Origin of the sequence: Pseudomonas sp. FP597, assembly GCF_030687435.1 — a bacterium.
In the GTDB taxonomy this organism is placed as follows: domain Bacteria; phylum Pseudomonadota; class Gammaproteobacteria; order Pseudomonadales; family Pseudomonadaceae; genus Aquipseudomonas; species Aquipseudomonas lactucae.
This window is the reverse complement of sequence record NZ_CP117432.1, coordinates 122,501-180,171: the sequence shown is the minus strand read 5'-3', so window position 1 is coordinate 180,171 and position 57,671 is coordinate 122,501. Positions and strand designations below refer to the sequence as shown.

Below are 57,671 nucleotides of genomic sequence, written 5' to 3'. Positions count from 1 at the left end.
CAACGGCGCTTTGGCCTGCACGGCGACAATGCTGTTGGCGAAGTGCTCGCCATCCGGGTCGGAGGCGACCAGAAAGCGCGGGCTGCTCATCAGGTTGCCGAGGTCGTCGAGGCCGTCTTCAAGGGTCAGGGCCATTTCGTAACCCTGCGCTCCGACCACCGCCAGCGAGGTGCCGTCGGCCGCGCCGTACGGCCACACCCATACCCGAGGCGCCTTGCCGGTGACAGCCCGGATTTTGTCGGAGATCGCGACCACGTCAGTGCGCATGCGCGCCTGGAACTGCGCTTCGCTTTCGTAGCGTTGGGTCGCCGGATCAAACCGCCGGGTCGTCGCCGCCGGCTCCAGGTTGCCCTGGGGGTTGGCCAGGATGCCTTTGTGATTGGCATCGGTGTGCGCGGCGATTTCCACCAGGCCCGACTGCGACACTTCGCGTATCTGCTGCCAGGTCAGGAAGTCACCGCGTGGACGTGGTGTACCGGCAAAATCTACGGGTTGGTTGAGCGGCGTATCGATCCAACTGCCCACCGGCGCCAGCAGGGCCGGCCAGCGGTAGGCGCGCAGGATCGGCATCACACGGGTGTAGAAGCTCGAATAGCCGTCGTCAAAGCTGAGCATGACGGCTTTGGGCGGCAGCGCGGGGCCGCCACGGCGCGCGGCCAGGATCTGGTCAACGCTGACGGCCTGGTAGCCGTTCTCGCGCAGCCAGGCCAGCTGTTCGATCAAACGTTCGGTGCGCACCGCCACCACGGCCTGGTCGGGGTCGCGGTCCGACACGTCGTGGTAGGCAATGCCCAGGAAATGGTTCTTCGGCCACACCTGTTCGTTGGCCGGTGTCGGCCGCTCGGCGGGTGGAGTGAAAGGGGCGGGTTGCTGGGCGCAGGCACTGGCCAGCAATACACCCAGAACCAACAAGCAACGGCTGAGGAAGGTCATGGTCAGGCTCTTTTAGAAACGGTAAGTGAGGTCGACGAGCAGGCGCAGATCGCGTTCGCGATCGCCATCGTAAGGTCGGCTGATCAGGCTCAGGTTCGCGCCGACGTCCAGCACGTCGTTCCAGCGAAAGCGTTGGCCGTAACCCACCAGAGCCATGCCGCCCGTGGAGTAATCCTTTTGACTGTAGGTACCCGCGCCGAGCTGGAACTGTTGGCTCCACTGGGTCTCGTAGCGGTGGTAGAGCACATGATTGACGGTGACGGTGGGCAACACGGTCAGGTCAGACTTGGGGTTGAAGTACACCGTGTCTTCCTTGCTGTTGCGGCTGGCACCGACTTCAAGGCCCAGGTCGACTTGTACCTTTGGCGAGCTGTAAATGCCTTGACGGCCGGTGAGCAACGCTTCGAACCGGTCGTTGCCGTCGCTGAAGTGGGATGGGCTGAGGGTCAGCTTCCACTCGCGGCTTTCGTTGGCGCGCCAACGGATGAAACCGCTGCCGCCGTTGGCGGTGACGTCGGCATTCAATGCGCGCAACGGCGTGGTGCTGAGCAGGTAGCCGAGGCTGCCGCCGTATTGCCAGTTGTCGTTGATGTCGCGGGCAATCGACACGCTGGCGCCTTGTTTGGAACCATGGCCATAGGAATGGTTGGACACTTCGGCTTCCAGGGTCATGTCGCGTGTGCGCCGTTCCACACCCACGCGCTGCCAGCGGTGCTGGCCGGTGCCTTCGGAGAAGTCGGCGGTGGCATAACCGGCACCGGCGAACAGGCGCCAGTCTTCATCGATGGGCGGCGTGTAGATCACGCTTTCGATGCCCCAGTCACGGCTGCCGGCAACCGCACCGGCATCGTTGTCACTGCCGCCGCCGTAGCTTTTACCGGTATAGGCCTCGACGCGCAGTTCGGCCATGTCGTGCACATCGCGCAGACGCTTGAGACGCTGCACCTGGCGGCTGTCCGGGTTGCGGGCGACCACATCGTCGGTCAGTACATCCATTTGCCGCCACTCTTGCAGGTCCATGGCGGTGTACGCCTGGCTGATCTCCAGAGCGATGTCGCGCGGCACCTGGGATTCGGTTTCTTTCAGCACGCCCTCGGCGCGCCGTGGCAGGTCGCGGGCGCGGTACATGTCGGCCTGGGCCAGGCGCAGGCTGACGTTACCCGGGGCCTTGGCCACCAGCGCTTCCAGGCTGGCTTCGCTGCCCGGCAGGTCGCCGCCGGAAACGCCGGCCTGGGCCGACAGTTGTTGCGCGTCCATCCACGCATCGTTGGGGTTGCCGATAGGCAGGCCCTTGAGTTCGACGCGAGGGTTCTGGCTGTTGGCGAGGCCCTTGGCGACCTCATTGGCCTCCTCGCCTTTATCGCTTTCCTGCAAGGCGTAGAACAGCGCGGTGGTGTCTTCGACCCGATCATCCGGTTCGGCGTCGGCGGCGCTCAGGGCCTGGCGATACAACGGCTCGGCTTTTTCCGGCTGGCGTTGGTCGAGGTACGAGGCGGCCACCCAGCGCACGGCGTAAGTCGGCAATTGCACGCCTTCACCCTTTAGAACTTCGTACTCGCGGATCACGTCGGCGGTACGCGCGCGGGCCTTGAGCGCGCCCAGGCGGTCGATGCGCCAGCGCACCACGTCATCCTGGGCAGTGGCGTCGGGGGTCCAGCGGGCGAGCAGCGTGTCGTAGTCCTGGAGCGCTCGATCAGCGATAACGTAGCGTTCCTGTTCGCTGCGCGTGGCGAATTCGGCCATGCGCACACGTTCAGCGGCGAGGTCACCTTCCAGGCGGCGCTGGGTGACCGGGTCGAGCAGGCCGGGCTGCTTGGCCGACAGGCGCAATGCCGCTTCCGGCAGACGGGCCTTTTGCAGGGCGATGATGTATTCGCGAGCGACCTCGGGCTTGTCGCCGGCGCGGATAAACGCCTGGTCGAATTCAAACAGCGCATCGTAGTTCAAACCGGCGCGGGTCAGTGCGTAGCCCAGGGCCATGCGCCGGTTGGGGTCGTCCGGCTTGGCGGCCACCAGCGCGCGAGTACGTTGCACCGCCTCGGTGGCCTTGCCGCCGTCGGCCTGGGTCAGGGCCAGGCCCAGCTGCAGGTCGGTGTTGTTCGGTTCGCGCAGCAGTGCCTGGCGATACACCGCTTCGGCCTCGGCCCACTGCTTCTGGTTGCGATAGGTACGCGCCACGGTGGCGAGCGCCTGGGTGCTGAGGTTGCGATTTTTACCCTGGGCCTCGTACACCTTCAGCACTTCAGCGTCCTGGCCGGCCCAACCGGCGATCACCAGGTGATCGCTGATCTGGCCTGGCGTCTGGCGTTCGGCCGACAGCTGGCGCAATTGGGTAAGCGCGGGCGTGAAGTTGCCGTTGCGCGCCTGAATGATCAGGGCGTCGTAGGCCGGGTCGGCCATGGCGAAGGTGGGTATCAGCAGTTGGCTGCATAAAGCGGCCCCGACGAGCAGTCGCAACCGGCCTGATGCACTGAGTGGTAGGTTTCGCAACATATCGTGAGCTTCCTTACACACGGAAAGCTGTAACGATAGGTGATCCTGAGCGAAGCGCTCAGGGTGCCGGCGTCTAATGACCCGGCCTAGCTTTCCTGTGCGAACTATCTCTCAGGAAAGTAAGAAGAAATTCAAATCAGAACAATTGTTCAGAATTGGCTGACCGCTTTTTTGCGCTACGCAAAAACAAATGTGGGAGGGGCGGCTTGCCCCCTCCCACATTTTGACTGCATTTCAAGCAGCCTCACTCAGAGGCCGGATGTTGAGGCGTTACTGCCCGCCGCTCATCGCACCGACTTTGCCCATGACAAAGCCAATGAACTGCTCAACGGTCATCTTCTGGCCGTTGAAGGTCACTTCATTGTTGGCGTAGTGCAGCTTGGACACCACATCGCTGCCCACCAGGGTCGCCAGCTGAGTGCCAACCGCCATGCCGCTGACCATTTCGGCAGCCATCTGGGACTGCTGCTCGATGGCTTTAGGGTCGGTCACGCCACCCAACTGCGCCTGCAGGGCGGATACGTCGGCGATCATCGGCTTGGACAGGCTCAGGTTGGCGTCGAGCAGCGACACCATTTGCTTGCCCAGTTCAACCGGCGGCAGCTCCATGGAGGCCGGCTTGGCCAAGTCCACCAGCAGGTTGAATTTGCTTTCGCCGTGGGTGGTTTTCAGCGACAGGTTTTCCAGGGCCAGGTGCGGCTTGGCGGCCAGTACCTGGTTGACGTTGGCTTCGGCCAGGGCTTGCTCGGCGTCGGTCAGTTGCAGCTCCGGTGCCGGTTCGCCCGCGGCGGCGGCGGCTTGCACCGGCTGCATCTTGTCCTGGTACAGCTTGGTCAGCACCAGCATCGCCGGAATGTCGATGTTCTTCATGCTCAAGGCCATGGCGGCCGAACCCACAGGTTTGCCCTGGTAACCGATCTCGTCGATTTTGTAGTCGACGCGGCCGGCCAGGTTGTTGTCCTTGGTTTCGCTGGAGTCTTTCTGTTCGAAGCCTTTGAAGCTCAGCACGGCTTTCTGCGGGCCGAAGGTGAACTTGCTGTCGCTCAGCTCAATGGTGTTCTGCCCGGTGTAAAAACCGAAGGTGGATTTTTCCAGGTTGCTGGCGATGGTCAGGCCCGCCAATTCGGCCTCGAAGGCTTCGCCATTGGCATCCACGGCGGCGACCTTGAGGCTGTTCATGAAGCCATCGGCCTTGACCTTCTGGCCTTCGGCGGTGCCGTCGAAGTTCATGTTGGCGCCGGAAAAGCTCACCGACGACTTGTCATCCTTGAACTCCAGCGGCAGCAACTCGATGTTGCCGCTGACCGAACGGGTATAGCCGATGTTGGCCACGCCCTTGAGCGGCGACACGTCCTTGGCGGCGGCGAACCACTTCTCGGTGGTGGGGTTCTTTTCCAGCGCATAGTGACTGGTAGCCATGACCGGCAGCCATTTGAGCGTGACCAGGCGCGAGACCGGCAGCGGGCCGTGCTCGATATGGTCGACGAAAAGCAATTCGGGGTTGGGGTTTTCCGCGCCGAACACCGAGCCCTGGCCCTTCAGGCGGTAGTGAGCGGTGCTGCTGAACACGCCACGGTCCAGGGAAACCAGTTCCAGGCTCAGCGTGCCATCGACCCCGGCCATGGAAGTCTGCAGTTCCTTGTTGGCGTTCTGGATCGCGGTTTGCAGCACCGGCTCCAGTTGTTTACCGGTGTACCAGGCGCCGCCTGCACTGACGACGCCAACGGCGACCACAAAACCCAAAAGAACGACTGCTGGCTTATTCATGAAGTGACCTGATCAAATCCTGTGAGGAGTGGGCTGTCTTCCTTGAACCCCGGATGAGGTTGGCTCAAGCCCGCCGAAAAGCGGGGGAAGATTAGCACTGGCGGCCACAAACGGCCCAGCCTTTCAGAGGGATCAGTTCACGACTAGTTCACGAATACTCCAGTTCGATTTCATCCAACTGGTGATCGAAACTCTTCAAACGCGCCGTCCAGGTGTACACCAGCACCTCGAATTCGCGGTGTATCACCGCGTTGCCAGGGGTGTCGGCCTTGGGGTCGCAAAAATCCAGCTGGTAGCGCTCGCGGGCCATCTGCGTGGCGACGTCGGACAATTCCCGCGCATTATTCAGCCAATGCCGACCGTCGGCGACCTGCTTGTCGAGCACGACGCACTGCTTTTTCAGGACTTCGAGGCTTTTTTCCAGCGGCGTGCCCGTGAGTTCGCCCATGACTTCCTGGAAGGTGCGCCCCGGCTGCCAGTAGCTGCCCCAGAAATAGCGATCGAACACGGTTTCGACTCGGCGCAGCGCAACCTTGGTGTCCCAGATCGCCACGCGGGTCTTGCCTTGTTCGAGGAGTTTTTTCTTGACCCGTTGATTCTGGTAGGAGGCCCAGGCGACGACGCCGATGGACAAGGTGCCGATCACCAGACAGGCACTGTCGAGAAACACCATGGCCTTGTCGAGTTGATGGGCAAGCATGACGCCATAGAAATACGCGGCCGATAACAGCACCAGTGCGAAGAGCACGCACCAGAAAGCGGGAGCATAAGGGTTTTTCATTATTGGAATCCCCATGAGCAAACGCGAGCAGTGTCAGGCAGGCCATCACCGGGCCCACCTGTCAAAGCATAGCCATTGGCTCAGGGTTTGCTGGCTGCAGAACCGTGCGTTCGTCCGCTTTCCCAACCGCCGCCCAGAGCGAGGAACAAATCGATCTGGCTCATGGCAACCTGGGTGTTCGCCGCCGCCAATTGCGCACGCATCGCCGTGTAGGTGCGGGTGGCCTGCAGGTCGGCGAGGAACGACTCGCGGCCGGCCTGGAAGAACCGGTGGGTCTGGTCCGCGGCTTGCCGCGCCGATTGCTCGGCGTCGGCCAGCGCATCACGGCGCTGCAACATGGCGGTGTATTGCGCAAGGCCGGTCTGGGTTTCGCGGATGGCATTGAGCACCACGCCGTCAAAATGCGCCAGGGCGCCCTGAGTCGCGGCTTCGGCTTCGTGAATACGCGCACGCGCGCCGTTGGTCGGCACAGTCCAGCTGATCATCGGGCCGAAGCCCCAGCGGTTGGTGGCCGGCTGGCCGAGGTTGTCGAGCAGGCCGACGGCGCCCACGGTGGCACCGATGGCGATGTCGGGGTACAGCGCGCCGGTGGCCACGCCGATACGTGCGGTGGCGGCGGCCAGTTGGCGTTCGGCCTGGCGCACGTCGGGGCGGCGCTTGAGCAGCGCGGCACCGTCGCCCACCGGCAGCAATTGGGCGATGTGCGGCAGCTCGGCGCAACTGCCGGTGCCCGCCGGCAGTTGGTCCAGCGGCTTGGCCAGCAGCATCGACAGGCGGAACAGCCCGGCCTGGCGCGCCGCTTCGTAGCGCGGCATGTCGGCGCGCAGGGATTTGTACTGGGTTTGCGAACGGGTGACCTGGGTTTCATCGCCTCGGCCGGCGTCGCGCAGGCGTTGGGTCAGGCGGGTGCTCTGGGCTTGCAGGTCCAGGGATTGGTTGGCAATCGCCAGCTCTTCGTTGGCGGCGCATACCTGGGTGTAGGAGCGCACCACATCGGCGACCAGGGTAATACGCGCGATATCGGCGGCGGCCTGGGCCGCGTCGGCGCTGGCCTGGGCGCTTTCGATGCCGCGTTGCAGGGTGCCGAACAGGTCGAATTGGTACGAGGTGGTGATGCCCAGGCTACCGATGTTATCCACCGGGACTTTGTCCGCCAGCAAAAACGCTTCGCCGGACTCCTGCAGGCGCTGCGCTTCGGCCTTGGCCCCGGCGCTCCAGCCACCGGCGGACTCGGCTTGTTGCGTCTGGAAACGCGCCCGCTGCAAATTGGCGGCGGCCACGCGCAGGTCGGTGTTGGAGGCCATGGCCTGGCGCACCAGTTCATCCAGGCGCGGGTCTTGGTAGAGCTTCCACCAATCGGCGGGGACCGGTGCCGACACCTCATTTTTACCGTCCAACGGCAGTGGCCCTTGCAGGTCGGCACGATTGACCGCGGCCGTGTCCGGCACCTGGTAATCCGGCCCTACCGCTTGGCAGGCCGACAGCAGCAAACCCAGCGCAGCGGTGGCCAACAGCTGCTTCATGGCTGGGCTCCGTCACGGGGTTTGTCGCCAATGATCGACACGGTGGCCGTACGCCCGGCGATCATGCGAAAGTCCGCCGGCACCTCGTCGAAGGCGATGCGCACCGGAATTCGCTGGGCCAGGCGCACCCAGCTGAACGCCGGGTTGACGTTGGGCAACAGGTTGGAGCCGCTGCTGCGGTCACGGTCTTCGATACCGGCGACGATGCTTTGCACATGACCGTGCAGGCGCGCGTTGTCGCCGATCACGCGGATATCCACGCCCATGCCGACGCGGATGCCGTCGAGTTTGGTCTCCTCGAAGTAGCCGTCGATGTGGAACGAGTTGCTGTCCACCACCGACAGCACCGGGTGCCCGGCGGTGACGAACTCCTGGGTACGCGGCGCGCGGTCATTGACGTAACCGTCCACGGGGCTGCGGATCACCGAGCGGTCGAGGTTGAGTTGGGCCGAGTCCACCGTCACCTGCGCTTCGGCCAACGCCGATTGAGCGCGGGCCACGCGGGACTGGCTTTCTTCCAGTTGCTCGCTCGGCACCAGGTTGCCCAGGCCACGGTTACGCTTGTACTCGCGCTGGGCCTGGGCCAGGGTTTCCTGGCGGTCGGCCACGGCGGCCTGGGCCTGGCGCAGGGCCAACTTGAAGCGGTCCTGGTCGACGGCAAACAGCACCTGGCCCTTGCTTACCAATTGGTTGTCATGCACGTCCACGCGCTGGATCAACCCGGACACGTCCGGGGCGATCTGCACGATGTCGGCACGGATGTGCCCGTCGCGGGTCCAGGGGGCAAACATGTAGTACATGACCATGCGCCACACCACGACGACCGCGAAGCTCACGATCAACAGCGTCAGGACCACACGGCCGATGGTCAAAAAAGGTTTTTTCATGTCATCAGATATCGACTGAGTGAGTCCACCGCGCCCAGCAACAGCGCGTAGAGCCCCACATTGAACAATGCCCGGTGCCAGACCAGGCGATAGAAGTGCATGCGCGTCAACAGCCCGTGCACCACCAGAAACAACCCATACGTAATGCCCATCAGCACCAGCAACGTGGGCAGGAACACCCCACTGATATCCAGATCACCGATCATAAAGGCGCTCCATCGGGCAGCGGCGCTTGCATCTGTGTGCCGTCAATAAATTCGACACCAGGCAACAGCGCCAGGCGCAGGCCCGCCAACGCATGCAGCAGGTGCAGGCGGGTGTCGTCTTCGTCTTGCAGGCCCTGGCCGTTGAGCGCGCGGCGCGTGCGGTCGAGGGTCATCAGCAGACCGCTGGGCGCGGGCAAGCGTTCACCCGCCTTGAGGCACGCCTTGAAGTAGGCGCCGACGCCCTCCACCACTTGGTTGAGCAACACCCGTGGCACGCCGAGGATGCGCGGCGAGTAGGCCAGCAGGTCGAGCAGGTTCAGCGCCACGCGCAAATCGCGCAAGGCGATGCCGGTGTCCTGGCCGGTGAGGGCCAGGCGCGGCAGGTGCTGCATCAGGCGGTCGAGCATCTGCACGGCCATGTGCCGATGTTCGGCCAGGGTCGCGGGTTCGGTGAGACCGACAATGTCGCGCCAGCTGAAGCGGGTCAGGCGCTTGGCCGCCAGTTCCGCGCCGAAAGGCCGCGCGACCAGGGTCCACACAAAGGCAAACAGCAAACCCACCGGGCCGGCCAGGTTGACGTTGGCGAAGTTCAGAAAGTCGGCATCATAGGCACCCTGGATGCTGATGAAAGACGAGGTGTTCACCAGCGTCAGCAACATGCCCAGGTAAAATCGCGGCTGCACGGTGAGGGTGCCGATGCAGATAAACGGCACCGCGAACGCCAGCACCAGCATCGGGAAATCGTGCAGGTTGGGCAGCACCAGGAACAGGTACAGGCTGGCGAACAGCACCGACATGGCGGTCCAGAAAAAGAACCGATAGATCTGCGGCGCCGGGTCGTCCATCGAGGCGAAGAAGCTGCACGCCACCGCCGCCAGGATCACGGCGCTGCCGCCGTCGGTCCAGCCCAGCAGAATCCAGAGTACCGAGGCGACGATGATCGCGCTGACGGTGGAAAACGCCGAGTAGAACATCAGGCCACGGTCGAGGAACGGCGTGAGCCGGCCCAGGCGCCAGTGGCGGTACACGGCGCGCCAGGTGTCCTGGCTTTCGCACTGAATGGCGGCTTGCAGGCTGCGGCAGTCTTGCCACAGGTCGATCCACTCGCCCAGGCGGTACAGCGCATTGGAGAACAACAAGGTGTGGCGGTCGTCCAGCGCATCGCCTTGGGGTTGTTGGGCGTCGACCTGATCACGCAGGGCGCGCCAGCGGTCCAGGGGCGCGCTTTGCTGGGTGTCTTCCAACCATTGGCGGGTGGCGTCCAGGAGCGGCGTGAGGCGCTCGATAAACTGCGGCGCGCGGTGTTCGATGGCGTACAGCGCATCGTCGAGGGCATCCACCACCGGCAGCAGATGGATCATGCGCCCACGCAGTTCCTTGGTGTTACGCACCGTCTGCGGCCGCGCGCCTTCGTGCGGCAACTGGCCGATCATCAATTCGAGGGTGTTGAAGGTGGCGACCATGCCGCTGCGTAAAGCGCTGACTTCTTCAGGCTCCACGTTGCGCGTCAGAAAACGTTGGCTGTAGACCTGCGCATCGGCAAACCACTTGGCCACCGAGCCATCGAACACCGGCATCAGGCGCCGTGGCCAGAACATCGCGCCCACCACGGCGGCGACCGCGATGCCGAGGAAGATTTCTTCGGTGCGCGCTTCGGCCACGTCCCACACCGCCAGGGGGTTATCCACCACCGGCAGGGCGATCAGCGGCAAGGTGTAGCCGGCCAGCATCAACGCGTAGTTGTTGGCGGTGCGCAGGTGCATGGACAGAAACAGCAACGTGCCCGTCCACAACGCAATCACCACCACCAGAATGTACGGCGACTGCACGAACAGCGGCACAAAAAATACCGCTGCCGCCGCGCCCATCAAGGTGCCGATGGCGCGGTACAACGCCTTGGAGCTGGTCGGTCCTACAAACGGGCTGGAAACGATGTACACCGTGGCCATCGCCCAATACGGACGCGGCATTTGCATGAGCATGGCGATGTATAACGCAATCATCGACGCTGCGAAGGTCCGCACCCCATAGAACCAATCGCGGGCCGGCGGAAAACCACTGAAGAATCCGCTCACAGCGTCGCCGCCTCAAAAGCCCGCAGCACACGCAGCGCGGCTTCCATATCGGCGGGCGCAATGTCCGCCAGCACTTCACGGCGCAGGCGCACCAGTTGCGCTTCCACCGCCTGCACCAGCTCACGGCCACGCGCGGTGAGGCTCAAGGCCTTGGCGCGGCGGTCGTGGATATCTTCGGTGCGGCACACATAGCCGTCGGTGCACAACCGGTCGAGCAGGCGCACCAGCGACGGGCTTTCCATGCCGGACGCCTGGGCCACTTTCACCTGGTGCACACCGTCGCCCAGGCGCCCGATCATCAACAGCGGCACGGCGCAGGCTTCGGAAATACCGTAGCTCACCAGCGTGCTCTGGCAGATCTTGCGCCAGTGACGGGCGCCCACCACCATGCTGCTGCTGAGGTTCATCTGGAGTTGTTCGAGGGATTGAGGCATTGGATAGCTTGCATACAGTTAGTTTGCTAACTATCAATATGATGGAGGGTGGTTGTGTCGTCAAGTTTTGAAACAATTTCTCGATGGATGGAGCGATTCAGCGGCAACAGCGCAGGACCCATGTGGGAGGGGGCAAGCCCCCGATTGCGGTGGGCCAGTCATTGATGCATGCGCTGACACTCCCTCATCGGGGCATAGGTATCTACACAATTTTTAAAAGCTGAAAGTCCTCCCTGTGGTGAGCGGGCTTGCCCCGCTCACCACGACAGCCGGTTGACCCTAGATTATTCGCTCAGCGGAAGTTGTGTAGATACCTATGCTCATCGGGGGCAAGCCCCCTCCCACATTTGGATCGATGTTGGCTTCAGGATTGCTCTGCGGCCTGGCCATCCAGGCGACGCTGGATTTCTCCCATCATGTCGAGGCCATCGCGCAGGGAAACCAGTGCGGCTGTGACCAGGTGATGGAGGTTTTGGCTGTCAGATTTGGCGGTCAGGGTTTCCAACAGCTCAGTGCCGATACGGACGCGACTGCGCGCCGTTTCGTGGAGCAAATGCGAGGGGGCAAAGGTGTTGAAGGCCAGTACGGGAACGCTGGTTGGGTTGGTTTGAAACGGTTTGTATTGGTCCATCGATAAAACCTCACAGATAAGGATTTGAACCACCCGCTCTCGTCGCCAAACAAGATAAGGGTGGCAGCTGTACGCAGGTTGGCGAACCGGTTATCTGTGAAACCCGGCAGATCCGAAGATCTCCCGCGCACAGCCGCCATAAAACCTAATGCATTCATCCAACAGAGAACGCACGAGGTATGAACGCTGAAACGCGTCACAGAAACTCGGATCGCCAAATCCGATCGCCGATGTGCGGCGACGGGGCGAACTATAGGGGGGATGGTGGAGGCTGTGCAACAGACTTCATGGGTTGTCAGGCCCCTTGACCGGTCAGGATTTTTTGCACCATCGCCATACGCTCCAGACCTTGACTGCCTCAGAAACAATCACTAACACAGCCATTAACACCAAGTTGTAGTTAGGAACAAACTTAGCACCTACCAGCAACAGCGAAACAGAAGGCACAATAAAAGCCAATCGCAAGGGTGTTTGAAGGTAAGTAACACACCTCACCTGTTCACGTCCAAGAAAGAACAGTAAGCACGAGATTACGATGGAAACTTGCAGCAGCATGGCAAAGCCGAACATGTATAACTGCACAACACTATGATCACGCAGCACCCATAAAGCACTTTCAAGATCGCTTAAATAAGGAATCCTTCCCTCTATTGCGCTGGCCACTGCATACCGAATCAGATAAAGGGCATCCATGGCTCCCCAAAACCAAAAAACATGCTTGCGCGTCATTCTCCCGCTTCCTTGTATTCATAGGCCACATCCGATTTTACAGGCTGCCAATGCCACGACTTACCACCCACCTGCCAGTTATCATCGCCCTCCAGATAACGTTGTTTTATATGCCGCAGCTCTCCATATCGACGCTCAACTGATCGGTGGGAAAGTTGATCATCTCGACTATCAAGTCTTACCCACCGTTGAGTCATAACTCTAGTGGTGTTCGCGAGATCTTTTCCGTCCGAGAGAAATACCCGTCCCTCATCAGCTGCTGAAACTAACCGATTAGCGGCGAGGATCGCGGTATTTTTAACGCCATCGTAATCGATGCTTACCTTCTCCCATTTGCCAGGCCCAACATACAGTCGGCGCCCCATTAGATGTCCATACTTGATGCGACATTCGCGACTTAAGGGGAGAAAGGGATAGTCCATCACAAACAACCACTCACCGGCTCCCAGTTTATCCAAAACCCGCCGCTGGTCTTTTTCAGCGGGGCAGCAAACGGGAGAAAGACCGCACTCACTGAGCAATTCACTCAACCCGGGCAGCACATACGGGGCGCGAAAAAACTCTCGTACTTTTATTTCCGCAAAATAGGGACTCTCGATCTTTGTGAGTTCATAACTTTCAATCTCGTCGCGTGGGACCAGGCGTTTCATGTTGTGTCCAGACCAGGGAGTTAGCGCTTGTTAATAGCGACTCCCTCACACCCGCCACTATCGTCCACTTCCGTTTAGTCGATAGGAAATTTCCCAATTTCGCGCAGAGCATGCCCCACCTCCTGCTCAATAAACTCAAACACCTCCTCCGACACGCTGTACTGAAACTGCTTGCGCCGGTGCTTGGAAACCTTGCCCTCGTGATCCAGGCACATCATCACCAACCTCGATAAATCACTGCCGCGCACGTCAAAGCGTTGATTCACGGCCTTGATCACCCGGTCATAACGGTCGAGAAATTCGGTTTCCTCGCGCAGTTCCACTTCCAGCGCGCGGCGGGCCATTTGCAGGGTGAATTCGACGCAGCAGGTGGCGTCCCAGTAGCGGTAGATCGAGGGGTGGCCGATGAAGTCGAAGGCCATTTGATCGCCGTCCAACCATGTGACGTTCCAGAACTCGCGCGTGGGTTGTGAAAACCCTTTGAGCGCCTCCAGATAGGCCTGCTCTTCGTGCTTCATCGCGACGGACACCGGCAGCAGCAGGCCGTTTTCCAGTGCGCCGTAGTGGCAGAGCGTTTGATGGATCAGGAAGCGCGACAGGCGCCCGTTGCCGTCCATGAACGGGTGCAGGAACACAAAGCCAAACGCGGTAACGGCCGCCGCTACCAGCGGGTCGACGCCGCGCACCGGTTGATTGGAAAAGGCCATCAGCTCTTCCATCAATTCTTGGCACAGCGCAGGAGCCGGCGGCACATAGCTCACGCCCGCAGCGCCGCGCAGGCCGTTATGCAGGTGGTTTTGTTCGTGGCGAAAAGCAACGGCTTTGTCGAAAGGGTTGGAAACGGTGCTGTTTTGCAGCTCAACCAAATAGTCTTCAGTGAGCAGGCGACCTTCGTGCGCCTGGCGCAACAGTTGGACGAAGCGGCGGGATTTTTCTTCGCTCGGTTGTTCTTTTTCGATGGCGAACGAGTCGCGGGTTTCGTGCAAGTAAGCCCACTGGATGGCGCGGTCCATCATTTCGGGTGGGAGGGTGGCCATGAAGGATTTGGCGCGGTCCAGCACATTGAGCGCCAACAATGCAGCCAGCTCAGGCGTTCGCTCCACAGTGGCGCAGTAATGCAGCGAACCCAAACCGTTGAAATCCACACGCCAGCGGCTATTGCGGATGCTGGGGCCGGTGACGTAGCGCTCGGGATCGAACAATGCAACGACGCGGCCCCGAACAGGCATTGAATAGTCCAGCACCCGCCCCGTTAACCCCTCCCATAAAAAACAGGCTTTGCGGATAAACGCGCCGTTTGGCGACTCCATTAATCCCGCCAAAAATGGCTCAGGCCCAAGCCGTTCAAAAACCTGAGCGAGAACAGCCAAATTCACGCCCTCATGCTTGAGAGCAAATAGCACATGGTCAAATAATGCATCGGGTGCGGGCGCCACGGTGGCCGGGACAGCCAGACAAGTGCCGATTAGAGTGATTCTGGTCACGGGTTTAATCATTGCCACACGCGGGAGCGCAATAACCTTTAGATCCAGTACGTCACATAGATGGGCATATCCGACTGTTGCCAAGGTGAATCTCCCCAGAAAAAAATCACTCAGGCGATTAAAGCCCAGATTTTTTTACTGCTCACCATTTTTTTTTACAAAACCTTAACTTTCAAAAGATTTTTTTACACCCCTCGCCCATCGCGCAACATCAGATTCAACTCATCCACCACCACCGCCCAATCCGCATCGTCCAAAATCTCCTCACGCAAGAAAGCGCGCTGGCTGTCGGTCCAAAAAAACGCGTCCGCCAATTTCAGATCCGGTTTGAGCGGTGAATGACTGGCCAGGAATTGATCGATGCTCTTCGGGTCATCCGGCAAACCCAACTGTTTGAACAATGACGGCAAGCTATGCACTGGCGATTCCATGGCGAGTTCCTAAGAAGTTGATTCTCCAGAGTCTAACCCAGGCGCCAGCCAGGCCAGCAACCACTCGACGCACTGCTGCGCCGACAACACGCCGGTATCCAGTACCAACGCGGCAGCCGCCGGCGGCTCATAGGATGAACCCACGCCGGTAAACCCCGGCAATTCGCCCCGCCGCGCTCGCGCGTAGTGGCCTTTGGGATCGCGCCCTTCGCACACCGCCAAGGAGGCGCTGCACCACACTTCCCGATAATCCGCGCCCAAGCGTTCGGCAAACACCGCCCGCAATTGGGTCAGCGGTGCGATCATGGCCAGGATCACGATCTGCCCGTTCTCCACCAGCAGCGCCGCCAGTTCGCTGGCACGGCGGATGTTTTCCTGGCGGTCGCTGTCGGCAAAGCCCAAGTCTTTATTGAGGCCGCGGCGCAAGGCGTCGCCGTCGAGCACGATGCTTTGCCGGCCTTGTTCGAACAGCGCGGCCTGCAGCCCCTGGGCCAGGGTCGATTTGCCGGAGGCGGGCAAGCCGGTGAGCAGGATCGCCATGCCGCGATGCCCATGACGCGCCTCGCGCTGACGGCGCGTAATGCTTGCCGTCGGCGCCACCAGGTTACGGGGCAACGGCACGCGGTACCGGTGCGGCGATGTTGCCGGCAGCCCACGCCGATTCGCGGCTGGCCAGCGCGGTGGCGATGCTCTGCACGCGGTCGGAGTCCAGTTGCTCGGGCAGCGGGTCGAGCCCGGCGCTGGCGAAGATCTGGCCGTAGGCGTTGCGCAGGTCGGCGTAGGCCAGGTCACGGCGCAGGTCGGCTTGCAGGGTATTGAGTTCACCCTGGATCAGGTCCAGTTCACCCAAGCCGGCGGCTTGGTGGCGGTTGCGCAGTTGGGTGAGGATTTGCCCGTCGATGCTGGCCAGTTGTTCGTTGGTCTTGAACTGGCGCACCGCGTCCTGGTAGTTGGCGTTGGCCACGTAGACTTGCGCCAGCACGGCAATCGACATGGCCTGGCGCCGTGCGGTGGCGACTTCTTCGCCGGCCTTGGCCACGTCGATGGCGGCCGGTGCGGAGATGACGTTGAACAGGTTCCAGGTGATCTTGGCGCCGTAGTCGGCCCAGCGGTTGTCCACCAGGAACGAGTTGCTGTCGTAGTGCCCACCGGCGGAAAACTCCAGGCCCGGTAGCAGGCGCAGCATGGCTTTGCGGGTTTCGGCGGCGCTGATGCGGGTCTGGTAGTCCTGCTCGCGCAGTTCGGGCCGGTTGGCCAGGGCTTCCTGTTCCAGGCTGGCCAGGTTGATCTTCAGTTGCGGCACGGTGTAATCGTCCGGCGTGGCCAGTTTCAGGTCGGTGCCCATGGGCAGGTTGATCAGCGTGGCCAGTTCGGTCTTGGCCAGGGACAGCGCGCGACGCTGCTCCTGCAATTGGCGCGTGGCTTCGATCAGCGAGCGCTGGTAGCCGAGGGCCTGCACCGGGTCGCCGATGCGCTGCTCGCTCATGCTCTGGCTGTTGACCTGAGCCTGATCAACCCGCGCCATCAGGCTGTCGATCTGGCTCAGCAAACGTTCGGCGGCCACCGCCCGCCAATAAGCCGAGCGCACGTCCTGGACGATAGTGTTGATCACCTTGCGTCGACGCTCCTGGATGATCAGGCGCTGGTCGCCCTGCTGCTTGGCGCTGATGTAGCTGACACCGAAGTCGAGCACGTTCCACACCATGGTCAGGTCCGCCACGCGACGGTCGCGGTCCTGGGAGGTGGACGGTTCGAGGGACTGCGTACCGGTGCGCACGCTCTGGCTGCTGGAGGCGTTGGTGTTATTGCGCCCGGCGTAGCCGGCGGACAGTGCCATGCGCGGCAGCATGTCGAAGCTGGACAGGTCCGACTGGCGCTTGGCCAAGGCTTCTTCCATCACCTTCAAGCGCCCTTCGAGGTTGTATTTCACCGCGCGGGCCATGGCCTCATGCAGCGTCAGCGGGCCGCTCAGAGGCTCCTGATTGGTGTACATGCCGTGCAAATCGCTGCGGGCTCGCTGCTCACTGACACTGCGTTCAATCGGCTCACTGGTGACTGCGCAACCGCTGATCGCCAGCGCCAGCAGGCTGGCGCCGCATAACTTATGACCTGTCTTCATCCCTGTAATACCCCTGTTCCTGCGCAAAATGGGAGTGTGTTCAAGCCTGCATTTCGCTGATGCCGACCTGTTGCAGCGCGGCCGCCAGGTCCATCACCTGGCGATGCTCCGTGTCTTTGATCTGTTGCAGTTGCTGGCCCAGAGTTGGAGCGCCAAACGCGCCACGCAAGCCCTGCGCCGCATCGCCACTGCCCTTGATCGACTTGTTGTCGAACGCCTTGACGCCACTGTCGTCGCCGCTGTTCTCGCGGTTGAACAGCCCCGAGAGGGTGCTTGAACCAAACACCCCGCCATCGCCGCCACCAAAACCGAGGAAGCCCTGGCCACTGCCGTCCCCGCTGCCGTCGGTGCTGAACACCTGCGCGATAAAACTGGGCGACGACGCGCCGTTGTTGATGAAAATACTGCCGATGGGCGGCAAGCCCGCGCCCATCTCACGTTGCTCGAACAACGGCGGGAAGCCGATGGGCGAACCCAGGTCGCCTCCCGGCCGGCCGAAGATGATCGGCTGCAACGGCTGGTTCGGCGCGTCCTGGGGCGCAGCCGGCGCGGTGACACGAAACAAAGGGTCGCCCGTCAGCGCGATGGTGTTGATCGCAAAATTGTTGGAGTTGGCAAAACCGCTGCCGGCGTTGCCCGCCAGGTCCGTCACCAGGCTGGAATCGAGCGTGATGAAGTTGCTCGGGTCATTGATATTGGCCGTCGGTGTCAGGGTCGCGGTCCAGGTCTTGCCGCCGTCGTTGGTGGCCAGGTTGGACAAGGTGCCATTGGCCACGCTGAGGTCATCCAGCTCAAAGCCTGTGACCCTCTCGCTGAAGGTGAAGGTCACGGTGGTGCTCTGCCCGACCGTAAGGTTCGGGTTGGCCACGCTGATGGTCGCGGTGGGCCGCTCACCATCAATGGCAAAGTTGTTGGAAATCACGATGCTGCTACCGGCGTTACCCGCGGCATCATTCACCAGGCCGGCGTCCAGCACGATCAGGTTGGTGGCATCGCTGATAGCCGCCGTAGGCGTCAGGGTGGCGGTCCAGGTTATACCGCCGTCGCTGCTGGCCAGGTTGGACAACACACCATTGGCCACGCTCAGGTCCGACAGGTCGAAACCGCTGACCGCTTCACTGAAGCCGATGGTCACTGTGGCGGTCTGGCCGATGCCCAGGTTGTTGTCCGCCACGGAGATCGTCGCGGTGGGACGCTGGGTGTCGATCGTGTAGTTGTTCGAATCGGTGGTGCCCACGCCTGCGTTGCCCGAAACGTTGACGACACCGGTGTTGTCCAGGGTGATCAGGTTACTGGTGTCGGCAATGCTCGCACTTGGCGTGAACGTGGCCGTCCAGGTGACGCCGCCGTCGGTGGACGACAGGTTACTCAGGGTGCCGTTGCTGACACTCAGGTCGCTGTTGTCGAAACCGCTCACCGCTTCGTTGAAGGTGATAGTCACCTGGGAGGTTTCGCCAATGCTCAGCGCCGTATCGGCGACCACGATAGTGGCCGTCGGCACCTGCGTATCGATGCTGTAGTTGGCGGAATTGGTGGTCCCGGTTCCGCTGTTGCCCGCCGCGTCACTCACGCCGGCGTTGTCCAGGACGATCAGATTGGTCGTGTCGCGCACGCCAAGGGTCGGGGTGAAGACGGCGGTCCAGGTCAGGCCGCCGTCGCTGCTGCTCACCGCGCTCAGGGTGCCGTTGGCAATGCTGAGGTCATCGTTGCTGAAACCGGTGACGGCCTCGCTGAAGGTGATGGTCACCAACGAGGTTTCGCCGACGCTGAGGCTGGAGTCGGCCAGCACAATTGTTGCGGTTGGTCGCTGGGTGTCCAGCGCGTAGTTGTTGGAATCGATGCTGCCGACATTGGCGTTGCCGGCCAGGTCGACGATGCCGCCACTGTTGAGCGTGATGAAGTTGCTGCTGCCCGTGATGCCATCGGTCGGCGTGAACGTGGCGGTCCAGGTGATGCCGCCGTCGCTGCTGCTCAGCCCCGAGAGCACGCCGTTGGCCACCGTCAGGTCAGCGCTGGTGAACGCCGTCACGGCCTCGTTGAAGGTGATGGTTACCAGCGAGGTCTCGCCGGCGGCAATGGTGGTGTCAGCCACGACGATGCTCGCGGTGGGGCGCACCGTGTCGACCGCGTAGTTGTTGGAGTCGGTGGTGCCCACGCCTGCGTTGCCCGAAACGTTGACGACACCGGTGTTGTCCAGGGTGATCAGGTTACTGGTGTCGGCAATGCTCGCACTTGGCGTGAACGTGGCCGTCCAGGTGACGCCGCCGTCGGTGGACGACAGGTTACTCAGGGTGCCGTTGCTGACACTCAGGTCGCTGTTGTCGAAACCGCTCACCGCTTCGTTGAAGGTCACAGTGACCAACGACGTCTCGCCAATGCTCAGCGCCATATCGGCGACCACGATCGTGGCCGTCGGCACCTGCGTATCGATGCTGTAGTTGGCCGAGTTGCTGGTACCGGTTCCGCTGTTGCCCGCCGCGTCACTCACGCCGGCGTTGTCCAGGACGATCAGATTGGTCGTGTCGCGCACGCCGAGGGTCGGGGTGAAGACGGCGGTCCAGGTCAGGCCGCCGTCGCTGCTGCTCACCGCGCTCAGGGTGCCGTTGGCAATGCTGAGGTCATCGTTGCTGAAACCGGTCACGGCCTCGCTGAAGGTGATGGTCACCAACGAGGTTTCGCCGACGCTGAGGCTCGAATCGGCCAGCACAATCGTCGCGGTTGGACGCTGGGTGTCCAGCGCGTAGTTGTTGGAGTCGGTGCTGCCGACATTGGCGTTGCCGGCCAGGTCGACGATGCCGCCACTGTTGAGCGTGATGAGGTTACTGCTGTCCGTGATGCCATCGGTGGGCGTGAACGTGGCGGTCCAGGTGATGCCGCCGTCGCTGCTGCTCAGCCCCGAGAGCACGCCGTTGGCGACCGTCAGGTCAGCGCTGGTGAACGCCGTCACGGCTTCATTGAAGGTGATGGTCACCAGTGAGGTCTCGCCGGCGGAAATCGCGGTGTCCGCCACGACGATGCTCGCGGTGGGGCGCACCGTGTCGACCGCGTAGTTGTTGGAGTCGGTGGTGCCCACGCCGGCGTTGCCTGCGCCGTTGATCAGGCCGGTATTATCCAGCGTGATGACGTTGCTGGTATCGGCAATGCTGGCGCTCGGGGTGAACGTGGCCGTCCAGGTGACGCCACCGTCGGTACTGCTCATGGTGCTGAGTGTGCCGTTGCTGACAGTCAGGTCCGAATTGTCGAAACCGCTGACCGCCGAGTTGAAGGTCACGGTGACCAACGATGTCTCGCCGATGCTCAACGTGGTATCGGCAATCACAATGGTTGCCGTCGGCACGTTGGTGTCGACCTGGTAGTTATTGGAGTTGGTGGTGCCGGTACCGGTGTTGCCCGCCGCATCGCTGACGCCGGTGTTGTTCAGGGTGATGACGTTGGACAAGTCGCTGACCCCGAGGGCTGGAGTAAAGGTCGCCGTCCAGGTGAGGCCGCCATCGCTGCTGCTGACTGCGCTCAATGTGCCGTTGGCCACGCTCAGGTCCGAATTGTCAAAACCGGTCACCGCTTCGGAGAAGGTGATGGTGACCAACGACGTTTCGCCGACGCTCAGCGCCGTATCGGCGATCACGAGGGTGGCGGTCGGGCGCAGCGTGTCGACGGCATAGTTGTTGGAGTCGGTGGTGCCGCTGCCGGTATTGCCTGCCCCATCGACAATACCGGTGTTATTGAGGGTGATCAGGTTGGTGGCATCACTGACGCCCGCCGATGGCGTGAAGGTTGCGGTGTAGGTGATGTTGTCGCTGGTGCTCAGACCGCTCAGGCTGCCGTTGGTGACGCTCAGGTCGGCCAGGGTGAAACCGGTCACCGCCTCGCTGAAGGTGATTGTCACCACCGATGTTTCACCAACGGCAATCGCCGTGTCGGCGAGCACGAGGGTGGCGGTGGGTCGCGCGGTGTCGATGGCGTAGCTGTTGGAGTCGGTGGTGCCGCTGCCGGCGTTGCCCGCTGCGTCAGTCACGCCGGTGTTGTCCAGGGTGATGAGGTTGCTGCTGTCGCTGAGACTGGCGCTGGGCGTGAGCGTCGCGGTCCAGGTGATACCGCCGTCGCCGCTGCTCAGGCCGGTGAGCGTGCCGTTGGCAACCGTCAGGTCGGCGGCGGTAAAACCTGTCACTGCTTCGTTGAACGTGATGGTGACCAACGAGGTTTCGCCGACGCTCAACGCAGTGTCGGCCACCACGATGCTGGCGGTGGGGCGCTGGGTGTCGACCGCATAGTTGTTGGAGCTGGTGGTGCCGCTGCCGGCGTTACCGGCCGCGTCCGCCACACCGGTGTTGGCCAGGACGATCAGGTTGGTGGCATCGCTGGTGCTGGCGCTCGGCGTGAGCGTGGCGGTCCAGGTAATACCGCCGTCACCGCTGCTCAGCCCACTCAAGGAGCCGTTGGCGACGGTCATATCGGCCAGGGTGAAACCGGTGACGGCCTCGCTGAAGGTGATGGTGACCAGGGACGTCTCACCGATGTTCAGTGCGCTATCGGCCACCACGATGGCGGCGGTCGGACGCTGGGTATCGACGGCGTAGTTGTTCGAGTCGGTGGTGCCGCTGCCGGGGTTGCCGGCCAGGTCGGCAATACCGCTGTTGGTCAGGGTGATCAGGTTGGTGGTGTCACTGATGCTGGCCGTCGGGGTGAACGTTGCAGTCCAGGTGATACCCCCGTCGCTGCTGCTCAGCGTGTTCAAGCTGCCATTGGCAGCGGTCAGGTCGGCGAGGGTGAAACCGCTCACGGCCTCGGTGAAGGTGATGGTTACCACGGAGGTTTCACCGACGCTCAGGCTGGTGTCGGTCACCACGATGGTGGCGGTTGGGCGTTGCGTGTCGATGGCGTAGTTGTTGGAGTTGGTCGTGCCCACGCCAGCGTTGCCGTTGAGGTCCGCCACGCCGGTATTGTTCAGGACAATCAGATTGGAGGTATCGGTGACAGGCGCATCCGGCGTCAGCGTGGCGGTCCAGGTGATGCCTGCGTCACTGGTGCTCAGGCCGCTGATCGAGCCGTTGGCGACGGTCAGGTCGGCGCTGGTGAAACCGCTCACGGCTTCGCTGAAGGTGATGGTCACGACGCTGGTTTCGCCGATCCTGAGGGCGGTGTCGCTGACCACGATGGACGCCGTGGGCGCCACGGTATCGTTGACGATGTAGTTGTTCGAGTCGGTGGTGCCCACGCCGGCATTGCCGGCCAGGTCGGCAACGCCGGTGTTGTTCAGGGTGATGATGTTGGTGGTGTCGGCAATGTTGCTGGCCGCGGTCAACGTACCGGTCCAGGTGACGCCGCCGTCGCCAGTGGTCAGGGTGCCGACGGTGCCGTTCTGCACCGTCAGGTCCGCCGCGGTGAGGCCCGTCACGGCTTCGGAGAAGGTGATGGTCACCGTCGAGGTGCCGCCGGAGTTCAGGTTGGTGTTGGCCACCACGACGGTCGCGGTGGGCGGCGTCTCGTCCGGCACATAGTTGGTGTTGATGGTGCCGCCGTCACCGTAGACGTTGGCCACCGAGGCCGGCGAAACACCCGCCGTGCCCGCACTGGTACCGCCCACGCCACTGCCACCAATGTTGCCGGCCAGTGCCGCGAAGTTGGCGGCGGTGATCAGGATCGAGCCTTTGTTCCAGATAGCGCCGACCCCGACACCGCCCGCACCGCCTGCCTGAAGATAGCTGCCGCCGGCTCCGCCACCCCCACCGCCACCGCCCGCGCCGACGTTGTTGGAGATGGTCGAGTTACCGATGATCCGCAGGGTCGCGCCGGTGTCGTTGTAGATCCCGCCCACCGCGCCGCCGCCGTCGCCACCGAAGTTGTCGTACCCGTCACCCCCACCGCCACCGCCGATGGACAATCCGCCACTGCTGGCCGTACCACCGGCCGAGCCGGTGCTATAACCCGGATACGCCGCACCGCCGGCGCCACCCGTGGTGGAACCGCCACGCCCGCCGATATTGAAGAAGCCGCCGCCCGCACCGCCCTGCCCCGCAGTGCCATTGCTGCCCGTGGAGTTAAGCGTATCGCCGCCCTTGCCACCGGTACCACCGCTGATCGCGCCACCACCGCCGCCGCCGCCACCGGCGTATGTCGGCGTTACACCGCCGCCGCCGCCACCACCGGAAGCGGCGTTGGCGGTCACGGTGACGTTCTTCAGGGTCAAGGTGCCGGCGTTGTAGATACCACCGCCCTGGGACACCAGCGCATCGTCACCGCCATTACCGCCATTGCCGGCGGTCATGCCCCGGGTAATCACCAGGCCATCGAGGGTGGCCGTGGTGCCGGATGTCACTTGCAGGATCTGGGTGCGGTACTGGCCGTCGAGCGTCACGTCGGCCACGTTGTCGTTATTGAGGTCACCGTCGATGGTGACGTTCTTGTCGACCACCAGCACCTGGGTCAGGGCAACGGTCATGGTGCTATTGAACGTGACGATGTCGCCGTTCTGCGCAGACGACAGGGCCGCGCGCAAGGAACCAATGCCGGAGTTGAGGTTGTTGGTGGCGGTCCAGGTGGCCAGACCCCATTGGTACTCGCTCATGGCGCTGGTCGACAGCACGTTGGCGCTTTCGATGTTGCCGGTGGCGATTTCCAGGTCCCAATCGCCGCCCAGGCCGGTGCGGTCAGTGGACGCCGCGACATCGCGGCCGGTCAACTGCGCCAGTGAATCGACCAGGCTCAGGCCACGCTCGCCTTCGGCGGTGTAGCAGCCATAGATGAGGATATCGCCGCCGACGTTCATGTCCTGGCCGATCCGCGCCAACACTTCGCTGCGGGCCTGGACGTTATCCGCCGACAGGTAACTGTTGCCCAGCCACACATCGCCGGCATTGCCGTGGGCGACGATCTGCACCGAGCTGACGCCCTGGTGGCTGTCCAGGTAATCGGCGATCTGCTGCAAACCGTCCTTGCTCGCCTCCAGTTGCACCACCTGGGTACCGGGCGCCACGCCTTCGAGCAGGCTGGCGGAATCCTTGACCCGGGAGTCGACGAACAACACGCTCTTGCCCGGCACCGCCGCCTGCGTCGCATCGACCTGGCCCTGGGGCGCATGGGTGTCCGCCGGCTGATCCGCCGTGGGGGCCTTGGCCGCCTCGGCCGTGGGCTGGGCATCCGGCTGCGCGGCATCGGCCACGGTTGCCGCTACCGCGCCGTCGAACAGCATTCGCGGCTCCAGGAACATGATCATTGGCGAAGCCAGCGCGTGTGCGCCCTCGGTTACCCGCGATTTGTCTTTGCTCCACCACATGACGATCACCCGGACTCGAACGACTTGAATACGCAAAAAGAAAAAGCTGCAATCAACTGATCGCGGCGTCGGTTTTCATACGAATGACATTGGCCGCACTGGCAGACCCATCGCGCCAGAACGACAACGCGGCATACTTCTCAAACAAGTCCGGCGGCAACAGCGTTCGCCGTGCCTGTGGCGCGACCTTGGGCTTGACCTTGTGCAGGCCGGTCAGTCCCAGGGCCTGGTCAAAGAGCGGCGCGTCGTAGGTCAGGTGGTTGAAGTCATGTTCGAACCAGGGTTCGCCGATGAAGTCGTACACCAGCCGCATCACCCGCTCCGGGGCCTGGCTCAACAAGTCGTAATCAACGACCAGCAACGATTCGGCGTTCTCGCCGTAATACGCCTCTTTGAGCGCGGTCCAGGCAAAACCCACCAGGCGATTGCGCTGGGCCAGGGTTTCGCAGCGGCTGTAGACGGTGTTGCGCTCGTCATCGTCGTTGAACAGTTTGGTGTTCTCGAACGGGTTGGCGCGGTACAGGCGTTCAAGGCTGTCCAGCACCCAGGCCACGTTGCGCACACAGGCGATCACTTTGGCCTGGGGGAACAGGTCATGCAGCGCGGGCATGCGCGCGCACCATTGGCGGTTGGTATCGAATACCACGGGGGTGGAGGACTTGTCGGCGTAATAGGCGTCGAACAGCCCGCGCAGCAGGCGGCGGCGGGTGCCTGCGTCAATCACCGAGCCGAACTCGCTGCCTGCGCTGCATTGCGCCAGCACCCCATTGAACAAGGGGCTCACCGGGCTGCTCATGCCGGCGTGAAAACGCGGGTTCTGCAGGAGAATCGCGGAGAGCAAGGTAGAACCGGAACGCGGCAGTCCGGAGATAAAGTGATACTGCATCCTTTCACCAATTTTGTAGGACAAAATCCATTTGTGATGAAAGCGTAGCTGAGGATTAACGTCTCAACTAGTGGTTATTTGCCACTATTTTGGTAGGCCGTTAATGCCAAACGGATATTAGTCGCAGCCCGCACGCTGCGATGCGTCTGGCCCGCGGCACAGCAGATAGAGACGCGCCCTCGCGCCGCCGCCGTCTTGCTGGCTGATCAAGCGCCAGCCGTCGGGCAAGGGCGCAAATTCGTCCGGCCCGTCGTTGCTGCTGATCAGCCAGACGCGTCGGGTGTCGGCCGGTAATGCCGACAAACGGTCGAGGGAAATGCGCCCGCCGTCCTGGTCCACCAAGGTGCCGAAGCCATAGGCGTTCGGCCGTGTGGGTGTGCCATCGGGCTTGGGCGGGGTGAAGAGTTGCAGCTGCGCGTCGGTCTGGTCGTAATACACGTAGCTGAGGTACCACATCATGTCGCTGAGGACGATGCGGTCGTCTTCCTGGTAATTGCGATTGACGAACTCCACCGGCACATTGAACTGATCGTGCTCATCCACCGCAAAGTTATTCTTCAGCCCCACCAGTTCCACGCCGACCAACAGCACGAACAATGCGGCCCCGAGCCACGCCAGGCGCGACGGCAGACGGTCGATTGCCACGGCCACCAGCATCGGCAACGCCAGGGCGTAAACGGTGAGGTAGCGCTCGATGAACACGGGCGAGATAAACGACACCGCATACACCAGCAGCAGCGGCAGCAGCAAGAACAGCGCCAACAGCACCGCCGGGCGATGACGCTCGCGATCACGCCAGGCGGCGGTGCCCACCACCACCAGACACAGCAGCGGGAACAGCCAGAACAGCGGCGGCCAAAGGTCCAGACCTTCATCCTGGAGCACAAACTGCCAGATCATCGACGGTACGGAGAGCAGGTTGACCGGTTCTTCCCAGCCAATATCGCCGCCGACCTTGAGTTGGTCGACGTGCTGCACCAGGTCCAGCAGGTTCGGCAGCCAGGGCAGGTAAAGCAGCACAATGGCGACGTTAGCCAGCCACCAGCTGCGACACGTGATCAGGCGTTGGCCCGGCGGTTGCGACGTGCTCAACAGCCCCAGCCAGGCCCAGTGCACCAGTACGCACAGGGCGGTGAAGTAGTGGGTGTAGAAACCGGCACTCATCAGCAACACATAGGCAGCCAGGTAGCGTGCGCGTTCCGGTTGGCGCACCCAGTACACCAATGCCAGGGTGGCACCGAGCAGCCACACGCCGAGCAGGGCATACATGCGCACTTCCTGGCTGTAGCGCACTGCGGTGGGCAACAGTGCCAGCAGTACACCCGCCAGCACGGCCGCGCGCCGCGATGAGAGCTGCCGGGTGAGCCACACCCCGAGGCCCACGACAGCCACGCCGGGCAGCGCGCTCATGCCGCGAATCGACCAGATCCCATCGCCAAACAGCTCGATCCAGCCGCGCAGCATGAAAAAATACAGCGGTGGGTGAACATCGTGGGCGGCATGAAACCACAGGTCGTCCAGGGCGTACTCGCTGAGCAGCAGGCTCGAGCCTTCGTCGCCCCAGATCGCCGCGGTGGTCAGCCCGTAAAAACGCAGGGCCATGGCCAGCCCGAGGATCGGCAACCACCACAAACGGCTGAGCCAGCCGGCACCCGCCCAGACATCGTTGAGCGCGGCAACGGCGCCGATCTTTTCGTCCTGTCCTACCCACCTTCGCACCACAAACCCCTCAGCACTGCCCGTTTCCAGGGAAAAACATGCACGCGCACAAACCAGCGCCACTGTAGGCCAAACAGCCCTGATTCGCCCACTGTTTCGAAAGCGCCGGGCAGTGCGCCAAAGCTGCGTCTACGCTCTGCGATGACGCCCCTTCGAGGGTCGTCACCCCCTATAGAGCCTCTACAAGGATGAACGATCCATGGAAGTATTCATCGGCACTATCCAACCCTTCGCGTTTAATTTCGCACCTCGGGATTGGGCCTTGTGCGCCGGCCAAACCCTCTCCGTCAGCCAGTACCAAACGCTGTTCGCCCTGATCGGCATCACCTACGGCGGCACCGGCTCGACGACCTTCATGCTGCCCAACCTGCAAGGTCGCCTGCCTGTCGGCCAAGGTGGTGGCCTTGGCTTGACGCCGCGGGTTATCGGCGAAGTGGCCGGCACCGAAAGCGTCACCGCCACGCTGGCCAACCTGCCCGCTCACACCCATGGGATCGCGGCACTCACCGCCAGCACTTCGGTGCAATTGACCAACGCCGCCAGCAACCCGGTCAACACACCCACCGCCACTAACTCGTTTATCGGTGCTTCCGGCACTGGCCCGGGCAGCGCCAGCATCTACTCAGACCAACAGGGCGCCAGCCCGGTGCCGCTCAAAGGCGTGAGCACCACCTTGACCGGCACCATTGACCCCGCCGGCCAAGGCCAGCCCATGGGCAGCATGAATCCCTTTCTGGTTATCAACTTCAGCATTGCCCTGAGCGGATACTTTCCGTCACGCGACTGATGTCATCCTTGGCCGAGGCTTAAGTGCCTCGGCGCTTTTGAAGCGGAGCCACGCTTATGTTGAACCTGGTCACCTCTGAACATTTTCGCCCGTTGCTGGCGGGCAGCAGCCTGCTTTACCTGCCGGATGGCTCGGCGCTGCCGATTCAAATCGAACGTGTACGCGAGGCGCCCCAAGCGACCTTGCCGCACAGCCCACGCGGGGCATTCAGCGTATTGCTCAGCAGCCTCGGCCCTACCGATTTCGTCGACGGTCTATGCTGCCTGCCGCTGCCGGACGTGTGCCTGGAACAGGTGTTTGTGTCCCGCGAGCCCGCCATGGGCCGGGACGCCGAACGCGGTTATTTTTGCATCGTGTTCAACTGAGACGGGTACCACACCAACCGCTGCGCGGCGGCAGTGTCTTCCTCCACCCGAAACCCCAGCGCCAGGTAATGCTGGCGCGCATGGGGGTTGCTCGCCCAGACCACGGTGGTCACCGGGCAGACCACCTGGGCTGCGGCCCGCTGCACCCCTTGCAACACCACGCGGCCAAAACCCTGGCCGCGGGCGGCCGGGATAAACGCCAGGTACAGCACGCGCATCTCATTCGGCCCGAAGTCGGCACTCAGTGCGCCGATAGGCGTTCCCAGTTTCTCGACCACATAATGCAGCGCACCGGGAAAATGCGCGTCCAGCCCCGCTTCCTGGACCTGGAACTGCTGGGCGATCACCTCCTCCACCAGCGCCTGCTCGCCATCGATCCATTGCAGATCAGCGCGCGCCGAGCGGTACAGGCCCTGCAAAAACGGCCCATCGGTGCTGCGTGACGGGCGCACCACCAGGCCCTGCGCCAACGCGCCATCCTTGTTCAACATCGCCTTACTCCTGTCAAAAACCGCTTTCCCTGACCCCCAGCGCAGCCGCACGGCGCCAGGCCACGCCCAGCACCGATTCGCTGCGACCTTGCAACACCACCACGCCGCGCAATGGCTGATGGGGCGTGGAGATCGGTTGCACACTCTTGAACCGCGCGCCGTATTGCGCCTGGACCGGTGCCGGACGCTGGTTTTCATCGCGGCGCACAGCGATAGGCCCGTGGTGATCGGAGGTCAACGCCTCCTGATCCAGATACGCCACGCCATTGGCATCGATCTCCGTCAGTTCCACCGCAATCGCCGCGTGCATCGGGTCATCGGCAATAAACCGCCCGGTCGCCCCTGGCAACACGCGCCACAACTCGGCCTCCGCCAGGTAACCGCGCAGGCGCGCACCGTCCTCGACCACGCGCGCCAGTGCGTCCTTGGGCGACAGCCAGCGGCCCGGACTCAATTGCGGCAACACATCGCGCACGGTCCCGGCATGGGGCGCGCGCAACAACAGGCGCTCGCGCTGGGCGGCCAAGCCTCGGTATTCAGCCAGGGCCTGGGACAAACGCCGGTCATTGATGCCGGCGTCCGCCGCCGTTTCGCTGCGCCCGGCCTGGCGACGCATCTGCAACTGCAGGATCTCCACTTCGCGGCGCACGATGCCCTGCCGCGCATCCAGGTCCGGGGACTCCAGCTCGACCAGCACCTGACCCGAGGTCACGACCTGCCCATCCGCGACCTTCAGCGCCTTGACCCGCGCCGCCACCGGCGCATGCAACGCACTGGCGCGGCCCGCTTCGAGCATCGTCGGCAATTCCACCGCGCTGCGCCACGGCAGCACCAGCGCCAGCACCATCAGCAGCACGCCAAGCCCGGTGAGCACGACCCTGGGCGTATGGGCCTGGCTGCGCCGACTCCACCATTGGCGCCACTCCTTGAACACCGGCAGGAAGATGAACCAGACCAATTCCACCAGCATCAGGAAGATCCCGAGCAGTTTGAAAAACAGGTGATACACCGCCAATGCGATCCCCAGGAACAGCGCCGCACGCCACAGCCACGCCAGGTAGCCCCACCACAACAGGCGCCGGCGCATTGTCGGTGACCAGGGCTCCGGTGCCGGCTCGCCATAACCGAACAACAGCTCGCGCAAGCGCCAGCGGCACAGGGCGAACGCACGGCCTTGCAGGTTATCCACGCCCCACAGGTCGCTGATCAAAAAGTAACCATCAAAGCGCATGAACGGGTTGAGGTTGATCGCCAGGGTGGTCAGCCAGGTGGCACTGGCCAGCATGAACGCCGCCGTGCGCGCAGGGCCGTCGGGCAACAGCGACCAGGCCAGCAGCGCAACGCAGGCGAGCAGCAACTCCGCCATCACGCCGCCGGCGCCGATCAGCAGCCGGGCGCGGCGGTCATTCACGCGCCAGGCGTCGCTGACATCCGTGTAGAACATCGGCAGCAACACCATGAACGCGATGCCCATGCTTTGCACCCGGCAGCCGGCACGTTTGGCCATGAACGCATGGCCAAATTCGTGGCACAGCTTGGCGAAGAACAACGCCACGCCGAATGCCAGGGCGCCCCCCAGGCTGAACAGGTGTGGGAAGGTCGCCAGAAAACGCTGCCAGTCCCGCGCCACCAGAAACACGCCCAGGCCCAGGACAACAGGCAAGCCGTAGCGCAGCAGGCCCGGCCCGAACCGCGCCAGCCATGGCCAGGCACGGTTGAGGAAAGTGTCCGGGCGCCACAGTGGAATGCGAAAAAACAGGTATTGGTGCAGCAGCACTTGCCACAGGGTTTGCTTCTGGGCGGCGGCTTTATACAGGTAGCTGGCTCGTTGTTCGGGGTCGAGGGCGGCGATCAGGTCGTGGGCGCGCAGAAAGCCCAACAGCTCATCCACTTCGCTGCCGCCCAGGGGCAAGCCCGGTTCACGGTTGGCGGCCTGCAGGACCTTGTCCGCATCGCCCAGGGACCAATGACGCAGCAACCGGATAGCCGTGGCGCCGAGTTTGAAATAGCGCCCACGCACCGGGTCGGCCAGGGTCCAGCGCGGCGAACCGTCCAGGGCGGCACCGGCGCTGGACAGTTGCAGGTCGTCGCGCAATTTGGGCAGGCCCATCAAAGCCCCACGCTCTGGCGCAGGCCCGCCAGCGGTCGACGCAACAGGTACAGCGCAAGTGGCGCGCGCTCGCCAAAGATCTTCGCGGTGCCGCGCAGGCCGATGCGCGGCGGCGCTTCATCGAACTGCGCGTCCAGGCGATAGGCCAATTGCCCGCCCGGCGTGGGCTGGGCCTCGTAGGCGGCGCGTTGCAAAGTGGCGAGGTGGCGTTGCAACGGGTCGCTGTCCAGAAACAGCGCCACCTGGGCGTTCGGCGCCAGGGCAATCGCGTCGCCCACCGCCAGTTCGATGCGCAGCTCCGCCTGGCCGGGGTCGGCGATCTGCAGCAGGCGCTCGCCGGTCTGCACCGGTTTGCCGGTCCAGCGCTCGGCGTCGGCAAACACTGCGATACCGGCGCGCTCGGCGCGCACTTCGCTGCGCTTGAGCAACTCGCGGGCGTAGTCACGTTCGGCGCGTTTTTGCTCGACCCGCGCCGCCAGCAAGTCAATGCGCGAACTCGACTCGGCGTCGGCAAAGGCCCGCTGGGCGTTGGCCTTGAGTTCGGCTTCGGCCACGCCCAGGGCGCGCGCGGCCACGTCGGCCTGGGCCGTGAGGGTGGTGCTTTCGAAGCGCAGCAGCAGATCTCCGGCCTTGACCGGCTGGTTGGGTTTGACCAGAAATTCGGCAATCACGCCATCCAACGGCGCCGCCACCACTTGCCCGGCCAGCGGCACCACTTCGGCGGGCGCCAGCACCGACTGGCGCACCGGAATCAGCAACAACAGCAACAACACAACTACCACCAGCGCGCGGCGCTTGCCGGTCAGGCGCAACCGCCACGGCTGGCGTGGTTGCAGCGCATGCCAGGCATGGCTGTAGGTATCGCCCAGTTGGGCCAGCAGCACCTGTTCGGCCGGGTTCCACGGGGTATCCCGCGCCAGCCATACACCACCGAACACACGGTCTTGGGGGTCGATCAACGGCAGCCAGAACACATGGCCGGCGGACAGGCTCTGCCAGTCGGCCTGCACCTGTGCGCTCAATTGTTCGCTGGGGATCACACGGGCGGTCTGCCCCAGCGACTGCTTGTGTAATTGCGCCACGGCCTGTTCGACAAAGGCCACAAACGGCGCGTTCGGGTCGACGCTGCTCACGGCGGTCACCGCCCTGACCTTGCCGGCGATCAACAGCCCCGCATGACGGTAACCGAACAGCGGCTGACCGTCGTTGACCAGGCTGTAGGCCAGTTGTTCGGTGCTGCGCGCGGCACGGGTCTGGCGCTCAAGGTCAAGAAACTGGGCGAACACCCGCTCGGAGTGCCCCGGCATCGGCGCGTTCATTGCAGGTGCGCAAAATGGGCCGTGCCACTCATGCCGGCCATCAAGCCGGTGGCATTGGACACCGTGGCCACCAGCAACAGCGTCTGGCTGCCTTCATCAATGCGAGCGCCCAGGCGTTTGACCGTGGCGCTGAACGCTTGGCCGGTTTCATCGGGGGTGAAGTTGAACGTCTGCCCGGGCTTGAGCTTGCTCATCCAGCGCGACGGCACCAGCAGGTGGATTTCCAGGCTGCGGTTGTCGACGATTTCCAGCAGCGGCGAGCCGGCCGAAACGCTTTCATAGCGTTGGACCTTGCGCTGCACCACCTGGCCGTCAAACGGCGCAAGCACGCTGCAACGCTTGACCTGCACCTGGTAGACCTGGGATTGAGCCTGGGTTTCGGTCAGCTTGGCTTCGGCGCGTGCCACCTCAAAACGGCCGACCGAATTGAGCGCCGCCAGTTGCTTATTGTGGGCCAGCTCTTCACCGGCGCCGCGATTGGCCGCCGAAGCGGCATTGAGTTGAGCCTGATAGGCCGAACAGTCAAAACGCGCCAGCGTGTCGCCCTTCTTGAACGACTCGCCTTCACTGAACGGCAAGTCGACGATGCGCCCGGACAATTCGCTCGCCAGCACCGCCTGGTCACGCGCACGCAGCACACCACGCGCTTCGCTGTCCGTGGTGGCGGTGGTCACAGGCGAGTGATCCAGTAACGGGTCGTCGGCCATCGCCATCGGGGCCACGCTCATGAGGCAGGAGAAACTCAATACCCATCCATGCAACAGCTTCATACATTTGCTCCTCCCTGACATGCACGCAGTCTAGGTCAGCGAGATTAAATTGCCACTGCGGCCAATCGGACAAATCTTTGATTTGTGTAGGCCTTCACCCTCGCTTTTGTCGGATCAGGCTATTATTGGCGCCCTCCATGGACTCAGGATCAAGGACACGTCATGCGCATCGGTTTTCTGTCACCCCTGGCACTGGCATTGCTGGCCGCTATTTCATTGCAGGCACAGGCCAGTTCCGACGATACCTGCTACCCCGACTGGCGGGTTTCGCGCGACCGTCTCGATACCTGCAGCAACCAGCCCTTCCTCAGTCCAGGCAACGACAGCCGTGTAAACCTGCGCCTGTTGCTGGCCGACAAAAAAGTCGCGCCGTTGGCCCCCGACGCCTTGAACGACGATGACCTGTCCCAGGGTTTTGGCCCGGTGCCGTTTCCGGTGTATATCCTTAACCGCGCCGCCAACGCAGAGACCGAACCCGACTCGGACGACGCGCCAACCGTCGAACTCGAGCACCTGCTGAGCTCGCTGGGCATCACCCACGAAGCGTCCAAAACCGCTGGCGAGGCCTTCCTTGGAGGCGAAGGCAGCCGCTGCCGCAGCAACGACGAGAGCAGCGCCACCGCGTTTATCAGCCAGGTGATCAAGGCCGATATGCCCGCAGCGGAACGCCAGTTGCTGGCGAACGCGCGTGTGCAGTTGCTCACCACTTGTAACTGGGACGGCCCGGTGGTTGCCGAGCCGATCGAATCGTCCAACGGCCGCCTGCTGGGCACTTATCTACAAGCCGCCGCCGACTTCTACAGCGGGCGTTTCAGTGACGCCGAGCGTGGTTTTGCCGCCGTCAGCCGCAGTGAACTGCCCTGGCTGAAGGAGACCGGGCAGTACATGACCGCGCGCACCGCGCTGAACCAGGCGCAGGCCGAAGCGTTCGACCAATACGACATGCCGCAACTCGATCATGTGGATAAGTCCGCCCTGAGCGCTGCCGAAAAAGGCTTCCTCAGCTACCTGGAAACTTATCCACAGGGTGAATATGCAACCTCCGCTCGCGGCCTGTTGCGCCGCGTGCATTGGCTCGCGGACGATTCCGACAAGCTCTCCGAAGACTTCGCCTGGCAAATGACCGAAGCCACCGACGCGCAGCGCAATGTGTCCCTGGACGCGCTGGTGGAAGAAGCCGACCTCAAGTTGCTGATGGTCTGGGGCGGCAGCATCAAGAACCCGATGATGCAAGTGGTGACCGACCTGCGCTCGATGCGCGCCAGCACCCCACCGCGCCTGACGCGCGAAGACCTTGACGCGCAAAAAGCCACGTTCGCCGACAGGCCCGAGCTGTTCGAGTACCTGCAGGCAGCCTTCGCGCTGTACGTCGAGCATCAACCCGACAACGCCTTGAAGCACCTGCCGCAGGACGTACCGTCGAGCCTGGACTACTTCGCCTTCAGCCAACAGACCTTGCGCGCCTTGGCGATGGAAGCCAAAAACGATTGGAAAGGCGCGCAAGCCCTGTGGCTGCAGCTGTTGCCACTGGCCAAGCTGCCCTTGCAGCGCGATCAACTGGAACTGGCCCTGGCCATGAACTACGAGCGCAGCGGCCAGCTGGCCAAGGTGTTCGCCAGCGACTCGCCGATCAGCGCCAAGCAAGTGCGTTACATCCTGCTGCGCAACATCGCCGGGCCTGAACTGCTGCGCCAGCAGATCGCTCAGGCCAGTGACCCGCTGGAGCGCCAGACCGCACAGTTCGTGCTGCTCTACAAAGACCTGCTGCACCGCCAGTTCGCGACCTTCGCCGACGACTTCAAACAACTGCCGGCCCAGGCCTCTGAAGACAAACTGGGCACCAGCCTGGGCTACGTCTACAGCGGCGGCCAGGCGTTGAAGCTGTTCCAGTGGAACGGCGACAAAGCCGAATCCGGCTATGCCTGCCCGACCATCGCGCAAACCGCCGCCACGTTGCAAAACGACGCGAAGAATCCTCAGGGCCTGAACTGCCTGGGCGAATTCATCCTGCGTAACAGCCTGGACGGCATGCCGTTGGAGCAGGCTCGCGCCGCCGGCAGCCTGGGTGCTACCGCATCGCAGTTCAAGGGTGAAACCTTCTCGCGCCTCGACGGTTACAAACAGGTGATCGGCGACGCCAAGGCGCCGAAGAACGACAAGGCCTATGCGCTGTTCCGCGCCATCAACTGCTACGCACCGGCAGGCTACAACAGCTGCGGTGGCAAGGATGTCGAGCCCGCCGTGCGCAAGGCCTGGTTCCGCCAGCTCAAGACCGGCTTCGCCGACACCGAGTGGGGCAAATCGCTGCAGTACTACTGGTGAGACACCTGTGGCTGGGCTTGCTGTTGCTGGCAAGCCCGGCCTTCGCCGCCGTCGATGCCCGCGACTACGACGCTTTCTGGCTGTGGAGCGGCGTTGCCCCCCAGCCGGTGCTCAAACAGGCCAAGACCCTGTATATCCTCCAGGGCCAGATCAACTCCACCCGCCGCGCGCCGCAGCGTGGCGTGCGGATGATCGCCCAGGGCATAAGCGTGCCGCGCCTCACCGAAGGCCAAGTCTGGGTGGTGTACCGCGCCCATACCCTGCACTGGCCGGAAGCGGTCTACACCCAACTGCTCGGCCAGGTACAACGCTGGCGCGACGCGGGCAACCCGGTGGTCGGCATCCAGATCGACTTCGACGCCCGCACCCAATACCTGCACGACTACGCCGACTTCCTGCGTGACCTGCGCCAACGCCTGCCCGCCGACCTACGCCTGAGCATCACCGGCCTGATGGACTGGAGCAGCAACGCCGACCCCGCGGCCATCGCGCAGCTCAAGGGCGTGGTGGATGAAGTGGTGGTGCAGACCTATCAAGGGCGCCACAGCATCCCGGACTACGCGGCGTATCTGCCACGGATGAACCGGCTGGGGCTGCCGTTCAAGATTGGTTTGATTCAGGGTGGAGAGTGGCACGAGCCGGGGTATTTGAAGGGGAGTGAGTGGTTTCGGGGGTATGTGGTGTTTTTGCAGAATCCTTGACGCTCTTGACATCGGCATTAAAATATGCAATAAATCGTCCACAGTCCATGGACAGCGGACACCAGGATCCAGTTGCAGATGAAAAGTCAAGACATCGTACTTCTCTTCAAACTAATCAGCTTGGACCTTCAGGCCAAGGGCGAGCGTCTCAAAAAACGCGAATTCACGGTAATACGCGACCATGAAGAAGCCATGCTTCTCGCGCCAACGGAGCCAAAAGCTTACCTCGACCACTTTCTTGATCTTCGCCTTACAGGAAATGTCGAGAAAATAAAACTTTCCGCTGCCGAAGGGTGGGAGGGGTGGGAGGATATTGAGGATTCAGACAGTGCGCCCAACATCGAAAGCTACTCCGTCAGGGCACTTTCGGCTTCTCTCGCATTGAGCAAAAGCGAAGTGTCCAACTCGATGAATCGCTGTCGGGAAATCGGGCTCGTTTACACCGATTTACCGAGTGGAAAGCCAATGGTCAGAAACGGGGCCCTCTTGGATTTCGTAAAATATGCGATCCGTTACGTGTTTCCAGCCAAACCTGGCCCTATTGTCCGAGGCATCCCTACGGCTTTTGCGGCACCGATAATGGCCGGAAAGATCATGAGCGGTGGCGAACTCATGCCAGTCTGGCCTGACGCTTACGGGAAGAACAAAGGACAGGAGGTTCTGCCCTTATTTAAAACCGTACCTGGAGCGGTCAAGAAAGACGAGCTGCTCTATCACTTCCTAGCCCTTGTGGACGCCATTCGCATTGGCGGGCCACGCGAAACCAAGGTGGCCGACGCCATGCTTAGGGAGTGGATTCTGTGACATCCAACCGAACAATGATGCTGCAAATGCTCGAAGAGGTCGCCCAGGCGCTTGGCGAAGAGTTGCGGGAGCAAGTGGCCTTTGTCGGCGGATGCACGACTGTTTTGCTCATCACCGACGAATACACACTTGAATCAATTCGCGGCACGGATGATGTGGACTTGGTCATTCACCTGACCGGCACCCCTGACTGGTATCGGCTGGAAGAAAACCTGAAGCCCCGAGGCTTCAAAAATACTGGCCAGGACTCCGTCACCTGTCGTTTACGGCTCGGCGCCTTGAAAGTCGATTTCATGCCGACCGATGAAAAGGTCTTGGGCTTTTCCAATACCTGGTTTGTCGGCGGACTGGAAAACGCCGTCGACTACACACTCCCCAACGGAACATCTATCAAAGTCTTTGCAGCGCCGTGGTTCCTCGCTGCAAAACTTCAGGCTTATCAAGGTCGAGGTCATGGCGACGTACTGATGTCCAATGACATCGAAGACATCATCGCCTTGCTGGACGGGAGGGAAGAGCTTATCGACGAAGTAAAGCAAGCACCTTTTGAGCTGCGACGCTTCGTGAGCGATCAATTCACCGCATTGCTGAGACAGTCCGCGTTTCAGGACGTCATCCAAAGCACCGCTCAAGACGCTGATCGGGAGATACTGATACACGAGCGCCTGAAGACACTAATTGAATGGGGAGTGTCTGCTTGATCCTCCATTTGAGCCTAAGTCAGCAAGGAACTGATAGAACAGAAAACCGCGATGTCATCGGTTCGATTCAAAGCAGGGAGGCGTACCTGCATGTAATCGCCGATGGAACCTCCAGACCGGGTAGCGGCGACTTGGCGCGGGCCTTGACTCACCATCTGCTTAAGTCTTTTTCCCGCGCAGGGCCATCAGTTACGTCATGCTCTGATAAGGCACTGGAACTCGTCCTCAGCTCACTTGGCGAAGTGCACTCGAACCTTTGCCCAGACTTTCCACGCGCCTCCGCCAGCTACCTTGCGCTGCTGGTGATTGATCAAACGACCGTATCCATCCATGCAGGTGACTGTTGCTTTGGATATCTGGGCAAAGATCAGCGCTTGTACTGGCTAAGTTCACCGCACTGCGGCCCCAACTGGAAAGGAGACCTGAGCCACGCAGTCATCGCGGACAGCCCTGCCCGCAAGACGCTCCTCAATTGCATGAGTTACCGCAGGCCTCATGAGCCAGCCGTCAGATCAATACAAACAGTTGCGAATACGACATGGGTTTTGGCAACGGATGGATTTTGGGCAGAACTTTCAGCTACAGACCAGCTCAAGGCCATCACGGAGCGAACCCTTGCAGGTTGCTCAACCGAAGACGACGTCACCTTCATGCTATTGCGGTCGTAGAAGCAACGCTGCGCCCCGGCTCAATCAGGACAGCCCTTGTTCTAGAAACGCAGATATAAAGCCCAGACTCCAGAGGCCTAGTCCGATCATGATCCAGATACCGTTCGCCCAGGTCAGTCGTATGTTGGCCTTGCCGTTGGGGTCGCCCTCGACCTGGTTCACCGCACCCTGCACCTGAGCGGCCAGGGAGACCTACAGAATCATAAGGCAAATGCTCAACTTCAATGTCGTCAAGGAGGTGACGAACCAGATATAGGCATAAGGCAGGAACGCACAGATGATCAGCCCCAGAGCCAGGCTCCTCGGCCACCATCGATAGGACACGCCGTCGAGCGCCAGCTTCTGGCTGATTTTCATCACCAACGAATAGAAGAAAAAAACCGAGAAGAACGCTCGCACAAGCGGCAACACCTTCGCGCCGGTTGCCTGCCGATAACGGGCCCAGTGCTTGTAGAGCCAATAGAACGAATACATACCCTGAGACAACAACACCATCAGCACCAGTTTGCGCGGCGCAACCACGAAGAATGTGGTTTGGCTGGCAGAGGATAGGGCGCCTAGATCAGCTTGCGGGGGCGCGTAGGGATTTTCGATGACCGACATTCGGCAAAGCTCACAGGTAATAAGTTGGCCTGAAAGCTTAACGATCACGGCTCATCAAAGCTTATAGCAGCAAGAATCAAGAACGGTTCTACATCAGCCAATCCAATTTCAGCGTTGAGCAACCGCCAGCGGATACACCGACTCCCAGCCCCCTCCCAGTGCTTTATACAACCCCACCATCGCCAACGACACGCCGGTAGAACTCTCCACCCACTGCTCCTGCGTCGCCAGCAATGCGCTTTGTACAGTGAGCACATTGACGAAATCCGCCACGCCTTCGACGTACTGGTGTTGGGCGGTGACCAGGGCGATCTGGTTCTGGCGCACGGCTTCGGCGAGGCTGTCGCGGCGCAGTTGGCTGGCGTTGTAGCGGGTCAGTTGGTCGTCGATTTCATGCCAGGCGCGCAGCACGGTGTGCTGGTAGGCCAGGGCCGCTTCCTGTTGTTGGGCTTCACGCAGATTCAACATGCCTTTCAGGCGCCCGCCGTTGAACAGCGGCAGGCTCAATTGCGGGCCGAAGGCGAACGCGCGCGAGCCCCATGAGCCGAAATCCGCCAGTTGCATGCCTGGGAACCGAGATTGCCGGACAAGGTGATGCGCGGGTAGAAATCGCCCTTGGCTACGCCGATGCTGGCGGTGGCTGCGTGCAAGCGGGCTTCGGCCTGGCGGATGTCCGGACGGCGTTCGGCAAGTTGCGACGGCAGGCCGATGGCGACCTGGCGCGGGGCTTGCGGCACAGCGGCGTCCTTGGACAGTTGCGCGTGCAGGGCCTGCGGCGGCTCGCCCATCAGCAGGCTCAGGGCGTTGATCAACTGGTCCTGGCGTTGTTGCAGATCGGGCAGGCGCGCCTCGATGGCGGCGACCTGGGCAGCGGCTTCGGCCACGTCCAGATCCGTCGCCACGCCGTCAGCCAGGCGCAGTTGCGAAAGCCTGAGGCTGTGGCGGGCGACGTCGAGGTTTTGCTCGGTGACCGCGCGGGTGTTTTGTACCCCGCGCAGTTGGATGTAGTCCTGGGCGGTTTCGGCCAGCACCGATAACAGCACGGCGCGGCGGTCGTTTTCGGCGACTTGCAGGGTGGCGTCGGCGGCTTCGGTTTCGCGTTTTACACGGCCCCAGAAGTCCAACTCCCAGGCGGCCGAAAAGCCCATGTCCCATTGATTGAACGCGGCGCGGCCGTTTTCGCCGGAGGGGTCGCTCAAGCCTTTGCCGCTGTTGCGTTTGCGCTGGTAAGCCCCCGTGGCATTGACCTCGGGATAACGCTCGGCGGTGGTCACCTGGCGTACGGCACGGCTTTGCTCCAGACGACTGCTGGCCAGTTTCAGGTCGAGGTTATCGGTGAGGGCACGGCGTGTGAGGGCCGAGAGTTGTTCGTCGTGGAACACATCCCACCAGCGCTCCTGCAACGGGTCGCTGACCGCACGGCTGTCGGCCTGGCGACCTTGGGGCTCGCTCCATTGCGTGACCTGTGGGGTTTGCGGGCGCTGAAAATCCGGGCCTACGGTGCAGGCATTCAGGCTGATCAGGCTCAAGGTGAGCCAGGCAACTCGTTTCATTGCTGGGCCACCTCACGTGGGTGCGCGACCGGTTGGGTGTCGACGCTGGCTTCCACCGACATGCCCACGCGCAGGCTTTCGGTCAGCGGTTGGTTGGGTTCGAGCACGATCTTCACCGGAATACGCTGCACCACCTTGGTGAAGTTGCCAGTGGCGTTGTCGGGTTTGACTGCGGCGAAGGTCACCCCGGTCGCGGGCGCCAGGCTTTGCAGGTGGCCGTTGAGCAATTCGCCGTCGAGGCTGTCGACGCGTACCTGCACCGACTGTCCGGCGTGCATGTGGGAAAGCTGGGTTTCCTGGAAGTTGGCCACCACATAGGCCTCGGCCAACGGCACCACGGCGAGGATCTTGCTGCCCGGCGTCACGTAGGCGCCCACTCGCACTGCACGTTCGCCCACCATGCCGTCCACCGGCGCGACGATGCGGGTGTAGGACAGTTGATAGCTGGCCATTTCCAGTGCGGCCTGGGCACGCTTGAGCCCACCTTCGGCCGCATCGCGCTGGGCGGTGAGGATTTCTACTTGCTTGCGCTCGGCCGCCAGCACCGCCGTGGACTTGGCCAGGCGCGCGGTGGCCTGGTCGATGCGGGTCTTGGCTTGTTGCGCATTTTGCACTGTGCCCGCGCCCACACCGGCGAGGTGGTTGTAGCGGTTCAGTTCGTGTTCGGCGAAGGCCACTTCGGCGCGGTCTGCGGCGACGGTGGCTTGAGCCTGGGCGATGACTGAGCTTTGGCGCTCCAGGGTCGCGGTGGCATTTTTGAGCTGGGCTTGGGCGACCAGTGTGTCGGCATCGGCGGCCTGGGCGGCGGCGCGAAAATCACGGTCGTCGATCAGCGCCAGCAGTTGCCCGGCCTTGACCCGCTGGTTGTCCTCCACCAGCACGTCCTTGATAAACCCGGCCACGCGCGGGGCGACGAGGGTGAAGTCGGCGGCGACGAAGGCATCGTTGGTGCTCTGGCGCTGGTTGCCCAACAGACCCGGCGCAACCAGGTACACCAGCACACCGACGGCAAATACCGCGATGACGGAGACGGCCATTTTGTCTTTGCGTTTCATGAGAAGTCCTTGGGGCTAGGTCGGTGCGCGAGGCGGAAAGATCCGCGTGGGCATCCAGAAAATCAGCAGGATCAGCGCCACGGCGACACCGCCCATCACGTAATAGAGGTCCGAAGAGGTGAGCACCACGGCCTGCACGTGCAGCCGATGGGCCAGGCCCGGCGCGTCGCCATCGACCAAGGGCGAATTGCCCAGGCGGTCCACCAGCAGGGTCGAATGGAAGTGCAGGCGCTGGGTGGTCAGCGTATCCAGCACGCCGGTGGCGACCACGGCGGCCAGGCCTTTGACGGTGTTGAACCAGGCCGAGGCGAACGGCCCATCGGTGGGTTGGATACTGCCGGTGGAGAGCATCAGCAGCGGCAACACGGCCATGGGTTGCCCGAAGATTTGCAGCAGGTACAGGCCGTAAAAGTCGTCGCGAATCCACGCCGAGGTCAGGTGCGCACTGCCGACGCAGCACAGCGCCAGCATGCTCAAGCCGATGCCCAGCACCCAGCGGCAATCGACCCAGCGCAGGTTGCACAACGCTGCCACCAGCGGCAGCGCGATCAACTGCGGCAGCGCCATCAGCAACATCACCGGCGCGGTTTGCAGAGGACGATAACCTTGGACCTGGGCGAGAAAACTCGACGGGATGATGATCACCGAGGTCAGCACCATCAGCACACCCGCCAGCACGATCAAGGCAAACGACAGGTTGCGCAGGCCGAGCATCTGCAAGTTGAAGAACGGTATCGGCTGAGACCACTCATTGAGCATGAACAGCACCAACAGCAGGCTGCCGCCACTGAGTAAAAAGGTGATCAGGCCTGACTCGAACCAGTCCAGCCGATTGCCTTGCAGAATGCCGATCACCAGCATGCAGATCGCCGGAAAGCCCAACAGCAGGCCGCGCCAGTTGAACTGCCTGAAGCGCTCCAGGCGCAGCGGATCTTGCGGCAAGCCGTAGGCCACGGCGGCCAGCGCCAGCAGGCATGGCGCCACGATTTGCCAGAACGCCCATTGCCAACCGACGTACTCGGTCCACAGCGCCGCCAATGGGGTGCCCAGGCTTGGGCCGAAGGTGGCGGTCAGCGCGTAGCCGGCCAGGCCGTAAAGCTTGACGTTGGCCGGCAGGAAACGCAGGGCTACGGTCATCAACATCGGCGGCAACGCGCCACCTGCCAAGCCTTGCACGGTGCGCAGCAGCAACAGACTTTGGTAGTTCGGCGCGAACGGGCACAGGATGCCCAGCACGGTGAACAGGCCAATGGCGCACAGGGTGAAGCGGCGCAGGGAAAACGTCACCGCACACCAGGGCGCAAACGCCATGGCAGCGACAGACGTGGCGGTATAGGCCGCGACCAGCCAGGTGCCTTCGTCAAAACCGATGTACAGCGCACCACGAATGTCGGCGAGGGCCACCTTGGTGACCATCTCGTTGAGGCCGGACACCAGCACCGCCAACAACACACCGACCAGGCCAATGATGATGCGCGGGCCGAACACGGGCGCAGTCATGGCGGCGGGTTTGGCTGCGGCCGCAAGGATGGGGGCAGCGAGGGAAGTCATGAACAGGTAACTCGGGATTAGAAATACCCGAGCAGTTTATTCAGGCACAAGCATGACAAAAAGTTACTTATCGGTATCTTATAATTGCGCCAAGCGCAATCCTGAATCCGCAACAAATCCCCTCCCACATTGGGTCCGTGTGCATTCAGACGTTTGGCGGTTGGGCTTCGAGCCAAGTGGCATGGCAACTTTCGCGCATCGTCTCGCGCAGCCATTTGTGGGCCGGGTCTTTGTCGAAGCGTGGGTGCCAGGATTGGGCGAGTACCAGGGTCGGCAACGGGATCGGCAGCGCAAAGGCACGCAGGGGAAGCTTCAGGCGGTTGGCGCTGTAGAGCGCCTCCTTGGGCACCGGCAGGATCAGATCGGAGTCGGGCAGCATGAACATTGCTCCGTGGAAACCTGGGGCGATCATCGCCACGCGCCGTTCCAGGCCTAGGGCGTTCAGTGCGGTGTCGATCGGCCCACGGGCGATGCCGCGCCGCGAGATGCTGATATGGGAATAGCTGGCGAAACGGGCGGCGGTGATGTCTTCGTCGAACAAGGGGTGGTCCTGCCGCGCCAGGCCGACAAAAGTGGTGGAGAACAGGGTCTGCACCTTGACCTCCGGGCTCGCCGGCTGGGTGTTGCTCACACGTAAATCCAGCCGCCCCTCGCGCAGCGCTTCGTCATCGGTGTCGCCTTCGGGCACGAAGCACAGCTCGCACAGCGGGGCCATGCGCTCCATGGTGTCGAACAGGCGGCCGCCATACACGCCGATAAAAAAGTCGTTGGCGCGCACGCTGAAGCGGCGGCGCAGGGTGCTCAGGTCTACTTGGTCGGCCGAACGAAACAGCAAGGCGGCCTGTTCCACCACGTTGCGCACCTGGCCTTGCAACTCCAGGGCCTTGGGCGTGGGTACCAGCCCCCGACCAGCCCGCACCAGGATCGGGTCGCCCACCGCTTCACGAATACGCGTGAGGGTGCGGCTCATGGCCGCCGGGCTGAGGTTCATCCGCCGCGCGGCGCCGACCACACTGCCCTCGTCGAGCAAGGCGTCGAGGGCGACCAGCAGGTTCATGTCCGGTAGTTGCATGCCAAGCACTCGTGATCGTGGGGGAGTGAGCGGGATGCAATCGTAGCAGGTGTATCAGCGTTGCATGCCCCAGCGCTTCACGGTGAGCCGCTCGAAAGTGTCAAACACCAGGTTTTCCACGAGCAGGCCGATCAGGATCACCACCGCCAGCCCGGCAAATACCTTGTCGGTGTACAGCTCGTTGCGGTTCTGGAAGATGTACCAGCCCAAACCGCCTTTGCCACTGGTGGCGCCGAACACCAGCTCGGCGGCGATCAGCGTGCGCCAGGCAAACGCCCAGCCAATTTTGAGGCCCGCGAGGATCGAAGGCAGCGCCGCCGGGATCAGGATGAACAGCACAAAGCGCATACCCTTGAGACCGTAATTGCGACCGGCCATGCGCAGGGTTTCGGACACGCCGAGGAACCCCGAGTAAGTGTTGAGCGCCAGTGCCCACAGCACCGAATGCACCAGCACGAAAATCAGGCTGTTCTGGCCCAGGCCGAACCACAGCAGCGCCAGCGGCAGCAATGCGATGGCCGGCAGCGGGTTGAACATCGAGGTCAGGGTACTCAGCAGGTCGCGGCCCAATTGGGTCGACACGGCCAAGGTGGTCAGGGCGAACGCCAGCACAATGCCGATCAGGTAACCCTTGATCAACACCACCAGCGAGATGCTCACCTTGCTCAGCAATTCGCCGCTGAGCAGGCCGTCGTACAGCGCGTTGAAGGTCTGCAGAAAACTCGGCAGAAGGAGGTCGTTGTCCTGGTAGCGCGCGACGGCCTCCCAGAGGATCGCCAGCACGATCAGGATCAGGCCCTTGCGCAGCCAGCCTTGTTGCCACAAGCGTTGGCGCAGCGGCAGTTCGCGTTCCACCGGGACACTGAGCAACGGTTCGAGGGTGATTTCGTATTCCTGGCGCATGGGTTGCCCCCTTAGTAAGCGATGCGGATATCGGCAAAACCCAACTCGGGTTCCGCAGCCGTGGATTCATCGAACAACAAGCGATGAATCCGCCGCGCCGACGCCTGGAAGTCCACACCGCCAAGGCTGTGCAGGTCGTATTGATGGCTGTGGATTTCCGCACGCACCCGCCCAGGGTGCGGCGACAGCAACAGAATGCGATTGCCCACCACCAGCGCTTCTTCGATGGAGTGAGTGACGAACAGCAGGGTGAAGCGCACTTCCTCCCAGAGCAGCAGCAACTCTTCCTGCATCTTGCGCCGGGTCAGAGCATCGAGGGCGGCGAAGGGTTCGTCCATCAGCAGGATTTTCGGCTGCATGGCCAGGGCACGGGCGATGGCGACACGGGCTTTCATACCGCCGGAGAGCGTATGCGGGTACGCATCGGCAAAGGCGCTGAGGCCCACTTTATCGAGGTAGTGCAGAGCGCGCGCTTCAGCTTCGCGACGCTTGAGGGTCTTGGATGCCAGCAGCGCAAACATTACGTTCTGCTTGACGGTTTTCCACGGTGGCAACTGGTCGAATTCCTGGAACACCACGATGCGGTCCGGGCCCGGTTGCTCGACCTTCTGGCCCAACAGGCGGATCTCGCCTTCGCAGGGTTTGATAAACCCGGCGATGGATTTGAGCAAGGTGGATTTGCCGCAGCCCGAAGGGCCAAGCAACACGTAGCGGTCGGCCGGGTCGATTTCGAAACTGACCTGATGGGTAGCCCGCACCACGCGCTCGGGGGTGCGGTATTCAAGGCTGACGTTATCCACCGCCAGCAGCGGCTCGGCGGTGTGCAGGTTGCTGGCCGTGTGGCCTTGCAAGGGCGCGTTCATTTCAACTTCCTTGCAGGGGCTTGGCATCCTGGAAGAAGTAGTCCTTCCATGACTCAGGCTTGTTTTTGATAGCGCCGACGCGGTAGAGGAATTCCGCCAGCGGGTAGGTGTTCTTCGGGGTGACGCTGAATTCGAACTGCGGGTTGTCGATGATTTTGAGCAACTCGGCGCGGTCGATCTTGGCCTTGGTCACACGAATATAAGTATCGGCGGCGGCGCCTTTGTCGTTCTGGGCGAACTGCGCGGCTTCGCTCAGTGCCTCGATGAACGCCTTATAGGTCTTCGGGTTGTCGTTGCGAAATTTTTCAGTGGCGAACAGCACGGTTGGCGAGTTCGGCCCGAGCAGGTCGTAGGTGTTCAGTACCACGTGCACATTAGGGTTCGTCAGGGCCTGGTCCTGGAAGGGCGGGTTGGAAAAGTGCCCGGTCAACTCGGTGCCGCCGGCGATCAATGCAGCCGTGGCGTCAGGGTGCGGGACCGCAATGGTGTATTTGTCGAGACGATTGAATTCCTTGTCGCCCCACTGCTTGGCGGCGGCGTATTGCAGGAAGCGCGACTGCACGGAAACACCCACTGCCGGGACGGCGATGCGGTCCTTGTCGGTGAAATCAGCGATGGTCTTGACCTTCGGGTTGTTGCTGACCAGGTAGTAGGGGAAGTTGCCCAGGGACGCCACGGCCTTGACGTTCTGCTTGCCGTGGGTGCGATCCCAGATGGTCAGCAACGGGCCGACACCGGCCCCGGCGATATCGATGGAGCCGGAGAGCAACGCATCGTTGACCGCCGCGCCGCCCGAGAGTTGGGTCCAGTCGACCTTGATGTCGATGCCTTCCTGTTTACCGTACTTTTCGATCAAATGCTGATCGCGCACCACGTTGAGCAACAGGTAGACGATGCCGAATTGTTCGGCGATGCGGATCTCGCCTTCGGCCTGTGCCGCCGCTGGAGCGATCAGGCTGCCGGCCAGCAGGCTGATACCGAGTCCGAGCGTGGCGGCCAATCGCGCAAAAGGAATGTTTCTGGACATGGTCTTGCTCCGAATCAGAAAGGCGCATCGCCCTGGATGGTGGTGCGAAACAGTTTGCGACGCCGGTGGCTCGGGCAACCGGCGGCCAGGTGAATCAGCGAGCGGTTGTCCCAGAAAACCAGGTCGTGGGGCTGCCACTGGTGGCGGTAGATGTTGTGCGGCAGCACGCTGTGGGCGTAGAGCTGGGCCAGCAGGTCGCGGCTTTCGTCCTCCGGCAGGCCGACGATGCGGGTGGTGAAACCCTCGCTGACAAATAGCGCCTTGCGGCCGTTTTCCGGGTGGGTGCGCACGATCGGGTGAACCACTTCCGCGACTTGGGCAAGCTGCTCTGGCGTCAACGTCGGGCGCCAGTTGCCTTCGAATTTGGTTTCGCTATAGCGCGCGGTATAAGAGTGCGCGGCGCTGCGGCCTTCAACGGCTTTGCGCAGGTGCTCGGGCAGTTGGTCCCAGGCTTTGTGCATATCGGCGAACAGGGTATCACCGCCCTCGGATGGCAGCTCCTGGGCGTGGAGCATCGAACCCAGGCTCGGCAGCTCTTTATAGGACAGGTCCGAGTGCCAGAACTTACCCGCATCACCCAGGCCGATGGATTGGCCGTTTTCAATGATGTTGGAGACGATCAGGATTTCCGGGTGGTCGGCCAGCAGGAACTGTTTAAGCACGTGAATCTGCAGCACGCCAAAACGGCGGCTGAAGGCGATCTGTTGTTCGGGGGAGATACGTTGGTCGCGAAAAACGACCACGTGATGATCCAGGTGCGCGCGATGAATGCGGGCGAAATCCTGATCGTTGACTGGCCGGGACAGGTCCAGGCCGATGATTTCGGCCCCCACGCTGCCGGGCAGCGGACGAACCTCGAAGGCTTGGGCGGTTAGGATCGCTGTTGGAACAGTAGAGGTGGCGGACATGAGTTCACTCCCGGTCGGACAGGAGAGTGACTTTATAGGTATAAGAATTTCATTTTAAATACCGATAGTGAATATCGATAGACAGAAATGTCGCAAGTCGACAACGGCGCGTCAGACCGCCGAAAACCAGTGCGTGGGCCGTCAGAGCGACGTGTTGAAACGCTTACAAGCCGAAACCGTGCCGGTTTGACAAGCTTATGGGCAGTCTCTAGTGTGCATTGGATCCAATTAGCCACCACCATTCCAAAAGGAAGGATAGCGTAACCGTGACGCAGAAGCCGACCCCTTTGAACAGCATCAAGGTCAGCGGGCCCATTCCCGCTCACCTGGCGCGCTCCGTGATTGAAGAAACCCTGCGCAATGCCATCCTCGATGGCCGCTTGCCCTGCGGCACCGCCATGCGCCAGCAGGAACTGGCCAGCCTGTTCGGGGTCAGCCGCATGCCGGTACGTGAAGCCTTGCGCCAGCTGGAGGCCCAGTCACTGTTGCACGTGGTCACCCATAAGGGCGCCGTGGTTGCACCGTTGATCGAAGACAATTCGGCAGAGACTTATGAGCTGCGCATGTTGCTGGAGTCCGAAGCGCTGCGCTCGTCGATTCCCTTGCTGACCGACGCCGACATCGCTGAGGCGGACGCGCTGATCTCTGCCCTGGAACAAGAAAAAGACTACACCGAGATTGGCCGTCTCAATCGTCTGTTTCACATGGCCCTGTATGGCAAGGCGCCCAACCAGCGGTTGCTTAAATTAGTGGAGCACGGGTTGAATGAGGAAGAACGTTTCCTGCGCTTTAACCTTGAGGCGATGGGATTGGGCGAGACATCCCAGGAAGACCACCGTGAACTGCTGAATTTGGTGGCGCAAAAGAAAGTCGGCGAAAGTATTCTGACATTGCGCAATCACTTGATGCGCGGGATGGAAGTGATCACCACCTACCTTAATGGCTTGGATGTCGCCGGCAAAAAGAACGTGCAATAACTCCCTTACTTTCCCGTCGCCAATCCTCAATGCCGCGGAACACTTTACTTGTAGGACAGTGTTCCGCACCGAAGAAACCTCCCACTTTTAATCAGTAACTTTCTGACATCCAATATTATTTAGAAAAACTTCTAGTACATTCATACCCCCGCTAAATCGTTTAACCCGCTTATCATCTTCTATCACTAAGCCAGGCAGGCCAACTCCACGTCTACGCGTGGTCTCGCGCTATGTCGCCAGGCTGATACCGGTTCCATTTTTTTGCCGAACACAATAATCAACCGTGGATTAATTCTGCGGCCGCAACAACTATAGGCATCAACCATGTACCCACCGTTACTTGAACAAAAGAAAATTCAATTGTGTAGCCACCCGCTGTTCCAAGAAATAACATCGCGTCGAAAGTTACAACTTTTCATGGAAACTCATGTGTTCTCTGTTTGGGATTTCATGACCCTCGTCAAACGTCTGCAACAGGATCTGACCTGCACCCATTTGCCCTGGCTGCCCCCTGCTGATCCGCAAGCGGCACGTCTGATCAATGAAATCGTGTTGGGCGAGGAGTCGGACGAACATCCCCGGCAAGGCCATTGCAGCCACTTCGAGTTGTACCTGGAAGCCATGGCCGAAGTCGGCGCCAGCACCATGGTGATCAACCGCTTCATTGCGCTGCAGCGCAACGGCCTGGAAGCGAGCTCGGCCTTGCATAGGCTCGATGTGCCTGCTGGGGTGAGCCGTCTTGTGACGGATACGTTGCACATCGCCCGGCACGCCCCCACTCATTGCGTGGCGGCCGCGTTCTTTCACAGTCGCGAGTCTGTGATACCGACTCTGTTCGAGCGCATCTTGCACAGCGACGGGTTTGTTCATCACCAGGCGCCAACCTTGTGCAGGTATCTAAGACGCCATATCGAACTGGACGCTCAGGATCACGCGCCGGCAGCCCGGTTGCTGCTTGAACGCCTGGTCGGCGCAGACCCGACCTACCCATCACAAGCAGACGACGCAGCCCTTGCCGCCGTGGAAAGCCGTATCCGTTTTTGGGACGAGGTGCGGGCGTCGCTGCAGGAGGTACGTCCATGAGCATCGCCGACTACCCTTCGATTATCGATGACTGGGAGCGCAGGGCAACCATCCGCACGCGCCCCCGCCGTGTGCTGGAAAACGATGACAACTTGATCTACCCGCTGTGTCGCCAACCTCTGGTACTCAGCGCGACCTTTCTGGAGCATTGCCCACAGTGGCGCGACTTCGTGCTGTTGCAGAGCTTCTACAAATTCATCAACGACGTGGTGATCTTCGAAACCGAGATCGTCGACAGGACCGCACGCCGCATTGCCAAGAATCGCTTCTCGCTGCCCTTCCCCCTCGCCTGTCGAATTGATGCAATGACGGTCGTGGTGGACGAGGATTACCACGCCTTGGTCGCCCTGGACTTACTGCAACAAACCGTAGCCATGACGGGCATACAGCCGCTCCAGTTGCCTGAGCAAATCGAACTGAGCCGCGCACTCCCGACAGCACAGGCAGAGGCGCCGGCCCATCTGCGCGATGCCGTGGAACTGATCGGCGTGGCAATCGCCGAAAACACAGTCACCCAGGATGTAGCCGCGTTTTCCAAGGACAGCAGCGTCAAAGCCTCCCTACGTGGCTTGATGGCCGACCACCTGTTTGATGAGGGCCGTCACGCACAATTCTGGACTCGGTTGGTGCGCCTTTATTGGCAGGCCGCGAGCCCGGATGACCGTGACGGCATCGCTCAAGTACTGCCGACGTTCCTGGCGCGTTACCTGACCAACGACCTGCAAAAGAGCTTTGATCTACAACTGATCGAGCACCTGGGTGTCAGCGCACGCGTACGCAGCGCATTGAGCGATGAAATCAGGGCGCTTGCGTTTCCCATCACCCGTCAGCATCCGTTGATGGGCAATATCATGGCTTTCCTGCAACACAGCGGTTTGCTGCAAACGCCGAGCGTGGCGCGAGCGCTGAACGATCTCTTGCCGGTGCGGGCATGAAGCGCCTGAGGATCGGCTGGAACGGTTCCAGCAAAGCCCTGGACGCGATCAGGCTGGTGCTGGAACAGTACGGCCACGTCTCGGGTAATGAGGCCATCGACCTGTGGATTGATGATGGCAGCGAACCTCTTCCGGCCCATGTGGGCAAAACGATGTGCATCAACCTGCGCCTGGGTGTGGGGCCCATCACCGAGTATGGGTTGCCCGCCTTGCAGCTGCGCCTCTACGACCGTGACCGAGCTGTATTGGCCGTACTGGACGTCGCCGCAGAGCCCAGCGGCAATGGTCAACGAATGCGTCAACGGGCGACCAGCACGCTGGTGGATTGGGTGGCGGCGCAGGTCAGTTGTTTTTCACGAGACCTCGAATATTTCGCCATGACAGCCATCGCCACCGACTGGCCCGAACAAAGCCTGCAAGGGTTGGAGGCGCTGGCGTTTTTACATCGATTCAACCGTACCTTTGACCCAGGACTAAGCCGACAAGCCCAAGTGCCGATGATCGAGCGTTTACAGGCGAGCCTTCAGGCCTTTTCCGAACGAACGGCGTTGAACATTGCCGGCAAGGCATGGACCTACCGGCAACTGCGCAGCCGCGCAATGGCGATTCAACAGCAATTGCGGCCAGCGCTGGAGGGGCTCGAAACCCCAGCCGTAGTCGGCGTGTGCTTGGGAAAGTCTATCGAGCTGTATGCCAGTATCCTTGCGGTACTGGGCAGTGGCGCGGTGTACCTGCCGCTGGAACCCGAACAGCCACCTCAACGCCATCAGGCCATGCTCGAAGATGCGAGGGCAGGCGTATTGCTGGATGCCGGTCGGCACTTACTGCGCGAGCGTTTCATTGCGCTGGATGTCAGTGCTATCAGGCCACGAAACGCCGACAGCGTATCCGATCTGACGCAGCATCGGCCCGACCCCGATGCGCCGTGCATGGTGCTCTATACATCAGGCACCACGGGTCGCCCCAAGGGCGCACTGCTCAGCCAAGCCAACCTGGCGCATTTCACGGCATGGTTCGGCACCTGTATGGCGCTGGACGAGCACAGCCGCGTTCTGCAGTTTTCACCGTTGAGTTTCGACTCGTCATTGATTGATATCTTCCCGGCGCTGATCGCCGGTGCCCAGTTGATCGTCCCCGGCGAGGAGCAACGACGCGACCCTCATCAACTGATGGCGCTACTGCGCCGGCAGTCCATCACCCATGCTTTCCTGCCGCCCGCCCTGCTCAATATCCTGCCGCTGGATCAACCGCTTGGCGTCACTCACTTGCTCACGGGTGGCGATGTCTGCGAACCCCTTGTCATCGAGCGATTGGCCGGGCAGTGCCAGTTCCATAATCTCTATGGCCCCACCGAAACCACGGTGCTGGTGACTCACCGCAGGTTGCAACCGGCAGACAGCAACCGAAACATTGGCGTGCCCATCGCCAACAGCCAGGTGCTGATCCTCGACGACAACCTGCAACCGGTGGATGAGCAGGTGCAGGGCGAGGTTTACATCGTCGGACCTGGGGTGAGCCTGGGGTACGTGAATGCGCCTGGGCAGGCTGAGAGTGCGTTTGTCGAGCTGTCGATACCCAGTGGCCAGGTTCTTCGCGCCTACCGTAGCGGCGACCTGGCTCAGTGGACACCTACAGGCATCCTGCTGGGCGGGCGGCGCGATAATCAGGTGAAGATTCGCGGCTTTCGGGTCGAGCCCCGGGAGATCGAGCAGTGCTTGCGCGACAGTCGGCTGTATCGACAAGTGGCAGTGATCATCGATCGTGATGACAGGATCCACGGTTTTGCCGCCCAACCCGAGCCCGGCGCCAGTATGCCAGCCCTCAAGCAACACGCACGGCAGTGGCTACCGGAGTATATGCAACCTGCCTCCTGGGTCGCGTTGCAAGGCATGCCACGCACCATCAACGGCAAAGTCGACCGCCAGGCACTATTGGCCATGGCGCTGCCGCCTCGTTCCCACCTACCTGTCCACGACGATGCAAACACTGCGCTTCAAGCGCAATTGACTCAGTTGTGGCGCGAACTGCTGGAATTGCCCTCTGGCGCGTTATCCATCGATGGCAGCTTCTTCGATCTCGGCGGCCATTCGATTTTGCTGTCGACCTTGCTGCTGCGTGTGCGCGAGCAGTTTGGCCGTAGTTTCGCATTGAGCCATTTCATCGAAGTGCCGACGATCCGTGCCCTCGCCACGTTGCTTGAGGATGGTGAGCTACCGGACACCTCCAGCGCCCAGGCGCTGGAGGATACCCAGCGGGAGTGGGCGATCAGCGCGCTGGACGAGGACTGCGCGGGAGACCCGCGAAAAATGATCGTGACGGGGGCCAACAGTTTCGTCGGCGTGCATATTGTCGAAGCGCTATTGGCGGATGGCGCAATCGAAGTGGCCTGCCTGGTACGCGAGCAGCCGGGGGCGTCTGCAATGGCCCGGTTTACCCAGGCATTGCGCGAATACCGCCTGGAACATCTGGATTTGAGCCGCGTGCGGGTCTTCGCTGCCGATGTCAGCTTGCCGCGATTGGGCTTGACGACCGAGGCATATGAATCCCTCGCCAGGGACTTTGGTGTGCTGGTGCACAACGCAGCACAGGTCAACCACGTGATGGACTACGCCTCACTGGCAAAGGACAACGTCGATCCCATATTCGAGTGCCTGCGTTTGTGCGAAACCCACAGTAAGAAAGTCTTGAACTTTGTTTCGACATTGTCGGCTTCCAGCAGCATCGACACGCAGGGGCATGTTCTTGAGGAACCCGCCGCCGCGACCCTGCCCCTGTATGTGAGAAATGGCTACAACCTGTCCAAGTGGGTCGCGGAGCGGTTGCTGGGGCGTGCCGTCGAACAGGGCGCCTGGGTGAATATCCTCCGGCCGGGAAACATCAGTTTCAACAGCCGTAACGGTGTCTGCCAGCCGCATAAAAACCGCCTGATGCTGATGCTCAAGGGGTCGCTGCAACTGGGTGTGCTGCCTCGCCTGGAGCTGAACTTCGACTTGATGCCAGTGGACTTCCTGAGTCGCTTCATTGCCGTCCACTGCGCCAGCTTCCAAGCCCATGACAACGTCTTCAACTTGCACAACCCTCAGCCCTTGAGCTGGGAACATTACCTGGACGCCTTCAGCGGGGCCGGCTACCCGTTCGAGCGGGTGGACATCAAGCAGTGGCAGCAGGCTCTGAGAGCCGTGGGTCAGGACAATGCTCTATTCGGTGTACTGGGCTTTTATCTGGATCACTTGGATGACGACATAGGAGACACGTCGATGATTCTTCATGACAACGCACGACGCGGTGTTCAGAAAATGGGAGAGCAGTATCCCGAAAAAGACGCAACGCTACTCAGCAAAGGCTGCAACTACCTCAAGGCCATCAGCTTTCTATGAACCGCTTCAGGACATTCTTATGAAACCGCTGCAACCCGATACGTTAATCCGCAACCCGAGCAGCGTGCCGATTGTGGCCTCTGCCGTGGTTGATTGCCACGCCCGTCGGCTGTGGAGTGTAGTGGGGCAGTTTGCAGGCTTTGATGCCTTCATTCCTGCCCTTATGCACATTGAAATGATCGGCACGGGTGTGGGCGCTTTGCGCAAAAAAAATTTTCGCGATGGCAACTGTGTCGTCGAGCAACTCAATAGTCGCGATGAACAGGCTATGCACATGACCTGGACCACGATCTACAACACCCTCGGTGTGGCGCGGTTGTGGGCAGCGATCAGCGTCCAAGCACTTGGAGCACAATGCTCCAGAGTAACTTGGACCATCATTGCAGAGCCCATGGACGCCGCACAGGAGGGGTTTGAGCAGTTTGTGCAAGACTTCGCCAGCAGCGCCCTGGAGAATGTACGACGCTTGCTGGTCAAGCCATAGGAGCGAAACCGCTCACTCCTACTCCATCATCAGCGGATCAGATCTTGAAGCTGTCGACCAGTTGCTTCAACCGATTGGCCTGCTGCGACAGGGCATCGCAGTCCTTGAGGGTTTCGTTGAGATTGGTCACACCCTGCTGGTTCAGCAGGTTGATCTGGTTGATGTCGACATTGAGCGTTTCCACCACCGCAGTCTGCTCTTCGGTAGCTGCGGCGACCGACTGGTTCATTCCGTCGATTTCAACGATCCGCTGCGTCACGCTGATAAGGCGCTCGCCGGCCTGGTTGGCCACCTGAACGCTTTCCTCGCTGGACGTTTGACTGGCATTCATGGTGGTCACCGCTTCGCGCGAGCCCACTTGCAGCGAGGTGATCATCTTGTGAATTTCTTCGGCCGACTCTTGGGTGCGATGAGCCAGGTTGCGCACCTCGTCTGCAACGACGGCAAACCCACGCCCGGCCTCCCCTGCACGGGCTGCTTCAATCGCTGCGTTGAGTGCGAGCAAATTGGTTTGCTGGGAGATGCCCTTGATCACGTCAAGAATGTGGCCAATGTTGTCGGTGCTGGCGTTCAGGGTTTCGATCTGGGTGCAGGACAAACTGATCTTTTGTGAAAGCTCAGACATTGCCAGAATGGTTTGCTCAACCACTTTGCGCCCATCGTCAGCCTGTTCGCTGGCGCCACTGGCATGCTGTGAAGCATCGGCGGCGTTACGTGCGATTTCCTGGGTGGCCGCGCCCAGCTCGTTGATGGCTGCAGCGACGCTGTTGGTGCGGGCGCTTTGCTCATCCGAGCCGATGATCGATGCGTTGGAAGAAGCCATCACGCGTTGGGACAGATCGTGAACCTGGCGCGTTGCCGAAGACACCTCAGAAATCGACGCGTGAATACGCTCCACAAACTCATTGAACGCGCTTGCCACTTCGCCGAACTCGTCCTTGCTGGTGACAGCCAGACGGCGAGTCAGGTCGCCCTCGCCCTGCGCGATATCCTGCATGGCGACGCCCATGGTATTCAGAGGTCGTAACAACACTTGGATAAGCAGGCTCAAGAGCACAGCAATTGCGACCACGGCGATCACCATGGCGATCAACGCAGAAGTCCGGAACTTACCCAAAGGGGCGTAGGCTTTTTGTTTATCGATCGACAGGCCGATGTACCAATCTGCCCCCGGCAAACCGCTGATAGGCGTGAATGACAGAATACGATCCTGGCCATTGAGAACGACATCCTGGTTAACCTTCTCTATCCGCACGCTGGTGCCCGGGTAGATGTCCTTAAGGTTTTTCATCACCTGATCCTGATCAGGGCTGACGATGACTTGGCCATCGCCGCTGACCAGGAACGCATGGCCGATGCCACCGAAGTCCACGGAGTTGATGATCTTCACCAGGGTTTGCAAACTCAGGTCACCGCCGACGACACCCAGCAGCTCGCCATTCTTTTTCACCGGCATGGCGATGGTGACGATCTGCCCACCCACTGCAGCCATATAGGGTGGCGTGAGCATGGGTTTATCGGCAGCCACGGCTTGCTTGTACCAGGGGCGCTGACGAGGGTCATAGCCATCGGGCATCTTTGCATCCGGGCGCTGGGTGAATACACCATTGGTTTGCCCAACATAGGTGAACTGGAAGTTCGAGGTGAACGCCGACTGATCGACCAGACCTGGAAGGTCCGCAGCATTGCCTTGATGGGCGAAATTCTGCGTAAGACTTTCAAGGACCAGTATTCGGCCACTGAGCCAGTTCTGCACACTACTGGCGGTGAGCTCACCGGATTGCTGAATGGATGACTCCAGGTTCTGTTTGATCGTACTGCGCTGCAGGTAATCGTTGTAAAGCGTGAATAACGCGAAGGCTAGGACCACAACGCCTGACGCGGCCAACAGAATTTTATGACTGAACTTGAGATTCATTTCATCGACTTCTTTTGCCAAATGGGGGGAGCGTGCCGAGAGGAACATTCCTTGTTCGATATAGACGGCTTAGGAGCTGCTCTATTTCGGTGCACGCATGGCTCATCAGGCTTTCGGCCACAGAAAGGTAAAACTTAGGTGATATCGGGAAAAATGTTTTTCCCGCATAAGAAATAGACAGGCGGTAGAGCTTCGCGGCGCGAAGTCGGGGGATCCGACGAGTACGGATCAACCCTTCAAAACGACAAAACCCCTGTCTGCGTCAGCAGACAGGGGTTTCGGAATTTAATCTTGACGATGACCTACTCTCACATGGGGAAACCCCACACTACCATCGGCGATGCATCGTTTCACTTCTGAGTTCGGGATGGGATCAGGTGGTTCCAATGCTCTATGGTCGTCAAGAAATTCTGTTTACCAGACCGTTGCATCGCAACGTGCCGGTTAAAATCAAGGACTTCTACATAAACAAAACCCCACCTGCTTTCGCAAATGGGGTTTCGGAATTTAATCTTGACGATGACCTACTCTCACATGGGGAAACCCCACACTACCATCGGCGATGCATCGTTTCACTTCTGAGTTCGGGATGGGATCAGGTGGTTCCAATGCTCTATGGTCGTCAAGAAATTCGGGTACTGAGTCGTGACCTGATGGCCTCGCTTCAGCAAATTGGGTATGTGACAGCTGTCGGTGTTTTGTGAGCGTCGAACTTTCGGTTCATCTCGTCTTCACACACCGCAATCTGGTGCCTTCTCAGGTCAGCAAATTGCTTGGGTGTTATATGGTCAAGCCTCACGGGCAATTAGTATTGGTTAGCTCAACGCCTCACAGCGCTTACACACCCAACCTATCAACGTCGTAGTCTTCGACGGCCCTTCAGGGGACTCAAGGTCCCAGTGAGATCTCATCTTGAGGCTAGTTTCCCGCTTAGATGCTTTCAGCGGTTATCTATTCCGAACATAGCTACCCGGCAATGCCACTGGCGTGACAACCGGAACACCAGAGGTTCGTCCACTCCGGTCCTCTCGTACTAGGAGCAGCCCCTCTCAAATCTCAAACGTCCACGGCAGATAGGGACCGAACTGTCTCACGACGTTCTAAACCCAGCTCGCGTACCACTTTAAATGGCGAACAGCCATACCCTTGGGACCGGCTTCAGCCCCAGGATGTGATGAGCCGACATCGAGGTGCCAAACACCGCCGTCGATATGAACTCTTGGGCGGTATCAGCCTGTTATCCCCGGAGTACCTTTTATCCGTTGAGCGATGGCCCTTCCATACAGAACCACCGGATCACTAA

Annotated in this window: 44 protein-coding genes, 3 rRNA genes and 1 pseudogene (2 of these 48 running past the window's edge); 12 read left to right on the top strand and 36 right to left on the bottom strand. The window is 61.4% G+C overall.

Features of this window, described 5'->3' with window-relative positions; genetic code table 11:
- The 19 genes from pgaB to PSH66_RS00730 all read right to left on the bottom strand — a co-directional run.
- Positions 1-933, bottom strand: the start of a protein-coding gene (pgaB, locus tag PSH66_RS00820; RefSeq protein ID WP_003170893.1) for a poly-beta-1,6-N-acetyl-D-glucosamine N-deacetylase PgaB. 1,062 nt of this gene lie to the left of the window's left edge; only the first 933 of its 1,995 coding nucleotides appear in the window; its start codon is at positions 931-933; its stop codon lies off the left edge, out of view.
- Between the two features lie 12 nt (positions 934-945).
- A complete protein-coding gene (gene pgaA, locus PSH66_RS00815; protein WP_305428187.1) occupies positions 946-3,426 on the bottom strand; it encodes a poly-beta-1,6 N-acetyl-D-glucosamine export porin PgaA in 2,481 nt (826 codons plus the stop codon).
- Positions 3,427-3,696: 270 nt separating this feature from the next.
- Complete coding sequence (locus PSH66_RS00810) at positions 3,697-5,193, bottom strand: YdgA family protein (RefSeq protein ID WP_141064909.1); 1,497 nt, start codon at positions 5,191-5,193, stop codon at positions 3,697-3,699.
- 148 nt (positions 5,194-5,341) lie between these two features.
- Positions 5,342-5,974, bottom strand: coding sequence for an NADH:ubiquinone oxidoreductase subunit N (locus PSH66_RS00805; protein WP_305428186.1), 633 nt, complete (start codon positions 5,972-5,974; stop codon positions 5,342-5,344).
- A gap of 80 nt (positions 5,975-6,054) precedes the next feature.
- Positions 6,055-7,497: an efflux transporter outer membrane subunit gene (locus PSH66_RS00800; protein ID WP_305428185.1), complete on the bottom strand. Its 1,443-nt coding sequence runs from the start codon at positions 7,495-7,497 to the stop codon at positions 6,055-6,057.
- Positions 7,494-8,384 (bottom strand): efflux RND transporter periplasmic adaptor subunit, encoded by an 891-nt coding sequence (locus PSH66_RS00795; RefSeq protein WP_078731011.1) that lies wholly within the window; start codon positions 8,382-8,384, stop codon positions 7,494-7,496. The genes PSH66_RS00800 and PSH66_RS00795 overlap by 4 nt, the downstream gene beginning before the upstream one ends.
- Positions 8,381-8,590, bottom strand: a complete 210-nt coding sequence (locus tag PSH66_RS00790) for a DUF1656 domain-containing protein (RefSeq protein ID WP_003170885.1) — start codon at positions 8,588-8,590, stop codon at positions 8,381-8,383. The genes PSH66_RS00795 and PSH66_RS00790 overlap by 4 nt, the downstream gene beginning before the upstream one ends.
- Positions 8,587-10,665, bottom strand: a complete 2,079-nt coding sequence (locus PSH66_RS00785) for an FUSC family protein (protein WP_141064912.1) — start codon at positions 10,663-10,665, stop codon at positions 8,587-8,589. The genes PSH66_RS00790 and PSH66_RS00785 overlap by 4 nt, the downstream gene beginning before the upstream one ends.
- On the bottom strand, positions 10,662-11,072 hold the full coding sequence (locus PSH66_RS00780) for a MarR family winged helix-turn-helix transcriptional regulator (protein ID WP_003170883.1): 411 nt from the start codon (positions 11,070-11,072) through the stop codon (positions 10,662-10,664). Before PSH66_RS00780 ends, PSH66_RS00785 begins: the two co-directional genes overlap by 4 nt.
- A gap of 391 nt (positions 11,073-11,463) precedes the next feature.
- A complete protein-coding gene (locus tag PSH66_RS00775) occupies positions 11,464-11,730 on the bottom strand; it encodes a hypothetical protein (RefSeq protein WP_141064913.1) in 267 nt (88 codons plus the stop codon).
- A gap of 312 nt (positions 11,731-12,042) precedes the next feature.
- Positions 12,043-12,459 (bottom strand): hypothetical protein, encoded by a 417-nt coding sequence (locus tag PSH66_RS00770; protein ID WP_141064914.1) that lies wholly within the window; start codon positions 12,457-12,459, stop codon positions 12,043-12,045.
- Positions 12,456-13,109 (bottom strand): hypothetical protein, encoded by a 654-nt coding sequence (locus PSH66_RS00765; RefSeq protein ID WP_258317867.1) that lies wholly within the window; start codon positions 13,107-13,109, stop codon positions 12,456-12,458. Before PSH66_RS00765 ends, PSH66_RS00770 begins: the two co-directional genes overlap by 4 nt.
- A 74-nt stretch (positions 13,110-13,183) precedes the next feature.
- Positions 13,184-14,677, bottom strand: a complete 1,494-nt coding sequence (locus PSH66_RS00760) for a Fic family protein (protein ID WP_305428184.1) — start codon at positions 14,675-14,677, stop codon at positions 13,184-13,186.
- A 101-nt stretch (positions 14,678-14,778) separates the two neighbouring features.
- Positions 14,779-15,024 (bottom strand): DUF2789 domain-containing protein, encoded by a 246-nt coding sequence (locus PSH66_RS00755; RefSeq protein ID WP_003170881.1) that lies wholly within the window; start codon positions 15,022-15,024, stop codon positions 14,779-14,781.
- A gap of 9 nt (positions 15,025-15,033) precedes the next feature.
- On the bottom strand, positions 15,034-15,645 hold the full coding sequence (cysC, locus tag PSH66_RS00750) for an adenylyl-sulfate kinase (protein ID WP_305428183.1): 612 nt from the start codon (positions 15,643-15,645) through the stop codon (positions 15,034-15,036).
- Positions 15,629-17,143 carry a TolC family protein gene (locus PSH66_RS00745; protein WP_305428182.1) on the bottom strand — a complete coding sequence of 505 codons (1,515 nt, stop codon included), beginning with the start codon at positions 17,141-17,143 and terminating at the stop codon, positions 15,629-15,631. The genes cysC and PSH66_RS00745 overlap by 17 nt, the downstream gene beginning before the upstream one ends.
- A gap of 40 nt (positions 17,144-17,183) precedes the next feature.
- Positions 17,184-24,416 (bottom strand): Ig-like domain-containing protein, encoded by a 7,233-nt coding sequence (locus tag PSH66_RS00740; protein WP_305428181.1) that lies wholly within the window; start codon positions 24,414-24,416, stop codon positions 17,184-17,186.
- A gap of 52 nt (positions 24,417-24,468) precedes the next feature.
- On the bottom strand, positions 24,469-25,302 hold the full coding sequence (locus PSH66_RS00735; RefSeq protein ID WP_305428180.1) for a sulfotransferase: 834 nt from the start codon (positions 25,300-25,302) through the stop codon (positions 24,469-24,471).
- Positions 25,303-25,419: 117 nt separating this feature from the next.
- The gene (locus PSH66_RS00730) at positions 25,420-27,021 is read right to left on the bottom strand and encodes a glycosyltransferase family 39 protein (protein ID WP_370694820.1); all 1,602 of its coding nucleotides are present in this window, start codon (positions 27,019-27,021) and stop codon (positions 25,420-25,422) included.
- A 199-nt stretch (positions 27,022-27,220) separates the two neighbouring features.
- Here PSH66_RS00730 and PSH66_RS00725 point away from each other — a divergent pair, with 199 nt between their 5' ends.
- Together PSH66_RS00725 and PSH66_RS00720 are read left to right on the top strand one after the other, a co-directional pair.
- Entirely contained in the window at positions 27,221-27,808 is a 588-nt protein-coding gene (locus PSH66_RS00725; protein WP_305428178.1) for a phage tail protein, read from the top strand.
- 56 nt (positions 27,809-27,864) lie between these two features.
- Complete coding sequence (locus tag PSH66_RS00720) at positions 27,865-28,173, top strand: hypothetical protein (RefSeq protein ID WP_078822808.1); 309 nt, start codon at positions 27,865-27,867, stop codon at positions 28,171-28,173.
- On the opposite strand, the gene PSH66_RS00715 is transcribed toward PSH66_RS00720, so the two are convergent.
- Genes PSH66_RS00715 through PSH66_RS00700 form a run of 4 tightly spaced genes read right to left on the bottom strand, consistent with a single transcriptional unit; the run spans position 28,149 to position 32,821 of the window.
- Positions 28,149-28,664, bottom strand: coding sequence for a GNAT family N-acetyltransferase (locus PSH66_RS00715; RefSeq protein WP_305428177.1), 516 nt, complete (start codon positions 28,662-28,664; stop codon positions 28,149-28,151). The two genes, PSH66_RS00720 and PSH66_RS00715, sit on opposite strands and share 25 nt — an antisense overlap.
- Before the next feature lie 13 nt (positions 28,665-28,677).
- Complete coding sequence (locus PSH66_RS00710; RefSeq protein WP_305428176.1) at positions 28,678-30,774, bottom strand: biotin/lipoyl-binding protein; 2,097 nt, start codon at positions 30,772-30,774, stop codon at positions 28,678-28,680.
- Positions 30,774-32,093, bottom strand: coding sequence for an efflux RND transporter periplasmic adaptor subunit (locus PSH66_RS00705; protein ID WP_305428175.1), 1,320 nt, complete (start codon positions 32,091-32,093; stop codon positions 30,774-30,776). The genes PSH66_RS00710 and PSH66_RS00705 overlap by 1 nt, the downstream gene beginning before the upstream one ends.
- Positions 32,090-32,821, bottom strand: coding sequence for an efflux RND transporter periplasmic adaptor subunit (locus tag PSH66_RS00700; RefSeq protein ID WP_254854386.1), 732 nt, complete (start codon positions 32,819-32,821; stop codon positions 32,090-32,092). Before PSH66_RS00700 ends, PSH66_RS00705 begins: the two co-directional genes overlap by 4 nt.
- A gap of 204 nt (positions 32,822-33,025) precedes the next feature.
- Here PSH66_RS00700 and PSH66_RS00695 point away from each other — a divergent pair, with 204 nt between their 5' ends.
- The 5 genes from PSH66_RS00695 (at position 33,026) to PSH66_RS00675 (ending at position 38,059) form a co-directional block, all read left to right on the top strand.
- Positions 33,026-35,185: an outer membrane assembly lipoprotein YfiO gene (locus PSH66_RS00695; RefSeq protein WP_305428174.1), complete on the top strand. Its 2,160-nt coding sequence runs from the start codon at positions 33,026-33,028 to the stop codon at positions 35,183-35,185.
- Entirely contained in the window at positions 35,182-35,886 is a 705-nt protein-coding gene (locus tag PSH66_RS00690; RefSeq protein ID WP_003170868.1) for a DUF3142 domain-containing protein, read from the top strand. Before PSH66_RS00695 ends, PSH66_RS00690 begins: the two co-directional genes overlap by 4 nt.
- Before the next feature lie 78 nt (positions 35,887-35,964).
- A complete protein-coding gene (locus PSH66_RS00685) occupies positions 35,965-36,690 on the top strand; it encodes a hypothetical protein (protein WP_305428173.1) in 726 nt (241 codons plus the stop codon).
- A gap of 17 nt (positions 36,691-36,707) precedes the next feature.
- Positions 36,708-37,391 (top strand): hypothetical protein, encoded by a 684-nt coding sequence (locus PSH66_RS00680; RefSeq protein WP_305429561.1) that lies wholly within the window; start codon positions 36,708-36,710, stop codon positions 37,389-37,391.
- Positions 37,388-38,059, top strand: a complete 672-nt coding sequence (locus tag PSH66_RS00675; RefSeq protein WP_080547129.1) for a protein phosphatase 2C domain-containing protein — start codon at positions 37,388-37,390, stop codon at positions 38,057-38,059. Before PSH66_RS00680 ends, PSH66_RS00675 begins: the two co-directional genes overlap by 4 nt.
- Positions 38,060-38,251: 192 nt before the next feature.
- On the opposite strand, the gene PSH66_RS00670 is transcribed toward PSH66_RS00675, so the two are convergent.
- The 9 genes and pseudogenes from PSH66_RS00670 to PSH66_RS00630 form a co-directional block, all read right to left on the bottom strand.
- Positions 38,252-38,662 carry a hypothetical protein gene (locus PSH66_RS00670; RefSeq protein ID WP_003170864.1) on the bottom strand — a complete coding sequence of 137 codons (411 nt, stop codon included), beginning with the start codon at positions 38,660-38,662 and terminating at the stop codon, positions 38,252-38,254.
- 108 nt (positions 38,663-38,770) lie between these two features.
- Positions 38,771-40,215: pseudogene (locus PSH66_RS00665) on the bottom strand (efflux transporter outer membrane subunit).
- A complete protein-coding gene (locus tag PSH66_RS00660; protein WP_305428172.1) occupies positions 40,212-41,270 on the bottom strand; it encodes an HlyD family secretion protein in 1,059 nt (352 codons plus the stop codon). Before PSH66_RS00660 ends, PSH66_RS00665 begins: the two are co-directional and overlap by 4 nt.
- Positions 41,271-41,285: 15 nt before the next feature.
- Positions 41,286-42,821, bottom strand: a complete 1,536-nt coding sequence (locus PSH66_RS00655) for an MFS transporter (protein ID WP_305428171.1) — start codon at positions 42,819-42,821, stop codon at positions 41,286-41,288.
- 145 nt (positions 42,822-42,966) lie between these two features.
- Positions 42,967-43,893: a LysR family transcriptional regulator gene (locus tag PSH66_RS00650; RefSeq protein ID WP_003170858.1), complete on the bottom strand. Its 927-nt coding sequence runs from the start codon at positions 43,891-43,893 to the stop codon at positions 42,967-42,969.
- Between the two features lie 54 nt (positions 43,894-43,947).
- Positions 43,948-44,796, bottom strand: coding sequence for an ABC transporter permease (locus PSH66_RS00645; protein ID WP_003170857.1), 849 nt, complete (start codon positions 44,794-44,796; stop codon positions 43,948-43,950).
- 11 nt (positions 44,797-44,807) lie between these two features.
- Complete coding sequence (locus tag PSH66_RS00640) at positions 44,808-45,659, bottom strand: ABC transporter ATP-binding protein (RefSeq protein ID WP_003170854.1); 852 nt, start codon at positions 45,657-45,659, stop codon at positions 44,808-44,810.
- 1 nt (position 45,660) lies between these two features.
- On the bottom strand, positions 45,661-46,686 hold the full coding sequence (locus tag PSH66_RS00635) for an ABC transporter substrate-binding protein (RefSeq protein ID WP_003170853.1): 1,026 nt from the start codon (positions 46,684-46,686) through the stop codon (positions 45,661-45,663).
- Between the two features lie 14 nt (positions 46,687-46,700).
- Positions 46,701-47,594, bottom strand: coding sequence for a TauD/TfdA family dioxygenase (locus tag PSH66_RS00630; RefSeq protein WP_003170852.1), 894 nt, complete (start codon positions 47,592-47,594; stop codon positions 46,701-46,703).
- A gap of 266 nt (positions 47,595-47,860) precedes the next feature.
- Between PSH66_RS00630 and PSH66_RS00625 the strand changes: the two genes are divergently transcribed.
- The 5 genes from PSH66_RS00625 to PSH66_RS00605 all read left to right on the top strand — a co-directional run bounded on the left by PSH66_RS00625 (position 47,861) and on the right by PSH66_RS00605 (position 54,450).
- Positions 47,861-48,571, top strand: a complete 711-nt coding sequence (locus PSH66_RS00625) for a GntR family transcriptional regulator (RefSeq protein WP_003170850.1) — start codon at positions 47,861-47,863, stop codon at positions 48,569-48,571.
- A gap of 324 nt (positions 48,572-48,895) precedes the next feature.
- Positions 48,896-49,654 (top strand): DUF3050 domain-containing protein, encoded by a 759-nt coding sequence (locus PSH66_RS00620; RefSeq protein WP_003170849.1) that lies wholly within the window; start codon positions 48,896-48,898, stop codon positions 49,652-49,654.
- On the top strand, positions 49,651-50,589 hold the full coding sequence (locus PSH66_RS00615) for a diiron oxygenase (RefSeq protein ID WP_305428170.1): 939 nt from the start codon (positions 49,651-49,653) through the stop codon (positions 50,587-50,589). The genes PSH66_RS00620 and PSH66_RS00615 overlap by 4 nt, the downstream gene beginning before the upstream one ends.
- Positions 50,586-53,966, top strand: coding sequence for an amino acid adenylation domain-containing protein (locus PSH66_RS00610; protein ID WP_305428169.1), 3,381 nt, complete (start codon positions 50,586-50,588; stop codon positions 53,964-53,966). Before PSH66_RS00615 ends, PSH66_RS00610 begins: the two co-directional genes overlap by 4 nt.
- A 19-nt stretch (positions 53,967-53,985) precedes the next feature.
- Entirely contained in the window at positions 53,986-54,450 is a 465-nt protein-coding gene (locus PSH66_RS00605) for an SRPBCC family protein (protein WP_003170846.1), read from the top strand.
- Between the two features lie 37 nt (positions 54,451-54,487).
- On the opposite strand, the gene PSH66_RS00600 is transcribed toward PSH66_RS00605, so the two are convergent.
- The 4 genes from PSH66_RS00600 to PSH66_RS00585 all read right to left on the bottom strand — a co-directional run.
- Positions 54,488-56,368, bottom strand: a complete 1,881-nt coding sequence (locus PSH66_RS00600) for a methyl-accepting chemotaxis protein (RefSeq protein ID WP_003170845.1) — start codon at positions 56,366-56,368, stop codon at positions 54,488-54,490.
- A 289-nt stretch (positions 56,369-56,657) separates the two neighbouring features.
- Positions 56,658-56,773: ribosomal RNA gene (rrf, locus tag PSH66_RS00595) — 5S ribosomal RNA — on the bottom strand.
- Positions 56,774-56,879: 106 nt separating this feature from the next.
- Positions 56,880-56,995, bottom strand: a 5S ribosomal RNA gene (gene rrf, locus PSH66_RS00590).
- Between the two features lie 157 nt (positions 56,996-57,152).
- Positions 57,153-57,671: ribosomal RNA gene (locus PSH66_RS00585) — 23S ribosomal RNA — on the bottom strand (it continues 2,373 nt past the right edge of the window).

Bases quoted from the DNA above. Each gene is read 5' to 3' on its own strand.
- pgaA (WP_305428187.1), bottom strand. From the start codon at position 3,426: ATGTTGCGAAACCTACCACTCAGTGCATCAGGCCGGTTGCGACTGCTC.
- PSH66_RS00810 (WP_141064909.1), bottom strand. From the start codon at position 5,193: ATGAATAAGCCAGCAGTCGTTCTTTTGGGTTTTGTGGTCGCCGTTGGC.
- PSH66_RS00805 (WP_305428186.1), bottom strand. From the start codon at position 5,974: ATGAAAAACCCTTATGCTCCCGCTTTCTGGTGCGTGCTCTTCGCACTG.
- PSH66_RS00800 (WP_305428185.1), bottom strand. From the start codon at position 7,497: ATGAAGCAGCTGTTGGCCACCGCTGCGCTGGGTTTGCTGCTGTCGGCC.
- PSH66_RS00795 (WP_078731011.1), bottom strand. From the start codon at position 8,384: ATGAAAAAACCTTTTTTGACCATCGGCCGTGTGGTCCTGACGCTGTTG.
- PSH66_RS00790 (WP_003170885.1), bottom strand. From the start codon at position 8,590: ATGATCGGTGATCTGGATATCAGTGGGGTGTTCCTGCCCACGTTGCTG.
- PSH66_RS00780 (WP_003170883.1), bottom strand. From the start codon at position 11,072: ATGAACCTCAGCAGCAGCATGGTGGTGGGCGCCCGTCACTGGCGCAAG.
- PSH66_RS00775 (WP_141064913.1), bottom strand. From the start codon at position 11,730: ATGGACCAATACAAACCGTTTCAAACCAACCCAACCAGCGTTCCCGTA.
- PSH66_RS00770 (WP_141064914.1), bottom strand. From the start codon at position 12,459: ATGACGCGCAAGCATGTTTTTTGGTTTTGGGGAGCCATGGATGCCCTT.
- PSH66_RS00765 (WP_258317867.1), bottom strand. From the start codon at position 13,109: ATGAAACGCCTGGTCCCACGCGACGAGATTGAAAGTTATGAACTCACA.
- PSH66_RS00755 (WP_003170881.1), bottom strand. From the start codon at position 15,024: ATGGAATCGCCAGTGCATAGCTTGCCGTCATTGTTCAAACAGTTGGGT.
- PSH66_RS00745 (WP_305428182.1), bottom strand. From the start codon at position 17,143: ATGAAGACAGGTCATAAGTTATGCGGCGCCAGCCTGCTGGCGCTGGCG.
- PSH66_RS00740 (WP_305428181.1), bottom strand. From the start codon at position 24,416: ATGTGGTGGAGCAAAGACAAATCGCGGGTAACCGAGGGCGCACACGCG.
- PSH66_RS00735 (WP_305428180.1), bottom strand. From the start codon at position 25,302: ATGCAGTATCACTTTATCTCCGGACTGCCGCGTTCCGGTTCTACCTTG.
- PSH66_RS00725 (WP_305428178.1), top strand. From the start codon at position 27,221: ATGGAAGTATTCATCGGCACTATCCAACCCTTCGCGTTTAATTTCGCA.
- PSH66_RS00720 (WP_078822808.1), top strand. From the start codon at position 27,865: ATGTTGAACCTGGTCACCTCTGAACATTTTCGCCCGTTGCTGGCGGGC.
- PSH66_RS00715 (WP_305428177.1), bottom strand. From the start codon at position 28,664: ATGTTGAACAAGGATGGCGCGTTGGCGCAGGGCCTGGTGGTGCGCCCG.
- PSH66_RS00710 (WP_305428176.1), bottom strand. From the start codon at position 30,774: ATGGGCCTGCCCAAATTGCGCGACGACCTGCAACTGTCCAGCGCCGGT.
- PSH66_RS00705 (WP_305428175.1), bottom strand. From the start codon at position 32,093: ATGAACGCGCCGATGCCGGGGCACTCCGAGCGGGTGTTCGCCCAGTTT.
- PSH66_RS00700 (WP_254854386.1), bottom strand. From the start codon at position 32,821: ATGAGCGTGGCCCCGATGGCGATGGCCGACGACCCGTTACTGGATCAC.
- PSH66_RS00695 (WP_305428174.1), top strand. From the start codon at position 33,026: ATGCGCATCGGTTTTCTGTCACCCCTGGCACTGGCATTGCTGGCCGCT.
- PSH66_RS00685 (WP_305428173.1), top strand. From the start codon at position 35,965: ATGAAAAGTCAAGACATCGTACTTCTCTTCAAACTAATCAGCTTGGAC.
- PSH66_RS00680 (WP_305429561.1), top strand. From the start codon at position 36,708: ATGCTGCAAATGCTCGAAGAGGTCGCCCAGGCGCTTGGCGAAGAGTTG.
- PSH66_RS00670 (WP_003170864.1), bottom strand. From the start codon at position 38,662: ATGTCGGTCATCGAAAATCCCTACGCGCCCCCGCAAGCTGATCTAGGC.
- PSH66_RS00660 (WP_305428172.1), bottom strand. From the start codon at position 41,270: ATGAAACGCAAAGACAAAATGGCCGTCTCCGTCATCGCGGTATTTGCC.
- PSH66_RS00655 (WP_305428171.1), bottom strand. From the start codon at position 42,821: ATGACTTCCCTCGCTGCCCCCATCCTTGCGGCCGCAGCCAAACCCGCC.
- PSH66_RS00650 (WP_003170858.1), bottom strand. From the start codon at position 43,893: ATGCAACTACCGGACATGAACCTGCTGGTCGCCCTCGACGCCTTGCTC.
- PSH66_RS00645 (WP_003170857.1), bottom strand. From the start codon at position 44,796: ATGCGCCAGGAATACGAAATCACCCTCGAACCGTTGCTCAGTGTCCCG.
- PSH66_RS00640 (WP_003170854.1), bottom strand. From the start codon at position 45,659: ATGAACGCGCCCTTGCAAGGCCACACGGCCAGCAACCTGCACACCGCC.
- PSH66_RS00635 (WP_003170853.1), bottom strand. From the start codon at position 46,686: ATGTCCAGAAACATTCCTTTTGCGCGATTGGCCGCCACGCTCGGACTC.
- PSH66_RS00630 (WP_003170852.1), bottom strand. From the start codon at position 47,594: ATGTCCGCCACCTCTACTGTTCCAACAGCGATCCTAACCGCCCAAGCC.
- PSH66_RS00620 (WP_003170849.1), top strand. From the start codon at position 48,896: ATGTACCCACCGTTACTTGAACAAAAGAAAATTCAATTGTGTAGCCAC.
- PSH66_RS00615 (WP_305428170.1), top strand. From the start codon at position 49,651: ATGAGCATCGCCGACTACCCTTCGATTATCGATGACTGGGAGCGCAGG.
- PSH66_RS00610 (WP_305428169.1), top strand. From the start codon at position 50,586: ATGAAGCGCCTGAGGATCGGCTGGAACGGTTCCAGCAAAGCCCTGGAC.
- PSH66_RS00605 (WP_003170846.1), top strand. From the start codon at position 53,986: ATGAAACCGCTGCAACCCGATACGTTAATCCGCAACCCGAGCAGCGTG.
- PSH66_RS00600 (WP_003170845.1), bottom strand. From the start codon at position 56,368: ATGAATCTCAAGTTCAGTCATAAAATTCTGTTGGCCGCGTCAGGCGTT.